This is a genomic window from Rhizohabitans arisaemae (genome assembly GCF_025996515.1).
GTDB classification, from domain to species: domain Bacteria; phylum Actinomycetota; class Actinomycetes; order Streptosporangiales; family Streptosporangiaceae; genus Rhizohabitans; species Rhizohabitans arisaemae.
Window position 1 is genome coordinate 846,760 of record NZ_BLRH01000034.1, and the last position, 56,575, is coordinate 903,334.

Here is a 56,575-nt window from a genome sequence, read left to right on the forward strand (position 1 = left end):
GCCCGCCGTCGAGGGCGGCCCTGCGAGCCCGCCGCCCGTCGACGTAGAGCTGACGGGTGTCGAGGTCCCCCACCTCGGCGCGCCAGAGGGAGCCCTCCCGGGTCCACCCGACGATGCTCCGGCCGCCGCTGACGACCGCGGTCTCCTGCTCCGGGGTGCCGTACCCGTACGCCTGGTAGATCACCCGATTCGGGCCCTGGCCGGAGTCGCCCGCCTCGCCGGACAGTTCGAGCGGGTCGGCGAGCACGTGGGTGCCCGCGCGGAGGTTGACGACGACGTCCCCCGTCATTCCGGGGGTCGCCGCGCGTACGGCCCGCTGCGCCCGTTCGAGTGTGGCGAAGGGGCGGTCGCGGTCGCCCGGTCCGCCGTCGTCCCCGTCCGGCGCGACGTAGAAGTGCATGGATGTGCTCGCAGAGGTCTGGCTCACGCTGATTCCTTCCATCTTCGTCCAAGGAGCGGCGGGATCGACGGCGGGGGCTTACCCCAGCCGGCTGAGCAGGCCGCCGTCGACGCGGTAGCAGCTCCCCGTGACGGCACTCGCCGCATCGCTGAGCAGGAACCTCACCACCTGCGCCACCTCGTCGGGCTCGATGATGCGGGCGATGGGATGGCGCAGGCCCCACGACTCGACCAGGGCTTTCGGGTCGTCGGTGTCGAAGAGCGCCGCCGCGTCGTCCAGCAGCTCGGTCCGGATGACACCCGGGACGATGCAGTTGATCCGGATACCCTCGCCGGCGTGGTCGAGCGCCATCGCGCCGGTCATCGCGGCCACCGCGGCCTTGGACGCCGAGTAGACGGCGGCGGTCTGCTCCGTGGCGAACGCCATGATCGACGAGGTCAGCACGACGGCCCCGCCGCCCCTGCGGCGGATGTGCGGGATCGCGTGCTTGACGCAGAGGAACGGGCCCTTCGCGTTCACCCCCATGATGCGGTCCCACTCCCGCTCGTCGCAGTCCGGGGCCGGGGCGTAGCCGACGACACCGGCGAAGCTCGCCAGCATGTCGACACCGCCGAGATCGGCGGCGAGGTGCTCGAACGCCGCGGCGACCTCCGGTTCCGAGGTGACGTCGGCGCGGACCACGGCGGCACGCCCGCCCTGCCCGGCGATCGCGTCGGCGGTCCGTTCGAGGCCCTCGGAGGCGATGTCCACCAGGCCGACCGCCGCGCCGTCGGCGGCGAGTGCCCGCGCGACCGCCGCCCCGATGCCGCGGGCGGCACCGGTGACGACGGCGACCTTGCCCGTGAAACCGGTCACGAGGCCAGCGCCTTGCGGACCGTCTCGGCGATGCGGGCCGCCGAGGGCAGCGCCAGCTCCTCCAGCGCGTGGGCCGACGGGAGGGGGATGTGCGGCGTGGTGATGCGCACGATCGGCCCGGTGAGGTCGCCGAAGATCTCCTCGGAGACGATGGAGGAGACCTCGGCTCCCCATCCGCACAGCCGGGGGTTCTCCTCGACCGTGAACAGCCGCCCGGTTCGGGCCACCGACTCCAGCACGGAGCGGGTGTCCAGCGGGACCAGGGATCGCAGGTCGAGCACCTCGCAGCGGATGCCCTCCTCCGCCAGTTCGTCTGCGGCGGCGCACGCCTTGGGCACCATCGGGCCGAGGGCCACGATGGTGGCGTCGCCGCCGTCCCGCACGGCGCGGGCCGTCCCCAGCGTGTCGACGATCTCGCCGTCCTCTACGTCCTCCGACACCGCGTAGAGCGACTTGGCCTCCAGGAAGATCACCGGGTCCGGGTCGCGGATGGAGGCGGCCAGCAGCCCCACGACGTCGCGCGGCGTCGAGGGCGCGACAACCTTGAGCCCCGGGATGGCCATCGCCCAGTTCTCGATGGCCTGCGAGTGCTGGGCGCCGAAGCGCAGCCCGCCGCCGTTGGCGGCGCGGATCACCAGCGGGAGGGTGATTTGACCGCCGGTCATGTAGCGCATCTTGGCGATCTCGTTGGCGACGATGTCCCAGCACACGGCGAAGAAGTCGGCGAACATGATCTCGGCGATGGGGCGCAGCCCGGTCATCGCCGCGCCCATGGCGGCGCCGAGGATGGCCTGCTCGGAGATCGGCGTGTCACGTACGCGCCGGCCGCCGAACTCCTCCAGCAGGCCCCCCGTGGTCTTGAACACCCCGCCCGCGGCGGCCACGTCCTCCCCGAGGAACACCACGGAGTCGTCGCGGCGCATCTCCTGGGCGATGCCCCTGGCCACGGCATGTCTGTAGGTCAGTTTCGCCACGTCGCGCTCCCATCCGCCCACACGTCTTTCAGCAGCAGGTCGGCGCCGGGCGGCGGCGCCGCCTTGGCCTCCTCGGTGGCCTCGTCGACCGCGTCGAGGGCCCACCTGTCGATCTCGTCCAGCACCGAGGCGGCGACGCCGTCCGCGATCAGCCGCTGCCGGTAGATCGGGATCGGGTCACGGGCCAGCCATGCCTTGACCTCCTCCTCCGGCCGGTACTTGGCGGGGTCCGCCCGCGAGTGGCCGCCGTGGCGATAGGTGAGCGCCTCGATCAGGCTTGGGCCCTCGCCGCGGCGGGCCCGCCCGACGGCCTCGCGGGCCACCACGTAGACCGCGTCCGGGTCGTTGCCGTCGACGGTCACGGGATCCAATCCGTAGGCGCCCGCCCGGTCGGCGGCCGGGCGGGGGACCGCCGTGACGTCGCCGATCGGGGTGTACTCCATGTAGAGGTTGTTCTCGCACACGAAGACCACCGGCAGTTTCCATACGGCGGCGAAGTTGAGCGCCTCATGGAAGGCGCCGATGTTGGTGGTGCCGTCGCCGAAGAAGCAGACGGTCACCTGGTCGCTGCCGCGGTACTGGGCGCTCCACGCCGTGCCGCAGGCGATCGGCAGGTGGGCGCCGATGATGGCGTAGGAGCCCATCACGTGGTGCTCGACGCTCGTGAGGTGCATCGAGCCGCCTTTGCCGGACATCAGCCCGGTGCCGCGGCCCATGAGCTCGGCCAGGATCGGTGCCATCGGCACGCCTCGGGCCAGCGTGTGGGCGTGCCCCCGGTAGGTCGCGAGCGTGTAGTCGCCCTCGCGGAGCGCGGCGCCGAAGCCCGCCGCGATCGCCTCCTGGCCGAGCGAGAGGTGCGTCGTCCCGCCGACCAGGTTCTTCAGGAACAGGTCGTACACCCGTTTCTCGAAATATCGCAGTTCAACCAGGCTCCGGTAGAGGTTCAGCCTGGTTCCCTCGTCCGGCGGCACGAGGGATTCCTTGATCGCAGACATCGATCTCCCATCGAAGGTCATGAGATGCCACGAGACCGTATTGGATCCCATCTTTCCCGTCAAGCATTGATAATTCCGGATTTCTAGGCATATGTTTGACGCGATTCGAGTGGATCGGATCCAAAAAGCCCGCCCGGCAGAGAGGGGAACCCATGAGGGCACTGGCCAAACTGGACGTCGGCCCGGGGCAGGTCGGGCTCGTCGAGCGCCCGACCCCCTCCCCCGGCCCGGGACAGGTCCTCGTCGAGGTGCACGGCACCGGAGTGTGCGGGACCGACCTGCACATCCAGGCGGGCGAGTACCCGGCCGAACCGCCGGTCACGATGGGGCACGAGGTCACCGGGCTCGTCGTGGACATCGGGCCCGGCGCGGACCCCGCATGGCGCGGGCGGCGCGTCGTCACCGAGACCTACTACTCGACCTGCGGCATATGCGACCGATGCCGGGACGGACGGCCGAACCTGTGTGCCGCCCGCCGGTCCATCGGCTCGCACGCCGACGGCGGCTTCGCCCCCCTCCTCGTGCTGCCGGAAAGGAACCTGCACGCGGTTCCCGAGAAGGTCGGCACCCACGCCGCCGCCCTCGCCGAGCCGCTGGCCTGCGTGTGCAACTGCCTGCTCGACCCGCCGGTCGTCCAGCCGGGCGACCGCGTGGTCGTCACCGGGCCCGGCGCCGTCGGCCTGCTGGCCGCCCAGGTCGCCCGCGCCCAGGGGGGCTCCGTCCTGGTGTGCGGGTTGCCGCAGGACTCCGAGCGGCTGGCGGTGGCCGAGCGGCTCGGATTCGCGGTCACCGACGGCATGCCCGAGGAAGGGACGGCCGACGTCGTCGTGGAGTGCTCCGGCAGCGCGGGCGGCGCGGCCCTGTGCCTGCGCACCGTACGGCGCGGCGGCCGCTTCGTGCAGGTCGGCGTGTTCGGCGGCGCCGTCACGGTGCCGCTGAACCACCTCGTCTACGGCGAACTCGTCATCACCTCGGGATTCGCCTCCACCCCCGCCTCCTGGCGGCACGCCATGAGGCTGATCGCCTCCGAGTCCGTCGACCTTGAGTCCCTGCTCACCGGCGTCGCACCGCTCTCCGCCTGGCAGGACGTGTTCGCGGATCTGCGCGCCGGACGCGGACTCAAGATCGTGATTGATCCACGCCTTTGACCGGGCGCCTCTTAACCCCGCAGGAGGAGACCACATGTTCGACCTGACCGGAAGGCGTGCCGCCGTCACCGGAGCCGCCGGCGGGATCGGCCGGGAGATCGCCCTGGCCCTCGCCCGTGCCGGAGCCGACGTCGCCGTACTCGACATCGACTCCGGTGGCGCGGAGGCCACCGCCGGGGTGATCCGCGCGACCGGCCGCCGCTCGATCCCGTTCCCCGGCGACACCGCGGACGCCCGTGACGTCGAGGCGTTCGCCCAGGCGATCGACGACGCCTGGCAGGGCGTCGACATCTGGGTCAACAACGCCGGGCGGCTGCTCGTCCGGCCCTTCCTCGACATGAGTGAGCAGGAGTGGCACGGGCTGCTCGGCACCAACCTGCACGGCTACTTCCACGGCTGCCAGGCCGCCGCGCGGCGGATGACGGCCCAGGGCCACGGCCGCATCATCAACGTGTCCTCGGTGACCAGGCAGCAGCCGGTCAGCGAGCTGACCGCGTACGTCACCGGGAAGGCCGCGGTCGTCGGCCTCACCATGTCACTCGCCCTGGAGCTGGGCCCGACCGGTGTGACCGTCAACGCGATCGCGCCGGGGGCGACCCGCACCGGCCTCACCGCCGGCGCCTACACGCCGGAGGTTCGCGGCCTGTACGAGAACCGCATCGCGCTGGGCCGGATCGCCCAGCCGGCGGACGTCGCGGGGAGCGCGGTGTTCCTCGCCTCCGACGAGGCCGCCTACATCACCGGCCACGAACTGCTTGTCGACGGCGGGCTGCTGCTGAACGGCAACGTCGGATTCGCACGATCCGCTTCCGCGGAATGAAGGAGTACACCGTGAACGCACTGTCGCGCCGCCGCTTCCTGCAGGGTGCCGGCGGACTGCTGGCGCTGGGGATGACGGGCGGGCTTACGGCCTGTGGCGGCGGAGGAACATCGGGCGCCGAGGTGCGCAAGACCACCGCCTGGATCTACCGGCCCGAGTACCGCAAGGCCATCGACGCGCTGGTGGCGGAGTTCGCCAAGGCCCACCCCGGCATCGAGGTGGACATGGGCTACAAGCCGCTGGCGCAGTACCAGACGATGCTGAAGACCGCCCTGGTCGGCGGGGCCGCCCCGGACACCTTCGCCACCAACGGCGCCGCCGGGATCTGGGGGGACACCGGCGCCGACAACGACTACATCCTGCCGCTGACCGGGAAGATCCCGCTGGATGACCTGCACCCCTCGGTGGCCAAGGCCGTGCAGTACAAGGGGGAGGTCTACGGCGCCCCGGTCCAGATCTTCAAGATCGGCGTCTACTACCAGAAGCCGGTCTTCGAGAAGCACGGCGTGCGGCCGCCGACCACCTGGGACGAGCTGCTCTCGGTCAGCAAGACGCTGACGGAGAAGGGCGTGGCCGCCTGGTCGATGCCGGCCCAGGACATGATCATGCCGTACTTCTTCTACCACCTCGCGGTCAACTCGATCATGGGTGCCGGGGGATACGAGGAACTGGCGACCGGGAAGCGCAAGCTCACCGACGCCGATCTCCTCCCCGCCGCACAGCTCATGGTCGACATGTCCAAGTACTTCAACAAGGGCTACGAGGCGGTCGCCTACGCCGAGGGCAAGGCGCTGTTCGCCCAGGGCAAGACAGCGATGGTGATCGGCGGATCCAGCGACTACTCCGGGTATCTGGAGATCAATCCGCAGCTCAACGTCGGCTTCATGGGCTTTCCCACCCCCAAGGGCGGCGACCCCGCCGCCCTCAGCGGCCTCTCCATGGCCTACGTCGTCAACAAGAAGGCCGCGCGCAAAGACGACGCCGTGGCCTTCGCCTCCTGGCTGACGGGCGTCGAGGCCCAGAAGGTGGTCCTCGCCAATCTGGGGCTGCCCTCGCGCAAGGACGTCACCCCGGAGGGGGACGACCCGCGCAGCACGATGATGCGCAGCATCCTGCAGGTGGCCGCGACCCCCGCCTGGACGGACTTCCCCACCACGGGCGGCACCTCGACCGCCGCCTACAAGGACGGAGCCGGCATCTTCAGCGGGCGGCTGTCGCCGCGGCAGTTCGCGCAACTGCTCCAGGACACCATCAAACCGGAGTAACCATCTTGATCCGGCAAAAAAGCGCCTTCGCCTGGTTCCTTGCCCCGGCGCTCTTCCTCTACCTCGGCTTCCTCATCCTGCCGATGGTCGCATCCCTCCCGCTGTCGCTGTTCGACTGGAGCGGCGCCGGACCGATCCGCGACTTCCTGGGGCTGGACAACTTCGCGGCCGCGCTGCGGGACACGGCGTTCCTGGAGGCGGCGCTGCACAACGTGTGGCTGTTCGTCGCGCTGTTCCTCTTCACCAACACCGTCTCGCTCGGGCTGGCCCACCTGCTCGACCGCAGGTACGCGCTCCGCGACGTCTACCGCGCGATCATCTTCCTCCCCTACGTGCTGTCGACCATCGCGATCGGGTTCATCTGGCAGCTCATGCTGAGCCCCAGCATCGGGATCCTCAACCCGATGCTGGAGGCCGTCGGCCTGGGGTCGCTCACCCAGGTGTGGCTCGGCGACCCGCAGTTCGCGCTGTGGTGTGTCATCGCCGCGTTCGCCTGGCAGTGGAACGCCCTGAGCACGGTCATCTACCTGGCCGGCCTGCAGAACGTGCCGAAGGAGCTGCGCGAGGCCGCCGTCAGCGACGGCGCCGGGGCCTGGCAGGTCTTCCGGCACGTGACGGTGCCGGCCCTCGCCCCGTCCTTCAGCACCGTCAACGTGCTGCTCGTCATCGTCGCCTTCCGGGCCTTCGAGATCGCGTACGTGATCACCGGCCCGATCGGGGCACCGGACGGCGCGACCCTGCTGATGGGGGTCGACATCTACAGCAACGCCTTCGCCACCAGCTCCGCGGCCTCCTCCACGACCACCAGCATGAGCTACGCGATGGCCCAGGGGGTGCTGCTGTCGATCACCCTCGGCATCCTGGCGTTCGGCCTGCTCAGCTACTTCGGAAGGAGGGAGCGCAATGCCCGGTGACCCCACCGCCCGGGTACCGCCGCGCCGGCGCCTCCCCGCGCCGCGCTCCCTGCCCGGCCAGGCGCTCCTCGTCCTCGCCTGCGCGGTCGTCCTCGTGCCCTGCTACTTCCTGGTGCTCGGCGCGTTCAAGACGGTCCCCGAGTTCTTCTCCTCGCCGTTCTCCCCGCCCCAGTCGTGGGGGCTGGACAACTTCGTCGAGGCGTGGGACGAGGCCGATCTCACCACGGCCTTCCGCAACAGCGTGCTGATCACGGCGACCTCCGTCCTGCTCAGTACGGCGTGCGCCTGCCTGGCGGCCTACGCCATCGCCCGCATGACCCGCGGCGCGAACCTGCTCCAGACGCTGTTCGTGGCCGGGCTGGTGCTGCCCACCCAGCTGATCGTCATCGCCGCCTTCGTCGAGATGCGCTGGCTGGGTCTGATCGGCACCCCGTGGCCGGTGATCATCCTCTACGCCGTGTACGGCCTGCCGCTGGCCGTCCTGCTGCTCACCGGGTTCTTCCGCACCCTCCCGCCCCAGCTCCTGGAGGCGGCGGCGATCGACGGGGCGGGCGCGTGGCGGCAGTTCGCGCTCATCGCGCTCCCGCTGGCCCGGGTGCCGATCTTCACGGTCATCTTGCTGAACAGCGTCTGGACCTGGAACGACTTCTTCGTCCCCCTGGTCTTCGCCAACCACGAAAGCCTGCAGACCGTCCCGCTGGCCATCCTCAACTTCTACGGCGAGAACACCACCAACTACGGCCTGGTCTTCGCCGGGGTCACCATGTCGGCCATTCCGGTACTCGCCGTATACATCCTCATGACCAGGCAGTTCATCGGCGGCGTCGTCGCCGGCGCGATCAAAGGTTAGGAGACCCGATGACCACCCGAGGTGTGCACCTCACCCTCACCGCCCCCGCCGAGGGCGCGCGGGAGGAGTACGACGACTGGTTCACCGGACCTCACCTGGACGAGGTCCTCAAGGTCGACGGCGTCGTCTCGGCCCAGCGGTTCCGTTTCGTCCCCCAGCGCGACGGCGACACCCCGCTCCGCGCCGACCTCGCCGTCTACGAGCTGGACACCGCCGACATCCCCGGCGTGCACGCCCGGCTGGCTGCGCTGCCCGTGAACTCTGCGGTCGACCCGGCTCAGACGGTCTCCTGGACTTACGAGGAGATCGCCGAACGCCGTACCGACGGCGACGACCGGCCCGTCGCCAACCCTCACCTGTTCGTCGTCCTCACCGCCCCCGTCGCCGGGCAGGAGAGCGAATTCGACGAGTGGTACACCCACCGGCACCTGTCCGACGTGCTGAAACTGACCGACTACCGGTCCGCGCAGCGCTTCCGGCACGTGCCCGCCGGAGACGGGGATCCCCTGCGGCCCTATCTCGCGCTCTACGAGACCGACAGCACCGACGTCAGGGAGACGCAGCGCCGCCTGTCGGAGGTCGTGGCCACGCCGGCGATGCCGTTCACCCCGGCCATCGACCGCTCCCAGAGCATCGGCTGGTACTACCTCCCGGTCACCGAGCGGAGGACCTCGTGACCGGGGGCAGGCTCGCCGGGCGCGTGGCCCTGGTCACCGGGGCCGCACGCGGCCAGGGCAAGGCGCACGCCGTACGGCTGGCGCAGGAGGGCGCCGACATCATCGCGACCGACCTCGACGTGCCCGACCTGAGCGCCGAGGTCGAGTCCTGCGGCAGGCGCCTGGTGGCCCGCGCGGCCGACGTGCGCGAGGCGGAAGGGCTGCGCGCGGCCGTGGCCGACGGGGTCGCCGAGTTCGGCCGGCTCGACGTGGTGGTGGCCAACGCCGGCGTCGCCCAGGTCGCGCCGAGCCTGTCCCCCGAGGCCGAGGACGTCTGGCGGCTCGCGCTGGAGGTGAACCTCACCGGGGTCTGGAACACCTGCCGGGCCACCCTGCCGTACCTCATCGAGGGCGGCAGAGGAGGGTCGATGATCATCACCGGCTCGACGCAGGCCTACAAGTCGACCCCGGGGACCGCCGCCTACTCGGCCACCAAGACGGGTGTGCTCGGCCTGATGCGCGCCCTCGCCATCGAGTACGCCGAGCACATGATCAGGATCAACTCGGTGCACCCCACCACCGTGTGGACCCCGATGCTGGCGGAACTCTCACCGGACGGGATGAGCGAGGAGGAGCTGCGCGAGTTCTACCGCCCGGTGAACGGGCTGCCGGTGCCGTGGGTCGAGCCGGAGGACGTCAGCGCCGCCGTCGCGTTCCTCGCCTCCGACGACGCGCGATACATCACCGGGACCGCCCTGCCCGTGGACGCGGGGGCGCTGCTCGTCGGCGGGCGCGCCAAACGGGGAGGCGCGTCGTGAAGCTCTGCACGCAGTACTACCGGCCGCCCTTCCCCGAGACGCACCGCTGGCACGAGGACCTCGCGCGGATCAAGGAGACCGGCTTCGACGCCATCGTGCTCACCGCCTCCTGGGCGTGGCTGGAGCCGGAGCCGGGGACGTTCGACTTCACCGACTTCGACGCGTTGATCGAGGACGCGGGCCGGGCGGGACTCCAGGTGATCGTCAACACCTGGTCGGAGCTGCAGCCCGTCTGGATCCACCGCGAGGTGCCCGACGGGCACATGGTCGACCATCTCGGCCGGGCCGTCGTCTCCTCGCCACTCGCCTACGCCCAGTTCGGCATCATGCCCGGCGGCTGCACCGACCATCCGCGGGTGCGGGAGCTCGCGGGCCGGTTCCTCACCACCACCGCGGAACGCTACGCGGACACCGGGCACATCCTGCTCTGGGACTGCTGGAACGAGATCCGCTGGCTCACCCAGTCCGACGGCTACGTCTGCCACTGCGAGCACACCGTCGCGCGGTTCAGGGAATGGCTGGACAAACGGCACGGCGGCCTGGACGGGCTCAACGCCGCGTGGCACCGGCGCTACCGCACCTGGCAGGACGTGCAGCCGTCCAAGCTGCCCACCCGCACCTACAGCGACACCATGGCCTTCGGCGCGTTCCTCACCGACCGCGCCGCCGAGGACCTCGTCTTCCGCCGCGACGCCGTACGCGCCGGCGACCCCGCGCGTCCCGTCGTCGCGCACACCGCGTTCCCCTCGGCCTACTGCACGGGCGAGTTCTTCGAATACGAGCCCGCGCTCGCCCGGGGCAACGACTTCCACCTCGCCGACCAGGTCGACGGCTTCGGCTCCTCCTACTTCCCGGCGTGGATCCACACCGCGCCAATCGACTTCGCGGCCCGCCTGGAGGCCACCCGGAGTGCCGTGGGCGGCAAGCAGCTGTGGATCTCGGAGTTGCAGGGCGGTGCCGCCGGGCACGGCCTGCAGGCCATGAACCCCGTGCCGGGCCGCACGCAGGCCCGCTGGGTCTGGAACGGCGTCGCCCGCGGGGCGAAGGGCATCAGCTTCTGGTGCTGGCGGGACGAGGTCTTCGGCCGCGAGTCGGCCGGGTTCGGCATCGTCGGCGAGGACGGCCACCGCGACGAGCGGCTCGCCGAGCTCCGGCGCACGGCCGACCTGTTCGCCGCGCACGGCGACCTGCTCGACGCCTACCGGCCCGCCCAAGCGGCCGTCGGCATCGTGCTCGAACCCGGTACCTACCACCTGGACTGGGCGTCCACCCTCGGCGCCGGGCTCACCGCGAGCGCGAGCGACCCGTTCCAGGCCGGGCACAGCGTGCAGGGGTACCTGCGGGCGCTGGAACGGCTGCAGATCCCCTACGACGTGGTGGACCCGGAGCACGCGACCGACCTGTCGGCCTACCGGTTCCTGGTGCTGCCGTGGCCGCTGCTCGTCGACCCGGCGTTCGGCGCCCGGGTCGCCGACTGGGTGCGCGGCGGCGGAACGCTGCTGGTCGAGGCCGAGCTCGACGCCTTCGACGCCTCCGGGCTCTACCGCTATCAGGGCGAGCGCCCCTTCGCCGCGGCGCTCGGCATCGAGGGGGCGGGCAGGCGGAAGCTCACCGGGCGGCCCCTGCCGTACGAGATCGACGGGGTGCGGGGGGAACTGCCCGCGGCCACCTGGCTGGTCCCGCAGCGCGCCGACGGCGCGGAGGTGCTCGCGGGCGACGCCTCCGGGGCGATGGTCGTACGGAGGACTCTCGGGTCGGGGCACGTCGTCTCGGTCGGCACCTATCCGGGGCTCGCCTACTGGCAGGAGCGCCACGAGGGTTTCGAGGCCTTCCTCACGGCGTTGATCGGCGGTGCGGACGCGCTTCCTCCGCTGACCTGCGACCGCGGGAACGGCGAGGTGGTGCAGTGGCGGTTCGGGCCGGCGGGTGACGCGGCGCTGCTGTTCGTGGTCAACGAGGGCGACGCGGTGGACGCCGTCTTCGACGGGCCGGAGGACCTGCTGCCCCCGGACTGTGCGGGACGCGACCTCGCGACCGGGGCGGACCTCCCGGTCACCCGGGCCGGCGGCCGGCTCACCCTGCGCGTGCCGTTGTCCGCCGGCGGCTACCACGTGGTGGAGCTGAGGGCGGGATGAGCCGTTTCACCGGCAGGACCGCACTGGTCACCGGCGCGTCGCGCGGCCTCGGCCGCGTGGTCGCCCACGCGCTCGCCGCGGAGGGGGCCGCCGTAGGCGTGTTCGGGCGTTCCCGCGACCGGGTCGAGGAGACGGTCGCCGCGATCGAGCGTGAGGGCGGCCGTGCCCTCGCGCTCGTCGGCGACCTGCGCGTCGACGACGATGTACGGGACTGCGTCGCGCGGCTCGCCGAGGGGTTCGGGGGGCCGGACCTGCTCGCCCACACCGCCGGCGTGCTGCGTTTCGGGTCCCTCCCCGAGCTGGCCGAGGACGACTGGGACCTGCTGTTCGACACCAACGTCAAGAGCTGCTTCCGGCTCGCCCGGCACGTCGTCCCGGCCATGCGGGCGCGGGGCGGCGGCGCGATCGTCCACGTGTCCTCGGTCTTCGCGCAGGCGGCCAACCCGGGCGCCGCCGCGTACGCCGCCTCCAAGGCGGCGATGGACGCGCTCACGAAGATCATGGCACTCGACCACATCGGCGAGGGCATCCGGATCAACGGCGTCGCCCCCGGTTCGATGCGCACGCCGATGCTGGAGGCGACCGCCGCGGAGCAGTCGCCCGGCGACCCGGAGGCGATGCTCCGGGCCGTGGGCGCACTGCACCCTCTTGGGCGGCTGATCGAACCGGAGGAGGTCGCACGGCTCGTGCTGTACCTGCTCAGCGACGACGCCGCCTCGATCGTCGGCGAGACCTGCGTGATCGACGGCGGCCGGCTCGCGCAAATCGGCGTGGCCAAGCGCGTGTGACGGAGGAGGACAGGATGACATCAACGAAGATCGATGTGCTGGCGGACGGGCTGTACTTCCCCGAAGGGCCCCGCTGGCACGACGGGCGCCTGTACGTGTCGGACTTCTACGCGCACCAGGTGCTCGCGTTCACCCCGGACGGCGCGCGAACCGTCGTGTGCGAGGTCCCCGGCAGGCCCTCCGGGCTCGGGTTCGCGCCGGACGGCGATCTGCTGGTGGTCTCGATGACCGACCGGCGGCTGCTGCGTCTGCGCGACGGGACGCTCACCGAGGTCGCCGACCTCGGCGGGCACGCCCCCGCCGACTGCAACGACATGCACGTCGACGGCGCCGGCCGCGCCTACGTCGGCAACTTCGGCTCGGACCTCGCGACCGACCCGGTCCGGCCGACGTGCCTGCTCCGGGTGGACCCGGACGGCGCCGTCACCGTCGCCGCGGACGACCTCGTCTTCCCCAACGGCCTGGCCCGTACGCCGCAGGGCACCCTGCTGGTCGCCGAAACGTTCGGCTACCGCATCAGCGAGTTCGACGTGGCCCCGGACGGCGCTCTGGGCAACCGCCGGGTATGGGCGCGTTTCCGTGACGCGCCGGCACACGACCTGACCGAGATCCTCGCCGCGGGAGCGCTCGCGCCGGACGGCGTCTGCCTCGACGCCGAGGGGGCGCTCTGGGTGGCCGACGCGACAGGGGCGGGCGCTCACCGGGTTCTCCCGGGGGGAAAGATTGTCGATAGTGTGGATTTGGGTGATATGACGGCTTTTGCAGTCACACTCGGCGGCGAGGACGGCCGCACCCTCTACCTCTGCGCCGGGCCCCCGCTCGGCGCGGTCGACCCCGCCGCCGGGCGGCACGGGTCGGTGCTCTCCACGCGGGTGCGCGTGCCCGCCGCCACCACGAGATGAGGACATGTGAAACTCTCCTGCTGCGACCACAGCTTCCCGCTCCTCCCCCACGAGCACGTCTGCGAGCTGGTACGGACGCTCGGCTTCGACGCGATCAACATCGCGCTCTGGGGCGGGCACTCCCACATCCGCCCCGAGGAGGTGCGCACCGACGTGGCCGGCTGGGCGGCCCGGCTCGACGAGCGGATCCACGGGCGCGGGCTGGAGATCGCCGACCTGTTCCTGATCCCCGACCCGGACTACGCCGTCATGGCCGTGAACAACCCGGACGCCGGGCAGCGCGCACGCGGGCGTGAGCTGTTCGAGGAGATGCTCGGCTTCGCCGTACGGCTCCGGGCCGGCGGGATCACCCTCATCCCCGGACTCGACTTCGAGGGCGAACCGCACGAGCGGTCGCTGGAGCGCGCGGCCGAGGAGCTGGCCGCCCGGGTGGAGATCGCCGGGCAGGCGGGCGTACGGGTCTCGGTGGAGCCGCACATCGGCTCGGTGTCCGGCACCCCGGCCGACACGCTGCGGCTGCTTGAGCTCACCCCCGGGCTCGAGGTGACGCTCGACCACAGCCACTTCGCGATGCAGGGCTACGCCCAGGATGACCTGGACCCGGCGCTCGGCCGGGTGCGGCACGTGCATGCCCGCGGGGCGAAGCTCGGGCGGCTTCAGGTGGGGATGGCCGATAATGAGATCGACTTCGAGCGTATGGTCGACGTCCTGCGCGAGGCGGGCTACGACGGGCACCTGGCGACCGAGTATCTCTGGATCAACCAGGCGCAGTGCAACGAGTGCGACACACTGTCCGAGACGATCCTCATGCGCGACCGCCTGTCCGCTCGGCTGACGAACGCCGACGATTACTGAGGTGATTGTGGACCAAGACGCGAGCATGACCCAGGTTGTGGCCCGCCAGCTGCGCGAGGCCATCTTCGACGGCGTGCTTGAGCCGGGAGCCGCCATCCGCCAGGAGGCCATGGCACGCGAACTGGGCGTGAGCCGTATCCCCGTGCGCGAGGCGCTCCGCCACCTCGAAAGCGAAGGCCTGGTCACGATCCGCGCGAACAGCGGCGCGCGGGTCGCCGTCCTGGACTTCGACGAGTACGCGGAGATCTACAAGATCCGCGAGCGGCTGGAGCCGCTCGCCCTCGCCGAGAGCATCGGGCGCCTGACCGAGGAGCAGCGGGCCGAGGCCGCCCGGCTGGCCGCCGAGGTGGAGGCCTCCACCGGCGACCCGAAGGCGTGGCTCGACGCCGACCGCCGCTTCCATCTCGCCTGCTACGCCGGTGTCTCGACCCCACGGCTGCTCCGGATGATCGTCGACTTCTGGAACACCACGCAGCGCTACCGGCGCATACTGCTCGCCACCTTCAGCGACGAGGACTTCGCCACGGCGCACGTCGAACACCGCCTGATCCTGGACGCCCTGCGTACCGGGAACACCCGTGTCGGCGAGGACCTCATCCGCATGCACATCGAGCGCAGCCGGATGCGGCTCGCCAACCACCGCGAGCTCTTCGAACAGGGACACAAATGAACACCGGACTTGACGGCAGGGTCGCCGTGGTCACCGGCGCGGCCAGCGGCATCGGCGCCGCGACGGCACGGGCCCTGGCCGCCGAAGGCTGCCGCATCGTCGCCGCGGACCTCCGCGAGGAGACCGTGACCGCCCCCGCCGGCCACACCCCCGGGACGTGGGTCGCGGTCGGGGCCGACCTGTCCACCCCCGGCGGCGCGCAGCGGCTCGTCCAGGCCGCGGAGGAGAACTTCGGCAGACTCGACGTGCTCGTCGCCTGCGCCGGAGTCTACGAGACCGGCGGCGTCGACGACGTGGACGACGTCGTCTGGGACCGCGTCCACGGCGTGAACCTGCGCGGCACCTACCTGTGCGCGCGGGCCGCCATGAAGACCATGGCACGCGGAGGGTACGGGCGCATCGTGACCTTCAGCTCCATCGCCGCCCAGACCGGCGGCCTGGCGGCCGGGCCCGCCTACGTCGCCGCCAAAGCCGGCGTCCTCGGCCTGACCCGCTCCCTCGCGGGCGCCGCCGGCCCCCACGGCATCACCGTCAACTGCGTGTGCCCGGGCATCATCGAGACACCGATGACCGCGGCCATCGACGAGGAGACCAAACGCGCCACCGCGGCCCGCACCCCGATGCGCCGCAACGGGACGCCCGAAGACGTGGCCGCCGTCGTGGTCATGCTCGCCTCGACAGGGGCCGGGTTCGTGACCGGGGCCCACATCGACGTCAACGGCGGCCTGCACATGACCTGACCTGGACGGGACGAGGTCTTCGGGGCGGGCCGACTCAACCTCACGGGTCGGCGTCCGCCGCCCCGAAGCCGTACACGGCGGCGCTTTCGCGGTCGGACGCAGGGCCTTCTCCGGTCTCCGAGGTCGGTGTCGACGACCTTCGGGTGAACGGGCGGCGACCGGCCGTCCCGATCCGCCGGCGCCGGAGAGGCCCGGGCCGACCGGAGGGTTCGCGCCGTCCCGCACCTACCGCGGAGCCGACCCCGACTCACCGGTCCCCACGGACCCGCGTCCGCTCAGACCATGTACTGGTCGTGGCGGCGGTAGAGCTCGGTCCACTCCTGCTCGCCGAGCTGCCGTCCGGTCGCCGCGATCTCCGCCAGTTCCTCGAAGTAGGTCTCGCGCGGGGCCCCGGGGGCGAACAGGATCAGCATCGAAGCGGGCCCTTCGGGGTTGCCGAACGCGTGGATCCCGCCCGGCGGGATGAAAAGGAAGTCGCCTGGCGCGGCGTTCACCCAGCGTTCGCCGTCGTAGAGCCCGACCGTGCCGGACAGGACGAAGAACGACTCCGACATCGTCTTGTGGAAGTGCGCGCCAGGGCCGCCGGGCTCGGCTCCCATGTCCCAGCGATAGAGCCCGTACTGCCCGCCGGTGGTCTGGCCGGTGGCCAGGTAATGCACGTCCGTACGTCCGCCGATCACCAGGTCCGGCGCGGAGCCGCCCCGCCGCAATCCGCCGCTGACCTCGCCATTGTCTCCGTGGAAGAGCTCCTTCGGGTACGACATGCCGGCCTCCTTGCCGATCGCTCCGGCCGGCTGCCGCGTCCGCGCGATCGCCGACGGCGTCTTGCCGGGCCATGAGAGCCCGCCTTGCACGCGGGGGGTGAACCCGCCGGGGTTGCCGAATCGCGGCGACCTCAAGTCCCAGCGTAGCCATCCGGCTCACCATGATCGTGGTCACGGGTTCCGCCTCGCGCGCCCTGGCCCGAGGTCTCGTCGGACATGCCGCGGCAGGCGTCGGCGACCCGGGCGCCTTCCTCGGGAAACTCCGGCGCGGCCCACTCGGCCCGGTGAGCACGACGAACGCACGCCGACTCCCTGTCCTTTGTGGGGTTCCACGGGCGCACATGCTCACGCGTCGCGCCCACCCCGGCGGCCGCCGGCCCCGTCCCGGGTCTCCACAGGCACGTTCACTCACGCGGCTACGCGGGGCGGCGGTGAAACGCCGTACAGCCGGGATCCTCGGGACGACGTGGCCCTGTCGACGAAGACCCGCGCCAACCGGCCCCGTGCGCAACACCCCGGGAAGGGTCCGTCACCTTGCGTCGCGTATCCCGAGGATGTACGCCGCGGTAAGCGCCACGGCACGGTCTTCGTCGTGGGACAGATCTGCGAGTGCTCGCGACGCCGTGGTTCCCGGGATGTCCGCGAGCGCCTGCGTCAGCCGTAGACGTGCGGCGGACGCACCGGTGCCGTGGGCGAGGCGATCGACGAGCGCGCTGGCGATCCGATCCGCCGACGCGGGGCGACCCGCCAGCGCGCTCAGCGCATCGGCCGCATCGACGTCGTTCATCCCCTCGACGACCATGTCGATGAGCGTCGGGACCGCGTCGGCCACTCCGCGTGCCCCGAGCGCCAGAGCCGCGTACCTGCGGACCACGATGTCGGGGCTCGACAAGGCGTCCTGCAGCAACGCGGTCGCCGCGCCGTCCGGAATCTCGGCGACGGACCGGACGGCACGCTCGCGCACCTCGGGCACGGGTGAGCCGAGGCCTTCCGCCAGCAGCGCCAATCCGCCGTCGCCCGATTGCGCCAGAGCCCATCGAAGGGCCCCGGCGACGTTCGGGTCCGTCTCGCCGAGCACCGCCTCGACCAATGCTTCCACCGGCACCGGGACCTCGTCGACCGAGGACAGGGCCGCGCGCTGGCGCTTGCCCGCGCTCTTCGACCCGAGCTCCTGGAGGAGCGCGACGATCTGGAGGACGTCCTCCCAGCCGGCGGGTTCCGCCGCGCCGATCCGACGCAGTCGCGTGAGCAGCTCCGTCTCCGCCGCGATGCGCTCCCGCGCCTGGCGGATGAGGTCGCCGACGAGCTCCGCGGGCGTGAAGCCGGGATCGTCGAGCGCGCGCCCGACCTCACGTAGCGACAGCCCCAGCGACCGCAGGCTCTCGACATGGAAGATCCGCCGGATGTCCTCGCCGGAGTACCGTCGATAACCGGCGACGGTACGGCCCGTCGGCCGCACCAGGCCGAGCGAGTCGTAATGCCGGAGCATGCGGGCGCTGACCCCCGACCGCCGTGCCACCTCACCGATCAACACTGCCCGTCACTCCTCCTGGCCGGCCCCGCCGAGGGCCACGACGCGCTTCGCCTCCTCGATCGCGAACTCGAATCCGGCGTCCGGGTCGCGCAACAGCCGTTCCGTGGCGATCGCGTGCGCGCGCACCCGTGGGTCGGGATCCGTCGTCGCGGCGCGCAGCACCGGCACGATCACCTCCCCGAGTGCGACGAGCGCCCGGCTGAGGCTCAGCCGCGTCTCACGTTCGCCGCGCCCGAGCTGGGCCGACAACGCCACGGCCAACTCGGGCTCCTCACCCTTGGGCACGAGCACGACCGCCGCCCGCCAAGCGCTCCGCGCCACCTCGTCGTCGGCATCGGACAGAATCGCCGGTGTGATCGCCGGCCACGCCTGCCGATCCCCGATCTTGGACAGCGTGTGCAACGCCTGGCTTCGTGCCTGCGCACGCTCCGAGCGGACTTCCCTGAGCAGCCTGGGGACCGTGATCGACGCCGAGTGGCGGGTGAGTGCCCAGGTCAGCATATCGCGCACAAAGAACTCGGGTTCGATTGCGGATCGTTCGATGAGCTTGTCGACAAACCGCGGGTCGGGGGTCGTGCCGACCGCCAGCGCCGCCCGCAGCCGCACCGACGAGCTGCCGTCTTCCAGCGCCTGGAGAGCCCGGATCGTATCCGTGTCCTGTTTCGCCGTGGCCATCGGGACCACCTCCTCGGCACCAGTGAAGACCTTGTCACCGTGTCAAGGTCAAGCGGAGTCACACCGCGAGATCGTCAGGCATCCCCCGGCGGCCAAGGATCCGGGTTTCCCTGCGCCAGGCGCAGGAGCCGGGAACGCCACGACCTGGCAGGTGGGTTCGGATGGTTCGGGCCTGCCCCCGGTTCCCGCCGACGACGAACGGCTGTGGGTTCCGGTCCCGGGTGATCGTGCAGGCGAAGGCCCCACGGCGTCACCGTCGACTTCGCGGTGGACGGCCCACAGTGGCCACTCGCGCCGATCAGGCCACGCACGCCGGGAAGCGGACCATCGCCCGGCTCCCCGTCACCGTCGGCGGGCGATCGGGCCACGTGCGCCGGGAGGCGGATCCGGCGAAAACGATTTGCACCTCCCCCTAGGGGAGACACCAGGGTGTGGCCATGGACGGCGGGACCCTCTACACGATCGGCGAGCTGGCGCGACGGACCGGATTGAGCATCAAGACGATCCGGTTCTACGCCAACACCGGCCTCGTCCCGCCGACCGCCCGCAACCCGGCCGGTCACCGGCTCTACGACATCGGCGCGCTGGCCCGCCTCGACCTGGTACGCACCCTTCGCGAACTGGGCTTCGACCTCCCGATCGTCCGGCGGCTGCTGGACCGGGAGGTCTCGGTGCCCGAGGTGGCCGCGGCGCACGCCGAGGCCCTGAACGCCCAGATCCGCAGCCTGAGGCTCCGGCGTTCGGTGCTCAGAGCGGTGGCCAAACGGGGATCCACCCCCGAGGAGACGGAACTCATGCACAGACTCGCGAAGCTCTCCGACGACGAGCGGCGACGGCTCGTCCACGAATTCATCGACGCCACCTTCGGCGGGCTCGACGCCAACCCCGAGTTCGTGGCGATGATGCGTTCGGCCATGCCCGACCTGCCGGACGACCCCGAACCCGAGCAGGTCGAGGCGTGGGTGGAACTCGCCGAACTCACCCAGGACCCGGATTTCCGCGCCTCGGTGCGCCGGATGGCCGAGCACCAGGCGGCCGAACGGGCCCAGGGTGACACCACCGGCCTCCACCACGCGCTCACCGAGACCGTCCGCGAAGCCGTCGGTACGGCCCTCGCGGCCGGGATCGCCCCGGACGCCGCCGAGGCCGTGCCGATCCTGGACTCCCTCACCGCCCGCTACGCCGAGACCTTCGGCCGCAATGACGACTCCGACCTGCGCCGATGGCTGCTCGGCCGCCTGGAGACCGCCGACGACCCCCGGGCGACGCGGTATTGGCGGCTGCTCGGCGTCATCAACGGCTGGCCCGCACCGCCGGACCTGACACCGGTGTTCGCCTGGTTCATCGAGGCGCTCCGGACGGACGTCCGGCGAACGCCGTAACCCGTGGGCCGGATTCGGAGTGTTGGGACCTCGGCGCTCGCCCAGGTCCCAACGGGCACCACCGAGATCTCAGTCGGTCCCGGCCTCCATGGCCGCGCTGTCGAGCAGTTCGTCGTCGGCGGGGGCCTCGCCGCGGGAGGCGATCGCCTCTGCCCCGCCCTCGGGCATCTCGCCGATCAGCTTGGTCGAGGCCGCCTGGGTGGCGCCGATCAGCATCGGGTGCGCACTGCCGACCATGCCGAGACCGGCGTAGTGCTCCAGCTTGGAACGGGAGTCTGCGATGTCGAGGTTGCGCATGGTCAGCTGGCCGATGCGGTCGGTCGGGCCGAAGGCGGAGTCCTCGGTCCGTTCCATGGAGAGCTTGTCCGGGTGGTAGCTGAACGCGGGGCCCGAGGTGTCCAGGATGGAGTAGTCCTCGCCGCGCCGCAGCCGGAGCGTCACCTCGCCGGTGATCGCGGTCCCGACCCAGCGCTGCAGCGACTCGCGCAGCATCAGCGCCTGCGGGTCCAGCCAGCGGCCCTCGTACAGCAGCCGGCCCAGTCGCCGCCCGTCGTTGTGGTAGGCGGCGACGGTGTCCTCGTTGTGGATCGCGTTGACCAGCCGCTCGTACGCCGCGTGCAGCAGCGCCATGCCCGGAGCCTCGTAGATGCCCCGGCTCTTGGCCTCGATGATCCGGTTCTCGATCTGGTCGGACATGCCCAGGCCGTGCCGGCCGCCGATGGCGTTGGCCTCCAGCACCAGGTCGACGGCGGAGGAGAACTCCTTGCCGTTGATCGTCACGGGCCGCCCCTGCTCGAAGCCGATCACGACGTCCTCGGGGGCGATCTCGACGGCGGCGTCCCAGAACCGCACACCCATGATCGGGTCGACGATCTCGATACCCGTGTCGAGATGCTCCAGCGACTTGGCCTCGTGGGTCGCGCCCCAGATGTTGGCGTCGGTGGAGTAGGCCTTCTCCGTGCTGTCCCGGTAGGGCAGGTCCCGGTCGAGCAGCCACTCCGACATCTCCTTGCGCCCGCCGAGCTCGCTGACGAAGTCGGCGTCCAGCCACGGCTTGTAGATCCGCAGGGAGGGGTTGGCCAGCAGGCCGTACCGGTAGAAGCGCTCGATGTCGTTGCCCTTGAAGGTGGAGCCGTCCCCCCAGATCCCCACGCCGTCCTCAAGCATCGCGCGGACCAGCAGGGTGCCGGTGACGGCCCGGCCGAGCGGGGTGGTGTTGAAGTAGGCGCGCCCGCCGGAGCGGATGTGGAACGCCCCGCAGGTCAGGGCGGCCAGGCCCTCCTCCACAAGGGCCGCCCGGCAGTCGACCAGCCGGGCGACCTCGGCGCCGTACGCCGTGGCGCGCCCGGGCACCGAGGCGATGTCGGGCTCGTCGTACTGGCCGACATCGGCGGTGTAGGCGCAGGGAATCGCACCCTTTTCGCGCATCCACGCGACCGCTACCGAGGTGTCGAGACCGCCGGAGAACGCGATCCCGACTCGTTTGCCAACTGGCAGAGAGGTGAGCACCTTAGACACAACACAAATATATACACACCAATGCATGGACATGCAAGCCCTGGTCGGTCCGGGGTTCGCGAACACGCCGGTCGCCGGAGCCGGGAACTCGGAACCGCCTAGGTCACGCGCCCCCGGACATGCCCCTGCGGGAGCCGGTCGACATCGGAACTTAACGACCTAGACAGAAGATCCTGACTTAAGTAACGTCCCCGTTCCCAAGATCTAGAACTTTCTTCCCGACGCGGTTCGCGTGCCTCCCCCGAGCCACCGGACCACCGGCGGGAAAGTGTGAGGGTGGTCGGTGATGCACGACATCGTCGCGCACACGCGCGTCAACGACATTCTTTTAGGTCCTTTGGAAAGACCGGCGCTGCGGTGGTTGGCCGTCAGGATGCCGCCATGGGTCACCCCGGACCGCTGTACGGCCGTGGGGGTGGGCGGCGCCGCGTTGACAGCCGCCGGGTTCTTCCTGAGCGGTGCCTCCGCGGCCTTCCTCTGGTTGGCCGTACTGGGCGTCCTGCTCAACTGGCTGGGTGACAGCCTCGACGGGAACATCGCACGACTGCGCAAGATCGAGCGTCCCCGGTACGGGTTCTTCATCGACCATGCGTGCGACGCCGTCTGTCAGGTGCTCATATTTCTGGGCCTGGGACTTTCGCCCTACGTCGACTTCACGATCGCGTCACTGGCCCTCATCGGATACTCCACGCTGGCGATCCTCATGTACATCCGCACCTGCGTGTCCGGCGAGTTCAAGATCTCCTACGGCCGGATGGGGCCGACCGAGGCGCGGGCCGTGCTCATCCTCCTCACCGTCGCGATGCTCGTCTTCGGACCCGAGCCGTTCGTGCTCGAGGGTGTGTCCTTCACCGGCTACGACGTGGTGGTGGGCGGTGTCGGGGTCACGACGTTCATCTTCTTCGCCGGCACCGCCTGGACGGAACGAGGCCGGCTGGCGGCGCTGGGCGAGTGAGGGAAAGGACACCGTGAAGATACGTGAGGCGGGATTCTGGCCGCTTTGCTGGATGGCCTTGCTCAAGGCGACGCTGTCGGTTCTCACCAGACGGCGTTGGGCGGGGTTGGCGAACATCCCCCGGACGGGTGGCGCCATCGTCGTGGCCGGGCATGTGTCGGAGTTCGACCCGCTCGTGGTCGCGCGCTTCGTGTACGCGGCGGATCGGTGGCCGCGGTTTCTGGCGAAGTCGAGCCTGTTCGAGCGAAGCGGCCTGCTCGGTGCGTTCATGCGGACCACAGGGCACATCCCGGTGGCCCGGGGCACGGCCACGGCCTCGCAGGCCCTGGACAGGGCGGTCGAGGGACTCCGGAAGGGGGACCTCGTCATCATCTACCCCGAGGGCGGGATCCCCGCGTCCGGGGAGCCGGGTCCGCGTAAGGGGAAGACCGGCGCGGCCAGGCTGTTCCTCGCCACGGGCGCGCCGGTCGTCCCGGTCGTCTCCTGGGGCCCGCAGTGGGTTCTCAACCCACGCGTGGGCGGGCTCCGCACGGACGTGACCGTGCTGGCCGGGCCGCCGCTCGACCTGGCGAAGTGGGCCGGGGCCGAACCCGGCGACGGCAATCTCCGCGAGATCACCGAAACGATCATGAGTGCCCTGTACGACCTGCTGGAGGAGGCCAAGGAGCCGCCGGCCGACCGGAGCCCACCGCGGTGCGTGAAGTGCTGAGTGTGGCGCGATCCGACCCGGTTGAGGGCCACTCCGCCAAACCAGCCAACGTCGCCTGCCCCGCCGAGCTCTCCCGTCCGGCCGACGACCTCCGGCACGGGCTGATCGCATGCACCGGGCTGGTGGGCCTGGTGTGCGCGTTCGCCGGAACCGACGACATCGTGGCGCTGCCCATGTACTTCACCGAGTGGAGCAACGCCGCCGTCGTCGTCTTCTACGGCTTTCGGCGGTGGCGACGGCTCCCCGCCGGGACGTCGGCCGCGATCTGCGCGGCCGTCACCCTGTACATCACCGTCACCGGGCTGGTCTTCCACTTCGTGCTGGCCGGCGGCGCCAACCCGTTCATCCTGCTGCTCGACGGCGCCGGCAGCGTGCCCAAGGAGACCGGCACCTTCCTGCTGCACTACGTCGTCCCCCTTATGGCGGTGGCCAACTGGTTCGCCTTCGAGTCCGGCGGACGCCTGCGGCGCCGGCATGCGGTGGTGTGGCTCGCCAGCCCGGTGGTGTACCTGGCGGTGATCCTCATACGAGGGGCCTGCTTCGCCGTCGACCGGTATCCGTACCCCTTTCTCGACGTCACCCGGCTCGGTTACGCCCTGGTCGCCCGAAATTCCGCGGGCATGGCCGTGTGCTTCTACGCCCTCGGCCTGCTGTACGTGGCCCTCGACCGGGTGCCGGCGAGCGAGTGGCGAACTCGCCCGCAACGACGTCGGAATGCGGATCGCGCCCCGTGGGCTGAACGTGCGGGTTCAGCCGACTTGGGCGCCGGTGCGCAGAGTGAAGCAGATGCCCGTCCAACGACTCCGCGGCACGTGGCTCACCACGACCAGGGCGCCGTCCTGGCCCGCCGACTCCAGCTGCTCGACCCGCCGCACGACCGGCGCGGCCGTCTCCCGTGACGGATCCTGGGCCTCTTGAGGCGCTAGCGGGGCGTACCCGCCCACCCCGGGAACAGGCATCGGACACCGAAGCCGAAGAGTTCGGACTGTGCACGCATCGGAGATCACCATGCGGGCGATGGTGAAGCGCTCCCGACCCGGATCTCCCATGCTGAACGGAGAGCGTGTGTCGCATCGCCGCTCCCGTTGACGAAAACCGGTGCGACCACGTCTCTGCGGGCCCGACGTCTCCGGACGTGTACGGCCCGGCGGAAAGCGTCTGTCCACACCAAGGGATCGGTGAGATTCAATGATGCGCACACGAAGGGCGATAGCCGCCGTCGCGGTAGCCGTGACCGGTGTCCTGTCGCCAACACTGATCGCGACCCCTGCGTCGGCCCTCGCACCACAGGATCCATGCTACGTAAAGTATGTGGGAAGCACCTACGCCACGTCGGATTGCGATGGGTACGGCTGGTTTGCAACCGTCATCTGGTGCTGGGTAAACGGCAGCTGGTGGGAAGTTCACGGGGCACCCAAGCGGGCGGAACACAACGTTGAGGCCAGAACCGACTGCTCCCACAATGGGACGGTCGGCAGGGCAGCTGTGGAGACCTACCCGGGGTAGAAATTCTCGCCAAACCGCCGGTTGCGGATCCGATCCCTTGCGTTGAACCCACGTGAGAACCGAGTACGCCGATCGCCCGCAACGCCCTAGGTCACAACGAGCCAGGCCCCGCGCCTCCCGTCGCGAAGCCTGGCTCGTCGCAGGATGCGCTCGACAACGATCCGACCCGGCCGGGTATCCGGAACCGGAGGTCGGCCTAGGGCGGTATCCGGACGGTCGAAACATCCCGGCGTGGCACAACAAGGCCCCTTCCACGGCGCGGGAACACCGTCCGGATCACGGGTCTCCGAGGAGGATCGGCGTTCAGCCGACGCGCGTGCCGGTGTGCAGGGTGAAGTGGGTGCCCGTCCAGCGACGCCGCAGCAGCCGGTCGTGGCTCACCACGACCAGGGCGCCGTCGTAGTCCGCCAGCGCCGACTCCAGCTCCTCGACGAGGGCGAGGGAGAGATGGTTGGTCGGCTCGTCCAGTAACAGGACGTCGACCTGCTCGCTGACCAGCCGGGCAAGGGCTAGGCGCTGCCGCTGCCCGGTGGACAGCGCGCCGACTCGGACGGCGGCCCGGTCACGCTCGAACAGCCCCAGGGAGAGCAGCCGCTCGGCCTGCTCGGCGGCCGGCCCGGGACGACCTCGGGCGAAGGCGGCCACCAGCGTCTCATCCGGCCGGTCGAACACCGGATCCTGCGCGAGGCAGCCGATCCGGCCGCGTCGGACGACCTGCCCGCCGTCCGCGGCCAGGTCGCCGGCGAGAATCCGCAGCAGGGTGCTCTTGCCTGCGCCGTTCAACCCGCTGATCAGCACACGCTCGCCCGCCGAGACGGTGAGGCTCACCGGGTCGAGCCGGCCTGCCACGGTGACGTCGACGGCGTCGAGCACGGCGCCCCGCAGCGGGGCCGCCCGGAGCACCGGGGCGAACCGGAGCGGCTTCGGCGGCGGGGGCACCGGCTCGGCCAAGAGGCGGCGAAGCCGTTCTTCGGCGTTGCGTACCCGGGAGGCGACAGACTGCTGCACCCTCCCCGCGTCGCGGTCGTAGGCGACCTTGTTGTTGTCCTTCATCGCCCGGTTCGGGGCCACCCGCCGCGCGACGGTGGCGGCGGACTCCCGGAACCGGGCGACGTCGTCCTGCCAACGGGCGTGCGCCTGGGCTTGGCGCACGCGGGACGCGGCCTTCTCGGCGAGGTAGCCGGAGTAGCCGTTGCCGTACCGGACCACCTGCCGGCTGTCCGCGTCCACCTCCAGCAGGCTCGTGGCGACGCGCTCCAGGAAGGTCCGGTCGTGGGAGACCGCCACGGTCGTACCGCGCCGGGTACGCAGGTAGTCCTCCAGCCAGGTCAGGGCGGAGTCGTCCAGGTGGTTGGTCGGCTCGTCCAGCAGCAGCACCTCCGGCGCGGCGGCCAGGAGCGAGGCCAGGCGCAGCCGGACCTGTTCGCCGCCGGACAGGCCGCCCGCCAAACGGTCGCGGCGCACGCCGTCCAGACCGAGGCCGTGCAGGGCCTGTTCCAGCCGCGCGTCGGCGTCGTAGCCGCCGCGGAGTTCGAAGACCGTCAGCAGGTCGCCGTACTCGGCCAAGCCCGATTCGTCGCCACCCGCCATCGCGGCCTCCAGGTGACGCATCCGGGCCTCGATCGCCCGGAGCTCGCCGAGCGCACGGTCGACGACCTGCCGGACCGTCAGGTACGGCGGCAGCCGCTCGTCCTGGGCGAGGTAGCCGACGCCGCCTTCGGCGTGGACGACGATCTCCCCCTGGTCTGGCCGTTCCCGACCCGCGAGCAGGCGGAGCAGCGTGCTCTTCCCGGATCCGTTCTCCCCGACGATCCCGGTGCGCTCACCCGAGGCGAACGAGCAGGTGACCGAGTCGAGGACGGTCCGGCCGTCGTAGGACTTGACGACGTCGAGGGCGGTGATCTGAGTGGGCATACGGGCGCTCCCAAGCGTTCGAGGACGGTACGGCCGAAGGCCGCAAGGACGGGTGAACGCTGCGGAAGAGCATCGGACTTCCTCACTAATGCGACAACTGTTGCGTTAAGATGATGGCATGAGCTCACCGACGCCCGCAAGTCCGAATCCCGCCGCGCCCCCTCAGCCCGGTGCCGACGCGCACGCGGCCGCGGGACGGCGCCCCGGCGGCCGTACCGCGCGCGTCCGCGCCCAGGTGCTCGCCGCGGTCCGCGACCAGCTGGTGGAGCACGGCTTCGACGAACTCACCGTGGACGCCGTCGCCGCCCGAGCCGGCGTCCACCGCACCACCGTCTACCGGCGCTGGCGCGACGTGGGCGGCCTGCTCGCCGACGTCCTGGACGCGGCGGGCGGCGACGACTGGCGGCCCGCCGACACCGGCTCCCTCGAAGGCGACCTGGCCGCGCTCAACGACGAGGTCTACGCGGCCCTCACCGGAGACCCGCCGATCACCACGGCGCTGATCGCCGCCTCGTTCCGTTCCGAGGAGGCGGCGCGCGCCTTGACCCGCTTCTGGGAGGACCGCTACGACCGGTGCGAGATCGTGGTCAGGCGTGCCGTCCGGCGCGGGGAGATCCCCGCCGCGACCGCGGCGCGCAGTCTCCTCATCGCCTCCACCGCGCCGCTCTACCACCAGCTGGTGCTGTTCCGCGTTCCGCCCGACCCCGGCCTCGCCGGTCAGGCCGCCCACGCCGCCGCCCTCGCCGCCACCGCGGGCGCCTTCGCCGGGAACCCCGCCTCCGGCCCTACCTGACCCCGCGCAGGTCCGGAGTCCGGCCGGCGCCTGAAGAGGTCGCGGCCCCCTGACAGCATGCCGGTGACCGCCCCAGGCCGTACCGGACCGGGGTCGCCTTCCCGTGCCCGGGGCCAGGCGGCCGGGTTCGGGAAAACTCTGAGCCGATCGACGGGATTGCCGTAATGCGCCGGATCCCGCTGCGGGTGGAACCGATCGCTCGAACTTCTGAAGCGCCTACTCGAAGTACATTTTCGAGGAATTCCCGATGGAATTATCAGATCCCATACGGCGTTCACGGATAAATGGCCGATGTCGCGATCAGAAATCAGTTCGAACCGGTTTTCCCGGCCGGTCGCGAACGGAAACCCGCCTAGGAGGAACCCATGAAACCTTCCCTGGCCAAGGATCTCGCCCACCGTGGGAAAGGGCGCCTGCTACCGGCGCTCGCAACCGCGGCCGCCCTGTTCACCCTAAGCGTCCCAGCCGCCGACGCCACCTCGCCGGCCGCCGATTCCGCCCGGTCGTCTCAGCCTCGACCAGCGGTGCACTGGGGCGGGTTTGTCAAGAACATGTGCTTCAAGGATGCCTACAGATTCTCCAACTCCGCACTCAAGGAAACCGGATTCCGGGAGTTCGGGCGGCCCAACAATCATACGGTGATCGCCGGAAACGACTCCGTTGTCGTTCAGGTCTCGTATGCACCCTCACGTATTTCGTCACCACACACATTCTCGAGCGTCTATTTCGCCGTCACAGCGGTCTCGCCCGATTCCGGGGCCGCCGAGCGCGCCCGCAACAACGTCAGAACGAGGATCGTGAAAAAGCAGTACTTCGACACCTGCTGACCGTCCTGGGCGGACCGCCCGCAGGATGCGGCCGGTGTCCGAGCCCGGACACCGGCCGACCCGGTGGCCCGCATGGCCGGAGTGGCCTGAGCGGTCTACCGGCTCCAGGAGTCGGCTGAACTGGCACCCGCCGGCGCCCCAAGCCAGGTGGTCGCCCAGCTCCCGCTAGGCCCCCGGCACGGTCAGCCGCTTCCCTGACCTGCCCGGACCGGTGTCCACCCTGATCGGGTCGGGGCGGACGCCCCCTCCTGCAGGGGGAAGGTCCCTCACCAAGAGGCGAGGTCACCACCGACCTGTACGAGGGGTCGGCCGGGGACCGTCCGGTGGAGCTGTCCACCCGGACGGAGCTGGTCGTGGTGGGCTCCCGCGGCATGGCGGAGACCGGTCAACCGGGTGTGATCACTCGCCCCGCACGCCGTCGTCCGAGGCGGTCGGCGCAGGCGTCACCGCCGCGGTTTGCAGGCCGTCGAGCATCAAGGTGAGGAATCGGATCGGCTGGGCGGCCATGGGGGGCGGCAGGTCGGCGATGTGGCAGGCGAAGAGGTTGAGCAGGGAGACCACGTCCTCCGTGCCCACGTCGGCACGCATCGAGCCTTCGGCCTGGGCACGGCGCACGAGGGCGTCCAGCATCTCCAGCCAGTGGTCGCGCGCCTTGGCGAAGTCGGCCCCTTCCCGGTACACCTCCTCGGGCAGTTGCGCCATCGCCCCCGCCAGGGTGGACCTGTCCGGATCGGCCGCCCAGAGCAGGAATCCACGCAATCCGCTCCACGCATCCGGGCTGTCCTGCTCCCAGGCGCGCAACGCGTCTATCAGTGCGCCGATGTAGTGGTCTCCGACCGCCGCGATCAGGGCGTTCCTGTCGGGGAACCGGCGGTAGAGCGTCCCGACGCCGACACCGGCCCGGCGCGCGATGAGTTCCATCGGGGCTCCGAGTCCGCGCTCGGAGATCACGGCGGCGGCAGCCGCGACGATCTTGTCGAGGTTCCGCCTGGCGTCCGCCCGCATCGACAACCCCTAACTGGACGATCTGGTTCCGCTTACTGTACCTTCCTGTAAGCGGAATCCATTCGTCCGGTTAGGGGTTGTCGATGATCGTGATAACGGGTGCCACGGGCTCCATCGGGAGAGCGCTGGTCCGGCGGCTGCGCGGAGAGGAGGTGACCGCGGTGGTCCGTACCCCGGCCGACCTGGGCTGCCGGTACGTCCTCGGCGACTTCGAGCGGCCCGAGACGATCGGGAAGGTCCTCTCCCCCGGCGACAGGCTGTTCCTCAACAGCTCGCTGTGGCCCGGCTTCGTCACGGCACACCGCGCGGTGATCGACCTGGCACGCGAGGCGGGTGTGGCGCAGATCGTCACCGTGTCCGTCCGGGACGCCGCTCCCGGGCAGCCGCTCGGCGGCGGCCCGCACGGCGAGGTCGACGAGTACCTGCGCGCCTCCGGAATCCCCTGGTCGATCCTGCAGCCCGTCGGTTTCATGCAGAACCTGCTCGGCGGGATCCGCGACGATCTGATCCACGGCTCCTACGGCCCGGGCGGGGTCGGTTACATCGACACCCGGGACATCGCCGACGTCGCCGCGGCCCTGCTCACCCGCCCCGTCGGCGAAAGCCGCAACCACATCCTCACCGGGACGGCCGCCCCGACCCACGACGAACTCGCCGCCGAGGCGAGCGCGGCCCTCGGCCGTACCATCCGCTATGTGGACCTTCCCATCCCGGAGATGGCCGCCCACCTTGAGCGGCACGGGATGTCCGCGGACTTCGCCGGAGAACTCGCCCGGGGGATGGCCAGGGTCGGAGACGGCCGCTGGTCGAGCACGACCTCGGAGGTCCAGGACATCACCGGTCACCCGCCGCGGTCCCTGGCCGACTTCCTCGCCGATCACGCGGCCGAGTTCGAGCGGGGTCCCAAGTGACTGGACGCACGCCTCCCGTGCGGGAGATCAACTCCAGCGGGAGGCCGGCTCCTTGAGCATCTCGGTCATGGAGACGTGGTCGGGGTACATCCGAAGCCACCATTGCGCGAAGGGGCGGCCGTAGGCGGCGAAGGCGGCCTCGTTGATCGCGGTCTCGTCGGATGGCGGCGTCAGCGCGAAATGCTCCCCTGAAATCGGTTTCACGGTGCCGGGAGCCGGTCCGGTACCGTGAACAGTCGGCGTCCGGCCACACCAGGGGTTCGACGCGCCGGTACGTGACGGCATGGGGCATGGTCGAGCTTGGGAATCAGGCCGATCTTTCTCTTGCCAGAACCACCGCAAGACCGCGACCTGCACAATTGCCATGAAGTAGATATAGCTGCTCATTGGGTAATTGATCCCCTACTCATAGTTAACCTACTCTTTCCGGCATGGGTATTCCTACCGAAGCAATCGGAAGCATTCCCCGCCCTGCCTCCCTGGTGGCCGCGGTCGCGCGGCACGCCCAAGGGCTGATCGGCGAGGAGGAACTCGCGGACCGGCAGGCCGCCGCGGTCGCCGACACCATCGCCCGCCTGGAGCGGATCGGCAGCCCCGTGCTGGTCGACGGCGAGCAGTCCAAGCCGAGTTTCCTCACCTACCCCCTGGAGGGCCTGGAGAGTCTCGATCCCGCCGCGGGCCCCGTGATCCCCTTCGCCGACGGGCACACCCGGCAGCTCCCCGCCCTCACCAAGGGGCCGTTCCGCTACCACCGCAGAGCCGAGACCTATTTGAAGGAGGCGCTCAAACACACGGAACGCCCGGTGAAGCAGGCGGTCATCGCGCCCTCCGCGCTCAGCCTGCTCTATCCCCCGGCCGGTATCGCGGGCTACCCGCCGAAGGTCTTCTTCGACGATCTGGTGGCGGAGGCCGAAGCCGACATCAGAGGCTGCCTGGAGGCGGGGGCGCACGCGGTGCAGCTCGACTTCACCGAGGGCCGGCTCTCGCTCAAACTCGACCCGAGCGGCGGGCTGCTCGACGACCTCGTCGCGCTGAACAACCGGGTGCTGTCCCGTTTCACCGAGGCCGAACGGGCGCGCATCGGGGTGCACACCTGCCCCGGCGGCGACTGGGACTCGACGCACAGCGCGGACATCGACTATGCGGACCTCCTGCCGAAGCTCTTCCAGCTGAAGGCGGGCAATTTCTACATTCAGCTTGCCGGTGAACCCGACCCGGAGCGGTCACTGCGGCTCATCGCCGAACACCTCACGCCGGGTTCCCGGGTTTTCGTCGGAGTGACCGACCCCATCGACCCTGTGGTGGAGACCCCGGAGACGGTTCGCGACCGTGTTCTCGCGGCGGCCCGCCACATCCCGGTGGAGCAGCTGGGCACCTGTGACGACTGCGGTTTCGCCCCGTTCGCGGACGATACCTCGACCACGCGTGAGACCGCCTTCGCCAAGATCGAGGCCCGGTTGCGCGGTACGGCGCTGGCAAGCGAAGCGCTCGGGTTCTGAGACCGCCCGCCGCCTCCCACGCCCGGTACGGCCTGGGAGGCGGCCCGCGCCGATCGTGACCCCGGCGAAGTGGCTTCAAGCGGTGGGAGCCGTGATTCTCAGCAATCCGTCTGACAGGTGATGTGCGTACGCGTAAGCCCGGTCGACGACGGAGCGTTGATGCTGAGTGTGGTTGACACCCGCGATGTTCCCCTTCTGGAGCGCTTCGACGTGTGGCGGGAGGTGACCAGCTCCATGCTGGCGCCCGTCGACATCCGCAGCCCGCACGCCGGGGACTTCCTCGCGGAGGCCCTGCTCATCGACCTCGGCGGGCCACTGGTGACCATGGTGACCTGCCCGCCGTACCAGGCGGTTCGGACGGCGCGGCTGATCCGCAGATCCGACCCCGAGTCGTACCAGCTCTCGATGAACATCAGCAGTCGTTCCCTGCTGTCCCAGGTGCGTCACACAGTGGGACTGCGACCGCAGGATCTGCTCCTCTACGACACCTCGCGCCCCTTCGAAGGACAGGCGCTCCTCCAGCCCGGAGCGGAATTCGCCACCGGGGTGATGGTGTCCTTCCCCCGCACGCTGCTGCCGCTGCCGGACAACGCGGTCCGGCGGGCGATCCCCCTGCGCATCCCCGGGGATCACGGTGTCGGGGCGATGCTCTTCGGGTTCGTCCACCGGCTCCTGCGCCACGCCCACCAGCTCGGACCGGCCGACCGCGACCGGATGGCGGCCGTCCTGATGGACCTCGTCGCCGCCGCGGTCGCCGGGAGGCTGGAGGACGACGCGCCCGCCACCAGGCGCCGGCGCGCGATACAACTCGCCGCGCGCCGGTTCATTCGCGAGCACCTGGCCGATCCGGGGCTCACCCCCACGCTGGTCGCCGAAGCCCTGCACATCTCCCCGCGCTACCTCTACCAGCTGTTTCAAGACCAGCGGACGGGCGTGGCCGCCTGGATCCGGAACAGACGGCTGGAGCGATGCCACCGAGACCTGTCCGACCCGCTGCTGGCCGACCTCACGGTGGCCGCGATCGCGCAGCGCTGGGGGCTGGCCGACATCGCGCATTTCAGCCGGGCCTTTCGCGCGAGGTACGGGATCACCCCCACCGAGCACCGGCATCGCCGCGGTTGAAGCCGGAGGACGCGGACGGTGCACGCATAGGAGACCACGATGCAGAAGACGATGAACAGGCGCCGCCGGGCGGAAAGTCCCTTCGATGAGGGACTTTCCGCCCTTTTGTCATATCTCATCCCTGATCGACCATGGACAGGGAGGTGAGCCCCATGGTCGAGCCCCGAAGGGTCGTCGTCGGGTACGACGGATCGGACTTCTCCATGCAGGCCCTGGAATGGGCGATGGACGAGGCCGAACTCAGGGAACTCCCGCTCACCGTCGCGCACGCCTGGCACTGGCCGTACGGCACAGCCGACGAGGAGACCAAGGCGCACCTGCGCAAGGCGGCCGACCACGTGCTCTACCACGGGGGTGAATGTGCCCGCTCCTGCAGCACGATCACCAAAGTCACCACCGACCTGTACGAGGGGGCCGCGGGCGACCGGCTGGTGGAACTCTCGGACCGGGCCGAGCTGATCGTGGTGGGCTCCCGCGGGATGGGAGCCCTGGCCAGGACCGTCCTGGGGTCGGTGGCCGGATACACCGCGGCCCATGCGAGCCGCCCGGTCGTCGTCGTACGCGGCCCGGGCCCCATCCCGATCCCCCGGCACCGGGGCTCCGTGGTCATCGGCATGACCGGCCACACCCCGGACGCGGCGGTCGAATTCGCCTTCGTCGAAGCCGCGCTCCGTCAGCTCCCCCTGGAGGCGATGCACGCCGGATATCCCCCATCCCCCTCCTGGGGCGCCCCCGTACCCCCGATCCCCGACACCCAGGCCCTCGCCGAGGCGGCCGAGGAAACCGTCCGGGAACGCCTGCGCCCGTGGTGCGCCAGACACCCCACCGTCTCCGCCCGCGCCTGCTATGTCGTCGCCTCCCCCAAGGACGCGCTGCTGCACGCGTCGAAGGAGGCGAGCCTGCTGGTGGTCGGCGGGGCACGCGGTCACGGAAAGATCGGTTCGGTCACCCGGGCGGTCCTCCAGCAGAGCCTGTGCCCCGTCGCGGTCGTTCCCGCCGCCGCGGACGAGACAGCCGCTTGACGGATCCGATCGCCCCGGGCTCCGGGTGCGGTCGGCCGCCCGGTCGGGCGAGCAGCCTGAGAGCGGTCCCGACAGCCGGAAGCGGAGAAACCAAGAGGGCCAATCAGCACCGCGGAGGTCCAGGAGATCACCGGTACCCCTCCCCGGACCCTGGCCACCTGTTCACCGATCACGCCGACGAGTTCGCCCGTCAACTCGAACTGTCGGATAAATCATGTTGTGTGCACCCGAAAGCCGGGCCCACCATGTCCGATGTGTACCTTCTTGCGTTTATCGGCGCCTGCATCCTGGTGGCGATGGTCCCCGGGGTCAGCACCGCGATCATCCTGCGCCAGACCCTTCGCTCCGGACGGGGCTCGGGCTTCGCGGCCATCCTCGGCAACGAGACCGGCGTCCTGCTGTGGGCGCTGGCCGCGGCCTTCGGCCTCTCCGCGCTCCTGCTCGCCTCCCAGACCGCCTACGACGCCATGCGGATCGCCGGCGCGCTCGTCCTGGCGTTCATGGGCGCGCAGTCCCTGTGGCAGGCCCGGACCGCGAGGACCGCGGTCGAGGTGGAGGTGGCGGTGCCCACCGCGGACGGTGCGCGCAAGTCCTACCTCCTCGGCCTCGGCACCTGCCTGGCCAACCCCAAGGCCGCCGTCTTCGCGCTGTCGTTCCTGCCGCAGTTCGTGCCGCCCGGGCAGAACGTCGTCGCGACGCTGGTGCTGCTGTCGGTGATCTGGGTCCTGGTGGACACGTTGTGGTACGCCCTGTTCGTCTGGGCGATCGCCAAGGCGAAGGCGATCCTCGGGAAGCCGGCCGTCCGGCGCAGGCTGGAGCGGATCTCCGGCGTGGTCCTCATCGGCCTCGGCGTGCGGCTGATCCTGGAAGCCCGGTGACCTCCCGCCACCGCGGCGGCGGAGCCCGTACCCTGCTCGTGATCCCCGGCTAGGAGGAACGTTGACGACACCCTCGAACGACAGGGCGGCCCGGCTCCGGGAACTGCACCGGCCCGGCTCCCCGCTGCTGCTGCCCAACGTCTGGGACGCCGCGAGCGCGGCGACCGTCGAGGCGGCCGGGTTCCCCGCGCTCGCCACGGCCAGCGCCGCGATCTCCGCCATGCTCGGGTACCCGGACCACGAGGGCGCTCCGGCCGAGGACATGCTCGCCGCGGCCGGACGGGTCGTCCGCGCGGCTCGGGTGCCGGTGACCGTCGACGCCGAGGCGGGGTACGGCCTTGCGGCCGCCGAACTCGTCGGACACCTGGCCGCCATCGGCGCGGCCGGATGCAACCTGGAGGACTCCGACCATCGGAGCGGCGGCCTGGCCGCCCTCGACGACCAGGCGAGACGGATCGCCGAGGTACGCGCCGCGGCCGTCGGCGCCGGAGTCGACCTGGTGATCAACGCACGGGTCGACGTCTTCCTGGACGCGAAGGAGGAGACCCCCGGCCTGGTGGCCGAAGCGGTCGAGCGGGGACGGCGCTACCTGGAGGCCGGAGCCGACTGCGTCTACCCGATCATGGCCGTCTCCGAGGACGTGATCTCCACGCTCGTCGCCGGGCTGCCAGGCCCGGTCAACGTGCTCGCACTCCCCAACGGCCCGTCCCTGTCCCGCCTGGCCGAGCTGGGCGTCGCCCGCGTCTCCTACGGCCCCCAGCCGTACCGGCGGGCGTTGGGCACCCTGGAGGCCATGGCCGCTCGGATCGCCGCCCACGAAGATCCCTTCGCCTCCTGATCGGCGAGTGCCGCACCTCGGGGCCGGCCCCGCCCTTCAGCGGCCGGATCCACCACCTGACCTGCGGCGTGGGACGTCCCGTCCACCCCGGTTGAGCGGGTGGACGAAACGTCTCACGTTGGGCGCCGTCGTGTTCATCGGGCCGCAAGGTCTTCCCTGAGTCCTCGGGTCACGCGGGGACCGGGGTGTCCCACAGGTCGAGGCGGTGGTCGCCGATCAGGTCGCCGATCCTGGCCAGTACCTCGCCGGCGGGGCGGGCCTCCAGGCGGCGGCCGTCGCGCAGACGCAGGGCGACCTGGTCGCCGGCGGCCTCCTTGGGCCCGATCACCGCCTGGTACGGGACAAGCCTGGCATTCCTGATGCGCGCCCCCAGGCTGCCGTGCTCGGGCCCGGAAAGCTCGGCCCGCAGCCCCCGGTCGGCGCATCGCCGTACAAACTCCGCAGCCTGCGGCACCTCCGCATCGGAGATGGGGAGTGCCACCAGCTGACGGGGGGCGAGCCAGGCCGGGAACGCGCCCCCGTACAACTCGATCAGGTGCGCGACGGCCCGTTCCAGGCTGCCGACGACGCTGCGGTGGACCATCACCGGCCGATGCCGGGCGCCGTCGGCGCCGACGTACTCGAGGCCGAACCGTTCGGGCTGGTGGAAGTCGATCTGCACGGTCGACAGGGTGGCCTCCCGCCCGGCGCCGTCGGCGATCTGCACATCGATCTTGGGTCCGTAGAAGGCCGCCTCTCCTTCGGCGGCCTCGTACTCAAGGCCCGAGCGGTCCAGGACGTCGGTCAACATGGCTGCGGCCCGCCGCCACATCTCCGGCGCGGCCACGTACTTCCCGCCCGGCCCGGGGAGGGAGAGCCGGTAGCGGACCGGCTGGATACCGAGGTCCAGGTAGGCCTGGCGGATCAGCGCCAAGGCCCCGACGGCCTCCTCGGCGACCTGGTCCAAGGTGCAGAAGATGTGCGCGTCGTTGAGCTGGATGGCCCGGACCCGGGTCAGCCCGCCGAGGACGCCGGAGAGCTCGGAGCGGTACATCGCGCCGAGTTCGGCGATCCGCAGCGGCAGTTCCCGGTAGCTGTGCGCGCGAGACCGGTAGATCAGCGCGTGGTGCGGGCACAGACTCGGCCGCAGGACCACCTGTTCGCCGCCCAGGTCCATCGGGGGGAACATGTCCTCGCTGTAGTGGGACCAGTGCCCGGAGATCTCGTACAGCTCCCTCTTGCCCAGCACCGGCGAGTAGACGTGCCGGTAACCCGCGCGGCGCTCGGCGTCGCGGATGTACTCCTCCAGGGTGTGCCGCACGATCGCGCCGTCGGGCAGCCAGTACGGCAGCCCCGCGCCGATCAGCGGGTCGGTGTCGAACAAGCCCAGCTCGCGGCCGAGCCTTCGGTGATCGTGCATCGTGGTCTCCTCGCGGAAGGTGAGGCGAGTGACCGATGCGCCGAAGCCCCGGGGCACCCGCCCCGGGGCTTCGACTACGTCAGCTGTCAGCGCGCCGGGACACTCTCCGGCGTCGTCGTCATGGCGGCGCGCTTCATGCCGACCACGCTAGCAGAAGGAGGGATCCTCCGATGGGCGATCATCGGAGTGGCCGCTCCTGCGAACGTGTCCCGCCAAGCGCTCATAGCGGGTTACCGCGTAAGGGCGCACCGTATGCTCCTCGACGTGTTCGTCCACCTTGCGGAGCAGAGGGTCGCGGTCGAAGTGCCGGTAGAGGCCCCGCGATTCGGGCCATTCGTGCACGAGGATCAGGGAGGCGCCGGGGTTCATGAAGGAGCGCAGCCGTCCGGACGCCGCGCGCAGCCGTGCGCCCCGCCCGACGTAGTAGAGCGTCTCGGCGCAGACGACCAGGTCGAACGTGCCGCCCGGCTCCTGGTTGAGGAAGTCGAGCGCCGCGAACCTCGCCTTTCCCACACGCCGGTCGCCGGCCGTGGCGCACGGCACGGCCGACGCCCGCCGGACCGCCCGCGCCGAGACGTCCACGCCGAGCACCTCCGCCTCTGGGTACGCGCCGGCGACCCGGTGGGTGAAGCTCCCCTCGCTGCACCCCACGTCGAGGATCCTGTCGTACGGGCGTTCGGGGACGGACTTCAGCGTGACCTCGTATTTGGTGATCTCGTAGGGGTCGACGGCGTACCGCCACGGGTCGGGGTTGCGGTGAAACCACTCGAAGTAGCTCCGGAGGAATCTCCCCTGGCCGGCCGGGGAGAGCAGGGACACCGTACGGAAGAACGTCCTGTGCAGGAACGCGGGGAGATCGGACATGACTTCAGCCTGCGGCCGGGCACGAACCCGATCTTCGCCCGCCGGAACGATCCTCCGCCGGGGTCCCGGGTACCGGTCCGCCGGCCGACGGGCCCGCGGTACCGGTCCGGCCACGGCCGGGACCGAGGTCACGCGTGGTCCCGCCCAGGACCGCGGTACCGGGTCAGCGTCCCCGCTCCCCCGGTCTCACCAAGCCGACCTCGTAGGCGATGATCACCGCTTGGGCCCGGTCGCGGACGCCGAGTTTGGCGAACAGATCGCTCACCCGGTTCTTCACCGTGGACAGGGAGAGCCCGACCTCGTCGGCGATCTGCCGGTTGGACAGGCCCCGCGCGATGAGCGTGAGCACCTCGCGCTCCCGGGCGGTGAGGTTCTCCAGTCCCTCGGGGACCGGCACGGGCTGGGAGCGCGCCGGCCGGACGAAGGTCCCGATGAGCCCGACCAGCAGCCGGGGCGCCACCGCCGCGTCCCCCCGGTGCACGATCCTGACGCCTTCGACGAGCTCCTCCGGCGACACGTCCTTGGGCAGGAACCCCGACGCCCCGGCCCGGAGCGCGGCCACGACGTACTCCTCCAGGTCGAACGTGCTCAGGGCCAGCACCTTGGTGTCCGGCAGCTCCGCGACGATCCGCTCGGTGGCCGCGACCCCGTCCATGCCCGGCATGTGCAGGTCCATCAGGACGACGTCGGGCCGCAGCTCGTGGCTCCGCCGTACGGCCTCGTGCCCGTCGGCGGCCTCACCCACGGCGGTCAGCCCCGGCTCGGTGCCGAGCAGCATGCGAAACCCGGCGCGTACCAGCACGTGGTCGTCGACGAGCAGGACTTTGATCACGACGCCTCCTCCGTCGGGATACGGGCGAACACCCGGAATCCCCCTTCCGGTCCGGGCCCCGCCCGCAGCTCCCCGCCGCACAGGGCCACCCGTTCGGCCATGCCCGCGAGCCCGAGCCCCAGGCCTCCGTCGCCCGCCTCCGGCCGGGTACGGCCCTCGTCGAGCACCTCGAGTTCGATCATGCCGGGCAGGTAGGCGAGCCGCACCCGGGAGGCGGCCCCGCCGGCGTGCTTGCGGGTGTTGGTGAGGGCCTCCTGCACGATCCGGTAGACCGCGTGGTCCACGGTCGTGGCCAGCCCGGCCACCTCACCCGTGACCTCGATCGCCGCGTTGCCCGACTCCTCCACCAGCGCGGGCAGCCCCTCGACGCCGACACCCGCCTGGCTTTCCGCGGGTTCCCCGTCCGTGCGCAGCACATCGAGCATCTGCCGCATCTCGGCCATGGCCCGCCGAGCGGTGTCCTCACCGGTGAGCAGCGTCTCCTGAGCCCGTGCCGGATCGCTCGGGATCGTCCGCCGGGCCACCCCCATGTAGAGATTGATCACACTGACATGATGGGCCACCACGTCGTGCAGCTCGCGCGCGATGCGCCGGCGCTCCAGCCGTACCGCCTCTGCGGCGATCTCCCGCCGTTCCCTGGCCGCGTCCTCCTCGGCCTGCCACCTGACCCGTTCCGCCTCCGCCTCCCTGCGCTCGGCCAGTTCCCTGCGGAGCCGCATGACGTACCCGGCGGTCAGCGGTGCCGCCGCGGACAGCACGACGACGAGTCCGGAGCCGGACCAGCCCGACTCCGGCAGGCTCGGAAGCACCACGAGGTCGCCGAGCGCGACGCACAGCAGGGCGGCGAAGGCGACGGGCAACGGGGTGTGGCGGCCCACGCCGTACAGCGCGATGATCATCACACTGACGGGGCGGTCGCCTGGGCTCATCCAGGGACTCACCACGAACAGCGCCCCCGCGAGCACCGCCGTCAGGACGGGCCGCCGCCGGATGAACACCAGGGCGGCCCCGATGATCGCGACAAGGACGACCCCGGGGGTCGCCGGACCCTCCCCCGAACGGTAATTCCACTCCATCTCCAGCACCAGCAGGGCCAGCGCGACATCCCGCACCAGGGGATGCCGCACCCACCGGCGCACCGCCGCACGTGACATAGGCCCCAATTCACCACAGTGCCCGCCCGCAGGGCAATCCGATTCGGCCCTCGACGGGGCGAACGTCAATCCGGTTCGGGTCCGTGCGTCCCCCACCCGGAGACGACGAGGTCACCGCCGAAGACCAGCACCTCGCACGAGGACTGTCCCGTCTGTTTGCGGTAGTGGATGACGACGGAGCCGACGCCGACGTAGACCCCGAGCAGCTGGAAGCGGAGCTGCGGATTGAGCCGCAGGCCCTCGGCCCAGTACGCGCGCAACGCCTCCTTGCCGCGGATCGTCCCGTCCGAACCGGCGATCAGCCGCGCCGCGATCGGCGAGCGGAACACCACGTCGTCCGCGTAGTGCCGCATGATGCGATCGAGGTCCCGGGAGTTCCAGCCGGCCACCCACTCCTCGGCGAACCCCTGCGCGCGATCAAGATTCATGGCCCCATTCAAGCATGATCAGAGTGACCGCCGGACCGGCGGACCCAGGCGGGACGGGGGCGGGAGACCTCCCCGGTACGGCCTCCGCCCGCGGGCCCGCGCGAGGGGACGGGGCTGTTTCTCCTCGCAGCGGTCACGCCGCCCGATGCTCCCCGCAGGTACGGCGACGGCGCCACCTGGGGCCGTACCCGCCCGCTCTGAAGGCTCGGTACAGGCGGTCGGCCGGAAAACCGATGGAGGACGAACACCGGGATTCGCAGACTGGGCCTGTGATCGACATTACCGCCGACCTTGTCCGTGCCCTGGTCTCCGAGCAGTTTCCCGAGTGGGGCGACCTTCCGGTCGAACCGGTCGCCCGGCAGGGCTGGGACAACCGGACCTTCCGGCTCGGCGATCGGCTGACGGTACGGCTGCCCAGCGCCGAAGGCTACGTCGCCGCCGTCGAGAAGGAAGACCTGTGCCTGCCGGTCCTGGCCAGGCACCTGCCGCTGCCCGTACCGGAGACGGTGGCGACCGGGCGGCCGGGAGCCGGTTACCCGTTTCCGTGGTCGGTGCGACGCTGGCTCCCCGGAGACCCCGTCGGGGCGGTGGCCGACCGAGCCGGGTTCGCCCGTGATCTCGGGGGTTTCCTGACGGCGCTCCGGGCGATCCCCACCCGAGGGGGTCCGGCCGGCGGGCGGCACTCCTTCTTCCGCGGCTGCCACCCCGGCGTCTACGGCGACGAGGTCGAACACGCCCTCGGCAGGCTCGGGGACGCCGTCGACGCCGACGCCTGCCGGGCGGTCTGGGCGAACGCCCTCACCTCGGCCTGGGCGTCGCCGCCGACGTGGTTCCACGGCGACGTCGCCGTCGGAAACCTCCTCTTCGCCGAAGGCCGGCTCTCGGCGGTCATCGACTTCGGCACCTGCGGGGTCGGGGACCCGGCCTGCGACCTCGTCATCGCCTGGACCTATTTCACCGGGGACGAGCGGAGTGTCTTCCGGGAAGCCGTCGGCCTCCCCGAAGACACCTGGCGGCGCGCACGCGGCTGGGCGCTGTGGAAGGCGCTCATCACCGTGGCCGACCTGCCGGAATTCGACCCCGAAGGTCCCCAGGTCCGGATTCTCCACCACGTCCTCGCCGATCCGGTCGCCGGATGACCCAGCCCTGTCATCGCCGGGAGAACCAGGTGACGACGACGCCGTTCGTGAACGACTCCCGCTCCGTCACCGTGAAGAGGGCCGGGTCGAACTTCATGTCGAACACCGGGACGCCGCCTCCCGCCACCACCGGATAGCTCTTGACGACAAGCTTGTCGATCTCGGGGAAGACCGCGCCCGCGAGCCGCCCCCCGCCGCAGAGCCAGATGTCCTTGCCCTCTTCCCGCTTGAGGGTCCGGACCAGGGTGAGCGGGTCGCCGGGGACCACCGTCACCTCCGGATCGGGACTGGGCCCGAGCGTGCTCGACACCACGTACTGCCGCAGGTGCGCGTACGGGCTGGTGATGCCCGCGTCCAGTGCGGGACGGTAGGTGCCGAGCCCCATCACCACGGTGTCGAAGGACTGATTGGGCACGTCCGCCAAGCCGTGCGACGCACGCGCGAAGGTGGGAAGGGTCTCGGGGTAGCGCCGGTTCATCCACGCGCTGTAGACGGCGGCCTGTTCCTCGCCGCCCAGCGGGAAGAAGTCGAACTCCCCGCCGGGACCGGCGATCCGGCCGTCGATCGTGACGCCGATGTAGTAGACGAGCTCTCGCACATCACTCCATTTGTAGTACTTTAATCGAGTCGGTTAGACCGTAGTACTACAAATGAAGTGGTGTCAAGCGCTCCCAGGTGGCGCTCACCCTGCGCGCCGTCGGCGGGCTCACCACCGCCGAGGGGGCGCGGGCGTTCCTGGCCCCCGAGGCCCACGATGACGCCGCGGATCAGCCGTGCCAAGCAGCGGATCAAGGCGGCGGGCGCGTCGTTCGCGATACCGCCTGCACAGGAGCGGGCCGAACGGCTCGGCGCGGTCCCGCACGTGCTCTACCTGATCTTCAACGAGGGCTACACCGCCGGATCCGGACCAGACCTGCACCGCGCCGAGCTCACCGGGGAGGCGATCCGGCTCACCCGGATGTTCCACCGGTCCCTGCCGGGTGACGGGGAGGTCGCCGGGCTTCTCGCGCTGATGCTGCTGACCGACGCCCGCCGCGCGGCCCGCACCACCCCGGACGGCGCCCTGGTCCCGCTCGCGGGCTCCACACGGCTCGCCGCCGCAGGCGGAGCCAGGCCGGCCGCGGGCACTTCACACCGACGGTCGTCAGCCTTCCGACGGAGGCGACGCCTCCCAGGAGACGACCCACGTCCGCTTCCCGATCCGCACCGCCGCCTGGGGAGCCGAGCCCAGTGCCTCCCGGAGCGCCGTCGCCTCTTGCCCGCGGTACTCCACCACCCACGGGACGTCGGTCGGAAGGCCCGGGTCGGGGACGCTTTCAGGCCACTGCGCCTTCGGTAGTTCGTCGATCGCGTTCCTGTCCTCGTACAGCCGCACCGCGATCGGCGCGGTGAGGTCCGGCTCACCGGTGTCCCGGACCCGGCGGGTCAGCTCCCGGAGGCGGTCGACGGCGGTGACGATCGGCTTGTCCTGCTCCGTCGGCGTCCCGTTCAGCCGGACCCGGTGGACCTTCTTGCCGTCGGGATTCACCACGGTGATCTCGGCGGCGGGTTCGTGGCTCCCGGTGAAACGATCGATCGTGCCCTCCCGCCCCGCCAGCAGGGCGACGAGATCGGTTCGCAGCCCGTTCAGCTCGGCCGCGGGCAGCCGGACCGCGACCAGTTCCCTGCCGCGCCAGGTGACGGCCCGCCCGTCGGCGCCGACGGTCAGCCGGTCGTACTCGCCGCCGCACCCGTCCCCGTTCCCGCATCTGGAGAACCGGATCACCACGGTGGCCGGCGTCACGGTCACCGGGGCGGTCCCGGAGATCCCGACGGTCGGACCGGCCCCGGCGTTTCCCGGCGGTCGGGCGGGCGGACCGGGGTCGGCGGGCCGGGAGCAGCCGACCAGCAGCAGAAGGAGGGCGATGGCCGCAAAGCGTTGGATCATGGCTTTGGAACAGGCCGACCGTACCCGCAATTCCCCCCTTATTCCGCCGGGCACGCGAAAAGGGCGGTCCAGAAACCCCGTAAGGGACCTGCAGAGCTGGTCGGAGCCCTTGTGGTTACCGAGGACTTACGGCTTCGCCGACCGTGGGCGGACACGGGCCGGGCGACCCCCGTTCAGGGAGTCGCCCGGCCCGGCCCCGTCCTGGTCAGGCGTCCAGCACCCCGGTGTTCTGGCAGGCGACCAGGAGCCACCGCCCGTCCTCCTTGGCCATGACGTAGAGGGGGGTGTTCGGGTTGCCCACCGGCTCACCATCCGGAGTCCGGTACTGCGCCACTGCCTTGACGGCGGCCACATCGGGGCGGATGAACAGGATGTGCACCGGCTCGTAGGTGACCGTCGTGTCCCGCATCGCGCCGGGCAGGACCTTCCGGGTGAATTCCGCGATCTCATCGCGCCCGGTGAGTCGCTTGCCGTGGGCGGTCGTCCAGATCGCGTCGGACCGGAACAGGCCGATGAACTCTTCGGGGAGCTCGTTCCGCTGGAAGTGTTCGATGGCCGCGACAACCTGCTTGATCGCGTCGATCTCGGCCTGGCGAGCGGTGTCCATGTAGATCATCATTCCTTGTGCTAGTTGGAGCGGGCGGCGGAGCGGGTGTTCCAGACCGCCAGAGAGGTGAGAGCGCTGAGCGCGGCGCCGAACCAGAGGACGGCGGCCAGGACCACGTTGTCGGCGATGAGGCCGCCGAACAGGGCCCCGAGCGCGATGGCCAGGTTGAACATGGAGGTGTTGAGGGCGGTGGCGGCCTCGGTGGAGTCCGGTGCGGCCTTGATGATCCATGTTTGCACGCCCACCGGGACGCCGCCGAAGGCCAGGCCCCAGAGGACCAGCAGGGCCACGCCGCCGACCGGGTGGCCGCCGACCAGCGGGAAGAGGGCCAGAACCGCGGCGAGCAGGACGCTGATGCCGATGATGGTCTTGCGGATGTCGCGTCCGGCGATCGCACCGGTGATGAAGTTGCCGAGGATGCCGGCGCCACCGAAGGCGAAGAGGGCCGGACCGATCATGCTCTGGTCGACGCCGGAGATGCCCTGCAGGATCGGACTGACGAAGGTGAAGGCGGCGAAGTGGCCGCTCACCAGCAGGAACGTCGCCAGGACACCGGCTCGGACGACAGGGTTGGCGAACTGCTCGGCCAGCGTGCGCAGCCGTACCGGCTCGGTGGCCGGCATCTTCGGCAGCAGCAGGAGCAGGGCGACGACCACCAGGAGCCCGAGTCCGCCGAGGAGCCCGAAGGCGATGCGCCAGTCGGTGAGTTCGCCGATCAGGGTTCCCGCCGGTATCCCGAGGACGTTGGCGGCCGTGGCACCGCCGAAGGCGATGGCCGTGGCCTGCGGGATGTACCGCTCGGGCACCATGCGGACGGCGATGCCGGCGGCGAGCGCCCAGAACCCGCCGATCGCGATCCCGACCAGGAACCGCGAAGCCAGGAGCACCGCGAAGTTCGGCGCGACGGCGGACAACACGTTGGACGCGACCATCAGGGCGATCAAACCCAGCAGGACGACACGGCGGTCCAAGCGCCTGATCACGACCGGCAGGATCGGCGCGGCGGCGGAGGCGACCAGGCCGGGCACGGTCACCATCAGTCCCGCCGCCCCCTCGGACACCCCCAGTGCCCCGCTGACCGAGGTCAGCAGGCCCACGGGCAACTGTTCGGCGGTCACCATGGAGAAGGTCCCCACCGCGACGGCCGCGACGGCGAACCACCTCCGCAACGGCACCCGGTCAACGGGGGAGGCAACGGCGACCGGTTCTCCGGTACGCGTCATGTCGATCACTCCTCGATAAATCGAAAAAAGGGGGATATTCGGTTGGTCAGAGGAGGCCGCCGTCGGCCCTGATCGTCTGACCGGAGACCCAGTCGGCGGTGTCACCGGCCAGCCAGCCGACCACCTGGGCGATGTCCTCGGGCTGTCCGGCTCGGCCACGCGGACTCCGGGTCCGCGGTTCCGCCGGGTTCGCACCGGAGCGACAGGAGCCGGTCACCGGGCCGGGGGCGACCGCGTTGACGGTGATCTCCCGTACGGCCAGTTCCTGGGCGGCCACCGGCACGAGCCGTTCCACCGCGGCCTTCGCCGCCGCGTACAGGCCGTACCGGCCGGGCATGGCCGAGGCGAGCGCGCTGGTCACCACCACGTACCGGCCGTGGTCCGCCAGATGCCGGGCGGATGCGCGCAGCGTGTTGAACACGCTGCGCGTGTTCAGGTCGATCAGCAGGTCGAAGTCCTCGTCGGTGTGCTGCGTCAGCGCCTTCCGCAGGACGGTCCCCACCGCGTGGACCACGATGTCGATCCTGCCGTGCCGGACGACCACCCCTTCGAACAGGGTGTTCACGTCGGCGGACCGGGTCGCGTCCGAGCGGACGGCCTCCGCGGTCACGCCGTACCCGTCCAAGGTCGATAGGGTCCGCGCCGCGGCCTCCTCGCCGTGGGCGTAGCTGATCGTCACGGCGGCTCCGCGCATCGCGAGAAGCTCGGCGCAGGCCGCTCCCTGGCCTCGGCTGCCTCCGACCACCAAGGCGACCTTGCCCTCAAGATCGCGTGTTGGGTACGCAGGAGTCATCGGGAACGTCCCTTTCGTGGAGCGGGTGGAGTGGCTTCAGCCTCCTCCGCCCGACACCATGATCGGAAACAGAAGTTCCCGGTGACCGCCACCGGGGTTTTCGGTTGCCGCCGGAAATAGCCGCTCATGTACGGTGATGTCGTGATCGACATGGACATCCGGCAACTGCAGGCGTTCCTCATGGTGGCCCAGGAGCTGAACATCACCCGCGCCTCGGCCCGGCTGCACATCAGCCAGCAGACGCTGTCGACCCAGATCCAGCAGCTCGAACGGGCCATGGGCGCAACGCTCCTGGTCCGTACGTCGCGAGGCGTCCTGCTCACCCCCGCGGGCTGCGAACTGGAACGCGGCGGAACGGCCGTGGTCTCCGACCTCGCCGAACTCACCGAGCGGGTACGGGCCGCGGACCGGGGCCGGCTCGGACGGCTCCGGCTGGCCTGCTGCCCCTACGCCACGGCGCTGTTCGCCACCGAGGTCGCGGACGCGATGGAAGCCGCGGTGCCCGGCCTCGAGGTCGACCTGACCAGCGTGTCCACCCCGCCGGAAGAACTCGCGCTCCTCCTCGCCGGCGAGGCCGACGCCGCGTTCATGTGGCTGCCGGTGGGAGACGCCCGCCTGAGCCACGCCTCCGTACGCAGCGACCGGCGCGCCGTCGCCCTGTCACCGGGACACCGGCTCGCGGACCGGGAGTCGGTGACCCTGGCCGATCTGGCCGGCGAACCGGTCATCCGCCCGGACATCTTCCTGTCCGAGGAGAACCTGTGCCACTGGCTGGCCGACCCCCGGCCGGACGGCACCCCGGCCCCGCGCGGTCCCGCCGTACGCAAAGTCGAGGACTGCCTGATGACGGTCGCCCGCGGCAAGGGGATCTGGCTGGCCCCCGAGCCGCTCAGCCACTGGGTTCCCGTAACGAACGTCCGCTGGCTGCCGGTCTCCGACGCGGACCCTTCCGAACTCGGGCTCGTCTGGACCGACCGCGCCCCCGAACAGCTGATCGCGAGAATGATCGCCGAGGTCCGCACGGTGACCGGCTGGACCGAAAGCCGCTGAACCGAGGCGCCCTCAGCCGGTCCGGGCCGCCTTGCGTGCCGCGGACAGCACGTCTTCCTCGCCGAGCAGCACCTGAGCCGTCGCCGGCCCGAGCGGCACGAAACTGTCCAGGCTGTTGACCCGGCTGAGGGCCCCGGGGAAACCGCCGTCGACGAGCGCCGCCACCACGGCCTCGGAGACCCCGCCCCCGGCCCGGGTCTCGTCCACCACCAGCACCCGCGAAACCCCCGAGACCGCCGCGAGCAGGCTCTCGACCGGCAGCGGGGACAGCCACTGCAGATCCACCACCCGGACCTCGATCCCGTCCCGGGCGAGGACCCGCGCGGCCCGCAGACTCATCGGCACCCCGTTGCCGAAGGTCACCATGGCCAGGTCGGCGCCGTCCCGCACCGTGCGGACCCGGCCCAGCGGGGCCTGCCCGGCCGCCCAATCCGGCGGCGCGGCGTAGGGGGCCAGCCAGCCGCCGTCGCCCTCGTCGTGCAGGTCACGCCGGTGGTAGAGCGCGATCGGCTCCAGGAAGACGCAGACCCGACCCTCCTGTTCGGCCAGGGCCAGGCATTGCCGCAGAAGCGCCGGGGCGCTTGCCGGGTGGGAGGCCACCGCCAGCGCCAGGCCGGGGATGTCGCGGAGCACCGCCACCGAGTTGTCGTTGTGGAAATGCCCGCCGAACCCCTTCTGGTAGGCCAGGCCGGCGATCCGCACCACCATCCCGTTCTGGTACCGGCCCGCCGAGAAGAACCGGAGCGAGGCGGCCTCCCCGCGCAGCTGGTCCTCGGCGTTGTGCAGGTAGGCCAGGTACTGGATCTCCGGGATGGGCAGGGCCCCGGTCAGCGCGCTCCCCAGCGCGATCCCCAGGATCGTCTGCTCGTCCAGCAGGGTGTCGAACACGCGGGTCGCGCCGAACGCCTTCCGCAGACCGCGGGTGACGCCGTAGACGCCGCCCTTGCGCGCCACGTCCTCGCCGAACACCAGGGCTTGCGGCCAGGTGAGCATCGCGTCGTGCAGGGCCGCGTTGACGGACTGGGCGAGGGTCAGCGGCCCACGCGCCTCGGGTGGCCTGCCGCCGAACACCGGTGCCCGGCCGGCGCCGGGGCGGGTGGCCGCGGCGCTCACCTCCGGCAGGCGGCGCTCGGTCAGCGGGGCGACGACGGCCTGCGGGCTGTCCAGCCGCCTGACCCGGCCGACCAGCTCCCGCGCCTGCCCCATCACCTGCTCGCGCGTCGCCTCGTACCGGGCGAGCGTCTCGGCCGGGCTCAGCACACCGCGGCGGGCCAGCAGCGCCGCCGTCGCCAGGATCGGGTCGCGGTCGTAGTCGGCGAGGATCTCGCCGCGGGTCCGGTAGGCCGCCTCCGCGTCGGACCCGGCGTGCCCCATGAAACGGACGGTCCGCAGGTGCAGCACCGCCGGACGGCGCGACTCCCGGACCCCGGCGGCCACCTCGGCCGCACCGGCCAGCAGGCCCGCCGGGTCGGTCCCGTCCACCGCCGTGTACTCGACGCCGGGCAGCGACGACAGCGCCCGGCGGGTCCAGCCGCGGGGGGAGCGGACGCTGATCCCGATCCCGTTGTCCTCGCACACCAGCAGCAGCGGCAGCGGCAGACCCTGATGCGCGCAGTAGCCGGCCGCGTTCATCGCGCCGGCGGCCGTGGAGTGGTTGGCCGAGGCGTCGCCGAAACTGCACACCACCACCGAGTCGGCGGGGACGTCGCCGGTCGGCAGGCCCCGGCCCAGCGCGAACGCCATGCCGAGGGCCCGGGGCAGGTGGGAGGAGATGGTGGAGGTCTGCGGCACGATGTTCAGCCCGCGGTGGCCGAACACCTTGTGCCGGCCACCGGAGATGGGGTCCCGGCGGGAGGCCGTCGCCGAGTGCAGCACGTCCGCGACCGGGCTGGAGCCGGGCACCTGACCGGCCCGGGCCGCGTAGAAGCCGCCGGACCGGTAGTGCAGCAACGCCGGATCGGTGGGACGCAGGGCCAGCGCGACGGCGGCGTTGCTCTCGTGACCGCTGGAGCCGATCGTGTAGAAACCCTCCTGCCGCGACTGCAGCCAGCGCAACGCGAAGTCCAGGTGGCGGCTCTGCAGCTGCGCGTCCAGATACGCGAGCAGCAGCCCGGGGTCCGCGCCGGACGCGGCGGCGCCGGGGGTCTCGGGGAGGGGCTCGCCTTCGGACCACTCGGTGAGACGTCGCACCAGATGGTCGTCGATCGACTCCACTGTCTTTCCTTTCGGGCCTAGCGGCCGGACCGGCCGCGCAACCGCGGGTCCAGCGCGTCGCGGAGGGTGTCGCCCAGCAGATTGAACCCGAGGACGGTGATCATGATGCAGATCCCGGGAACCAGCGACGGCCACAGCGACAGTTCCATGAACGCCTTGCCCGAGGAGAGCATCGACCCCCACGACGGCTGCGGCGGCTGCACCCCGAGACCCAGATACCCCAGCGACGCCTCGATGAGGATCGCGTAGGCCAGGCTCGTGGTGAACTGCACCGCGATGGGGGCGACCGAGTTCGGCAGCACGTACTTGAAGATGATGCGGGCGCTGCTCAACCCGACCGCGTGCGCCGACTCCACGTACGGCTCCTTGCTGACCGACAGGGCGGTGCCGCGCACGATCCGGGCGAAGCTCGGGATGAAGACGATGACCAGCGCCAGGATGAGGTTCTCCGTCCCCGGACCCCGCGCGGCGACCACGGCCAAGGCCAGCAGCAGCGTCGGGAAGGAGAAGAGCACGTCCATCACCGGGGTGATCACGCCGTCGAGGACTCCCCGGTAGAACCCGGCCAGCAGGCCGAGCACGACCCCGATCACCCCGGCGCAGGTCACCACGATCAGGCTGACGGTCAGCGACGTCCGCGCCCCGTAGAGGGCACGGCTGAGCAGGTCCCGCCCCGCCTCGTCGGCGCCCAGCGGGAAGACGCCGCCCGGGGTCTCCAGCCGCCGACTGGACATGGCGGTGGGGTCGTAGGGGGCGATCAGCGGGGCGAGTACGGCCGCCAGCGTCATGACGACCACGATGACCATGCCGACCGCGCCGATGCGGTCCTTCAGGATCACGCGGAGCAGGCGCAGGCCGTCGCGGCGCGCGGCCGGCGGCGCGGGAGCGGGTTCAGTGACCACTGCGGAGCCTCGGATCCAGGTAGACGTAGATGAGGTCGACGAGAAGGTTGACCACGACGTAGAAGAAGGCGAGGAACAGCAGGGTGCCCTGGACCACGGGGTAGTCCCGCTGGCTGATCCCGCGGATCACCATGGTGCCGAGGCCCGGCCAGGAGAAGACCTGCTCCACCACGACGGTGCCGCCGAGCAGTGCCCCGGCCTGGATGCCGAGGACGGTGACCACGGGGATCAGGGAGTTGCGCAGCGCGTGCCGTACGACGACGACGTGCTCGCCCAGCCCTTTGGCGCGGGCGGTGCGCACGTAGTCCTGGTTGAGGACTTCGAGCATGCTGGACCGGGTCATGCGCATGCTGATCGCGGCCAGGCTGGCGCCCAGGGTGACGGCCGGAAGGATGAGGTAGCGCAGGTCGGCGAGGCCGCCGTCCCCCGATCCCTGGGAGGGGAGCCAGCCCAGGGTGACCGAGAAGACGTACACGAGCAGGATGCCGAGCCAGAAGTTGGGCAGCGACAGGCCGACCAGTGAGATCAGGCGGGAGGCCGCGTCCAGGACGCCGTTGCGCTTGGTGGCGCTGACCACGCCGAACGGGATCGAGATGAGGATCGAGACCACCAGCGCGGAGACGGCCAGCAGCAGGGTGGCGGGGAAGCGGTCCGCGATCTCGGACAGCACCGGCTGGCCGCTGCGCATCGAGGTACCGAGGTCGCCTTGGAGCAGGCCGCCGAACCAGTGCAGGAACTGTTCGTGGATCGGCATGTCGAGTCCGAAGTAGCGGCGCATCTCGGCTTCGACCTGGGGGTCGGCGAAGTCCTCCCCCATGATCGAGCTGATGACGTCACCGGGGATCATCCGGATCACGAAGAACGAGATGACTGAGATGCCGAGTAGTACCGGCACGACCGAGACCAGGCGGATCAGCATGATGCGCAGCAACGGTCAGCTCCTTGGTGCAGGGGGTGGTTCTAGCCGACCCTGTGCCGGGCGTTCAGCTCAGGTCGGCCGGTGCGTCGTCGATCGCGATGTCCCGGGCCCACTCGTGGGCCCGCTTGGCGACCCGCAGCACCATGACGGTCCGGCTCTCCATCAGCCCGTCCAGGTTGCCCAGACGCTCCGTCCAGAACGTGCGCATCTCGTTGCTGGACGCGAAGTAGCCGACCGCGACGATGTCGAATTGCCCGGTCACGTGGTAGACGTAGGAGATTTCCGGCATGGCGACGAGCTGCTCGATGAGCTGCTCGGTGGCGCCGGGGGCACTCTGAATCTCGAACAGGGTGTGGACGGGACGCCCCATGAACGGGGCGCTGGGGATCGCGGCGAAGTGCAGCTGGCCTTCGGCCACGAGTCTCTCCACCCGCCGCCGCACCGAACCCTCCGACAGCCCCACTTTGGCCGCCAGCGCCACGTTGGTCTGGCGCGGGTCCCGGACCAGCTCGCGAATGATGCTGCGATCTTTCTCGATCGAGCTCTTCGACGCCATGATGCTCCATTTCAGAGAAGTGTCGGTATTCGGCGCTTCGGTGAGCCTAGACGACGATGATCGGATATGCAACACTCCCGATTGACGAATAGCGACGCTTGTGCGTGTTATCTGCAGGGGGTTCGATGGCCTTGCTCGACGTGCGGGACCTGCGTACCGAGTTCCGCGCCGCGCGGGGGTCTGTGACGGCTGTCGACGGAGTGTCGTTCAGCGTCGACGCAGGCGAGATGGTGGCGCTGGTCGGCGAATCCGGGTGCGGGAAGTCGGCCACCGCCCAGTCGATCATGGGACTGGTGGTGCCCCCGGCCGGCCGGGTCACCGGCGGCCAGGTGCTCTTCCAAGGACAGGACCTGCTCACGATGAAACCCCGTGAGCTGCGCGCCGTCCGAGGCAAGGGCATCGCCATGATCTTCCAGGACCCCATGACCTCGCTGAATCCGGTGCTCACCATCGGCAAGCAGCTCACCGAATCCCTCCGGCTGCACCTGGGGCTGGGCAACCGGGCGGCCCGGGCCCGGGCGGTCGAACTCCTGGAGACGGTGCGCATCCCCGCCCCGGAGACCCGCCTGGGCTCCTACCCCCACCAGTTCTCCGGCGGCATGCGCCAGCGCGTCATGATCGCGATGGCCCTCTCCTGCGAGCCGCGGCTGATCCTGGCCGACGAGATCACCACCGCGCTCGACGTCACCATCCAGGCGCAGATCCTCGAACTCCTGCGCGACCTGGCCGGGGAGACCGGCACCGCGGTGCTGTTCATCACCCACGACCTCGGCGTCGTCGCCGGGATGGCCGAGCGGGTCAACGTCATGTACGCGGGCCAGATCGTCGAGCGCGCCGACACCGTCGATCTCTTCCACCGGCCGCAGATGCCCTACACCTGGGGACTGCTCGGCTCCGTCCCGCGACTGGATCAGGCGCGCGGCGGCAGACTCCGCCCGATCGCCGGGCAGCCGCCCGAGCTGTCCGACATGCCGCCCGGCTGCCGGTTCTCGCCCCGATGCGTCCACGCCCAGGACGTCTGCCGCCGATCCCCGCCGACGCTGACACCGGTACGGGGGGCCGACGACGACCCGAGCAGGCTCACCCGGTGCTGGGGCATGCAGGCCGTACCCGAAGGCGGCTGGCTGTCCCTGGACGACCGGTACGCCGACCAGCCGACCGAGGAGAAGTGATGTCCGAGCCGACCTCCGCCGCCGCGGGCGCCGTGGCCGTGGCGCCCCCGCAGGACCGCCCCGTCCTCCTGCGGGTACGCGACCTGGCCGTCGACTTCAAGGTCCCGGTCAAAGGGTCGCTGCGGGCGGCCCGCCTGCGCGCCGTGGCCGGCGTGGACCTCGACGTCCACCGGGGGGAGATCCTCGGCGTGGTCGGCGAGTCGGGGTGCGGCAAGTCCACCACCGGCCGGGCGATCCTGCAGCTCCTCAAACCGAGTGAGGGTACGGTCGCCTTCGACGGGGTCGAGCTCACCACGCTCGCCCGCGGCCGGATGCGGGCGATGCGCCGCCGCATGCAGATGATCTTCCAGGATCCCTACGCGTCGCTGAACCCCCGGATGACGATCGGGGAGCTCATCGAGGAGCCCCTCCTGGTGCACTCCGACGCGACGGCCCGGGAACGCCGGGCCAAGGCGCTGGAGACCATGCGCCTGGTCGGGGTCAGCCCGCACTGGCACGAGCGCTACCCGCACGAGCTCTCCGGCGGGCAGCGCCAGCGCGTCGGCATCGCCCGGGCGCTCGTCAGCAACCCCGAGTTCATCGTCGCCGACGAGCCGGTGTCCGCCCTGGACGTCTCCATCCAGGCGCAGATCGTCAACCTGCTGGAGTCGCTCCAGGAGGAACTCGGCCTCACCATGATGTTCATCGGGCACGACCTGGCCGTGGTGCGCCACCTGTGCGACCGCATCGCGGTCATGTACCTCGGCACCGTCGTGGAGATCGGCGACTGCGAAAGCCTCTACACCCGGCCGCGGCACCCCTACACCCAGGCGCTGCTCTCGGCCGTACCGATCCCCGACCCGCTGGTCGAAGCCGAGCGACGGCGCCGGATCCTCAAAGGCGACGTGCCGAGCCCCCTCAACCCGCCCACCGGCTGCCGGTTCCGCACCCGGTGCTGGAAAGCCCAGGAGATCTGCGGGACGCAGGTGCCGGCGCTGACCGCCGAGAGCACCGGCCACCAGGTCGCCTGCCACTTCCCCGAAGAACCCGGCCCGGAGTCGCCGGCCGGCACGTGAGGACCTCGATGACGACACACTCCCCGCCCGTCCCCTGTCATCTCAACCTCGTCGACGGCCGCTGGGTCGACGGCGAGCGGCGCCCCAACCTCAACCCCGCCCGTCCCGGGGAGACCGTCGCCGAGTACGCGGCCGCGGACCGGGCCGTCGTCAAGGAGGCCGTCGACGCGGCCGGCCGGGCCCGGCCCGGCTGGGCCTCGACCCCGGTCGGGGAGCGCATGCGGCTCCTGGACCGGATCGGCGCGACGATCCTGCGCCGGGTCGAGGAGCTGGCCGTCCTCCTCTCCCGCGAGGAGGGCAAACTGCTGGCCGAGGCGCGGGGCGAGGTGACCCGCGCCGGCCAGACGTTCCGCTACTACGCCCATCAGCTGCTCCAGCCCGAGGGGGAGATCTACGCCAGCACCCGCGAACGCGCCTCCGCCGAGGTACGCCGCCGGCCCCTCGGCGTCGTCGGCGTCATCACGCCGTGGAACTATCCGTGGGCCATCCCCGCCTGGAAGGTCGCGCCCGCGCTGGCCTACGGCAACACCGTGGTGCTGAAGCCGGCCGAGCTGGTCACCGCCTCAGCCGGGGAGATGGCCAGGATCATCACCGACGCCGGCGTCCCGCCGGGCGTGTTCAACCTGGTGATGGGGGACGGCCCGACGGCCGGCGAGGAGCTGCTCACCTCGGACGGGATCGACGGCGTCTCCTTCACCGGCGGAACCGCCACCGGGCGGCACGTCGCCCGGCGGTGCGTCGAGTACGGCAACAAGCGGTTCCAGCTGGAGATGGGCGGCAAGAACCCCCTCGTCGTCCTGGACGACGCCGACCTGGAGGTCGCCGTACGCTGCGCCCTGGACGGCGGCTTCTTCAGCACCGGGCAGCGCTGCACCGCCTCCAGCCGACTGGTCGTCCAGTCCGGGATCCACGACCGGTTCGTCGACGCGCTCACCAAGGCCACCCGGGCGCTGCGGGTCGGCGACCCGCTGGACGAGCGGAGCCAGCTCGGCCCGGTGGCCTCCCCCGACCAGCTCGCCCGGAACCTGGAGTACGTCGAGATCGGCCGCAGGGAGGGCGCGACCGCCGTCGCGGGGGGAGACCACACGGCCGAGGAGGGGCAGTTCATGCGCCCCACCCTGTTCGTCGGGGCGCGCAACGACATGCGGCTCGCCCGGGAGGAGATCTTCGGTCCGGTGAGCTGCGTCATCAAGGTCGACGACTTCGACGAGGCGGTCGCCGTGGCGGGCGACACCCGCTACGGGCTCTCCTCGGGGATCGTCACCACCTCCCTGTCCGCCGCGGAACGGTTCAAGCGGCTGTCCAGGTCCGGCATCGTCACCGTCAACCTCCCCACCGCCGGAACCGAACTGCACCTGCCCTTCGGCGGCACCGGGGAATCCAACCACGGGCCGCGTGAGCAGGGCGCCTACGCCCGCGACTTCTACACCGTCCCCGTCACCTGCTACACGGGATGGTGAACACCCCATGACCCCGACGATCCTGCTCACCGAACCGATCGCCGAAGCCGGCCTGGCCCTGCTGCGCGCCGCGGGACGGGTGCACGTCGCCGGAACCACCGACCCGGTGGCGCTCCGGCCCCTGCTCGCCGAGGCCGACGCCCTCGTCGTCCGCTCCTCCCCGGTCACCGCCGAGATGCTGGAATCCGCGCCGCGGCTGAAGGTCGTCGGGCGGCACGGGGCCGGGCTGGACCGCATCGACCTGGCGGCGGCCGGCCGCCTGGGCATCCGGGTCGTCGGCACCCCGGGCGCGAACGCCGAGTCGGTGGCCGAGTTCGTGATCCTGGCCGCGCTCGCCCTGGCCCGGCAGGCGCCGCGCGCCACCGCCTCGCTGTCCGGGGGGCTGTTCGGCCCGGAGCGCTCCCTGCCCGCGGCGGTCGTCGCCGCCGGGCTGACCGGGACCATGCTCGACGGGCGCACGCTGGGGCTGGTGGGGCTGGGCGCCATCGGCCGCGGGGTCGCCTCCCGGGCGCGGGGCCTGGGTATGACCGTGGTCGGTCACGACATCGCGGTGACCGAACCGCCGGACGGCGTCCGGCTCGTCTCCCTGGACGAACTGCTGGGCGAGAGCGACGTGGTCAGCCTGCACGTCCCCCGGACGGAGCGGACCACGGGCTTGATCGGGGCCGCCGCGCTCGGCCGGATGCGTCCCGGAAGCCTGCTGGTCAACACGGCGCGGGCCGAGATCGTCGACACCCCCGCCGTGCTGGCCGCGCTGGACTCCGGCCGTCTGCGGGGATACGCGGTGGACGTGTACCAGCCCGAGCCGCCCGATCCCCGCGATCCGCTCCTGCACCATCCTCAGGTCTTCGCCACCCCGCACATGGCCGCCATGACCGGCGACGCGCTGGACGCCATGGCCGTCGCCGTCGCGCGCGGCGTGCTCGAACACCTTCACTGACCCGTCGCCGGCCGTCCCCGGGTCCGGGCCGGCCGGCCGGGTGGATCACGTTCGTGTACGGGCTCCGCCCGGTAAGGCTGCTTCGCCACTCGGCCGAGGCGGGGTACGGGCCGCGCCGCGGCGATCAGTGAGGCCGCCTCCGGCCGTACCCGTGCCGCGAATCCCGCGATGTGTGCCGTGCGGGACGGACGATCGGGAACCGGCGACGGCCCCCGGACAGTCCTTCTATGTGGATATGTCGCTACGCGCCCGAATACGTGATGGAGACCCCTCGGCCTTCGAGGAGCTCTTCGACGCCTACGCC

General features: G+C 71.0%; 57 protein-coding genes and 1 pseudogene (2 of these 58 running past the window's edge). 33 read left to right on the plus strand and 25 right to left on the minus strand.

Annotated elements, in window-relative coordinates:
- The 4 genes in view from RUR_RS19405 to RUR_RS19420 are tightly spaced (at most 51 nt apart) and all read right to left on the minus strand, a layout consistent with a single transcriptional unit that may run on beyond the window.
- On the minus strand, positions 1-427 hold the start of the coding sequence (locus RUR_RS19405; RefSeq protein ID WP_283136502.1) for a right-handed parallel beta-helix repeat-containing protein. It extends 1,463 nt beyond the left edge of the window; the window shows 427 of its 1,890 coding nt (coding positions 1-427); its start codon is at positions 425-427; the stop codon falls past the left edge of the window.
- 51 nt (positions 428-478) lie between these two features.
- The gene (locus RUR_RS19410; protein ID WP_283136503.1) at positions 479-1,255 is read right to left on the minus strand and encodes an SDR family NAD(P)-dependent oxidoreductase; all 777 of its coding nucleotides are present in this window, start codon (positions 1,253-1,255) and stop codon (positions 479-481) included.
- A complete protein-coding gene (locus RUR_RS19415) occupies positions 1,252-2,229 on the minus strand; it encodes an alpha-ketoacid dehydrogenase subunit beta (RefSeq protein WP_283136504.1) in 978 nt (325 codons plus the stop codon). Before RUR_RS19415 ends, RUR_RS19410 begins: the two co-directional genes overlap by 4 nt.
- Positions 2,217-3,224 (minus strand): thiamine pyrophosphate-dependent dehydrogenase E1 component subunit alpha, encoded by a 1,008-nt coding sequence (locus RUR_RS19420; RefSeq protein ID WP_283136505.1) that lies wholly within the window; start codon positions 3,222-3,224, stop codon positions 2,217-2,219. Before RUR_RS19420 ends, RUR_RS19415 begins: the two co-directional genes overlap by 13 nt.
- 152 nt (positions 3,225-3,376) lie before the next feature.
- Between RUR_RS19420 and RUR_RS19425 the strand changes: the two genes are divergently transcribed.
- Genes RUR_RS19425 through RUR_RS19485 form a run of 13 tightly spaced genes read left to right on the plus strand, consistent with a single transcriptional unit; the run spans position 3,377 to position 15,785 of the window.
- Complete coding sequence (locus tag RUR_RS19425; protein WP_283136506.1) at positions 3,377-4,372, plus strand: zinc-dependent alcohol dehydrogenase; 996 nt, start codon at positions 3,377-3,379, stop codon at positions 4,370-4,372.
- Between the two features lie 34 nt (positions 4,373-4,406).
- Complete coding sequence (locus RUR_RS19430) at positions 4,407-5,192, plus strand: SDR family NAD(P)-dependent oxidoreductase (protein ID WP_283136507.1); 786 nt, start codon at positions 4,407-4,409, stop codon at positions 5,190-5,192.
- A gap of 11 nt (positions 5,193-5,203) precedes the next feature.
- The gene (locus RUR_RS19435; protein ID WP_283136508.1) at positions 5,204-6,457 is read left to right on the plus strand and encodes an ABC transporter substrate-binding protein; all 1,254 of its coding nucleotides are present in this window, start codon (positions 5,204-5,206) and stop codon (positions 6,455-6,457) included.
- A gap of 5 nt (positions 6,458-6,462) precedes the next feature.
- Positions 6,463-7,371: a carbohydrate ABC transporter permease gene (locus RUR_RS19440; RefSeq protein ID WP_283136509.1), complete on the plus strand. Its 909-nt coding sequence runs from the start codon at positions 6,463-6,465 to the stop codon at positions 7,369-7,371.
- Positions 7,361-8,221 (plus strand): carbohydrate ABC transporter permease, encoded by an 861-nt coding sequence (locus RUR_RS19445; protein WP_283136510.1) that lies wholly within the window; start codon positions 7,361-7,363, stop codon positions 8,219-8,221. The genes RUR_RS19440 and RUR_RS19445 overlap by 11 nt, the downstream gene beginning before the upstream one ends.
- Positions 8,222-8,229: 8 nt before the next feature.
- Positions 8,230-8,898 (plus strand): hypothetical protein, encoded by a 669-nt coding sequence (locus RUR_RS19450; protein WP_283136511.1) that lies wholly within the window; start codon positions 8,230-8,232, stop codon positions 8,896-8,898.
- Positions 8,895-9,695, plus strand: a complete 801-nt coding sequence (locus RUR_RS19455) for a mycofactocin-coupled SDR family oxidoreductase (protein WP_283136512.1) — start codon at positions 8,895-8,897, stop codon at positions 9,693-9,695. The genes RUR_RS19450 and RUR_RS19455 overlap by 4 nt, the downstream gene beginning before the upstream one ends.
- Positions 9,692-11,830 (plus strand): beta-galactosidase, encoded by a 2,139-nt coding sequence (locus RUR_RS19460; protein ID WP_283136513.1) that lies wholly within the window; start codon positions 9,692-9,694, stop codon positions 11,828-11,830. Before RUR_RS19455 ends, RUR_RS19460 begins: the two co-directional genes overlap by 4 nt.
- Entirely contained in the window at positions 11,827-12,618 is a 792-nt protein-coding gene (locus RUR_RS19465) for an SDR family NAD(P)-dependent oxidoreductase (protein WP_283136514.1), read from the plus strand. The genes RUR_RS19460 and RUR_RS19465 overlap by 4 nt, the downstream gene beginning before the upstream one ends.
- A 14-nt stretch (positions 12,619-12,632) precedes the next feature.
- Complete coding sequence (locus RUR_RS19470; RefSeq protein WP_283136515.1) at positions 12,633-13,520, plus strand: SMP-30/gluconolactonase/LRE family protein; 888 nt, start codon at positions 12,633-12,635, stop codon at positions 13,518-13,520.
- A 6-nt stretch (positions 13,521-13,526) separates the two neighbouring features.
- Positions 13,527-14,375 (plus strand): sugar phosphate isomerase/epimerase family protein, encoded by an 849-nt coding sequence (locus RUR_RS19475; RefSeq protein ID WP_283136516.1) that lies wholly within the window; start codon positions 13,527-13,529, stop codon positions 14,373-14,375.
- 1 nt (position 14,376) lies between these two features.
- Entirely contained in the window at positions 14,377-15,045 is a 669-nt protein-coding gene (locus RUR_RS19480; protein WP_283136517.1) for a GntR family transcriptional regulator, read from the plus strand.
- Positions 15,042-15,785: an SDR family NAD(P)-dependent oxidoreductase gene (locus RUR_RS19485; RefSeq protein WP_283136518.1), complete on the plus strand. Its 744-nt coding sequence runs from the start codon at positions 15,042-15,044 to the stop codon at positions 15,783-15,785. The genes RUR_RS19480 and RUR_RS19485 overlap by 4 nt, the downstream gene beginning before the upstream one ends.
- Positions 15,786-16,060: 275 nt before the next feature.
- On the opposite strand, the gene RUR_RS19490 is transcribed toward RUR_RS19485, so the two are convergent.
- The 3 genes from RUR_RS19490 to RUR_RS19500 all read right to left on the minus strand — a co-directional run bounded on the left by RUR_RS19490 (position 16,061) and on the right by RUR_RS19500 (position 18,758).
- Positions 16,061-16,549, minus strand: a complete 489-nt coding sequence (locus RUR_RS19490; RefSeq protein WP_283136519.1) for a cupin domain-containing protein — start codon at positions 16,547-16,549, stop codon at positions 16,061-16,063.
- 529 nt (positions 16,550-17,078) lie between these two features.
- The gene (locus RUR_RS19495; RefSeq protein WP_283136520.1) at positions 17,079-18,083 is read right to left on the minus strand and encodes a HEAT repeat domain-containing protein; all 1,005 of its coding nucleotides are present in this window, start codon (positions 18,081-18,083) and stop codon (positions 17,079-17,081) included.
- Between the two features lie 6 nt (positions 18,084-18,089).
- On the minus strand, positions 18,090-18,758 hold the full coding sequence (locus RUR_RS19500; RefSeq protein WP_283136521.1) for a HEAT repeat domain-containing protein: 669 nt from the start codon (positions 18,756-18,758) through the stop codon (positions 18,090-18,092).
- A 437-nt stretch (positions 18,759-19,195) separates the two neighbouring features.
- Between RUR_RS19500 and RUR_RS19505 the strand changes: the two genes are divergently transcribed.
- Positions 19,196-20,140 (plus strand): MerR family transcriptional regulator, encoded by a 945-nt coding sequence (locus RUR_RS19505; RefSeq protein WP_283136522.1) that lies wholly within the window; start codon positions 19,196-19,198, stop codon positions 20,138-20,140.
- Between the two features lie 69 nt (positions 20,141-20,209).
- On the opposite strand, the gene argG is transcribed toward RUR_RS19505, so the two are convergent.
- Positions 20,210-21,658: an argininosuccinate synthase gene (gene argG, locus RUR_RS19510; RefSeq protein ID WP_283136523.1), complete on the minus strand. Its 1,449-nt coding sequence runs from the start codon at positions 21,656-21,658 to the stop codon at positions 20,210-20,212.
- A 373-nt stretch (positions 21,659-22,031) separates the two neighbouring features.
- Here argG and RUR_RS19515 point away from each other — a divergent pair, with 373 nt between their 5' ends.
- From RUR_RS19515 to RUR_RS19525, 3 genes are read left to right on the plus strand one after another with little or no spacing between them, the layout of a single operon-like run.
- Positions 22,032-22,613, plus strand: a complete 582-nt coding sequence (locus RUR_RS19515; RefSeq protein WP_283136524.1) for a CDP-alcohol phosphatidyltransferase family protein — start codon at positions 22,032-22,034, stop codon at positions 22,611-22,613.
- Between the two features lie 13 nt (positions 22,614-22,626).
- Complete coding sequence (locus tag RUR_RS19520; RefSeq protein WP_283136525.1) at positions 22,627-23,322, plus strand: lysophospholipid acyltransferase family protein; 696 nt, start codon at positions 22,627-22,629, stop codon at positions 23,320-23,322.
- On the plus strand, positions 23,307-24,221 hold the full coding sequence (locus RUR_RS19525) for a Pr6Pr family membrane protein (protein ID WP_283136526.1): 915 nt from the start codon (positions 23,307-23,309) through the stop codon (positions 24,219-24,221). The genes RUR_RS19520 and RUR_RS19525 overlap by 16 nt, the downstream gene beginning before the upstream one ends.
- Before the next feature lie 910 nt (positions 24,222-25,131).
- On the opposite strand, the gene abc-f is transcribed toward RUR_RS19525, so the two are convergent.
- Entirely contained in the window at positions 25,132-26,742 is a 1,611-nt protein-coding gene (gene abc-f, locus RUR_RS19530) for a ribosomal protection-like ABC-F family protein (RefSeq protein WP_283136527.1), read from the minus strand.
- A 118-nt stretch (positions 26,743-26,860) separates the two neighbouring features.
- Here abc-f and RUR_RS19535 point away from each other — a divergent pair, with 118 nt between their 5' ends.
- Together RUR_RS19535 and RUR_RS19540 are read left to right on the plus strand one after the other, a co-directional pair.
- Entirely contained in the window at positions 26,861-27,535 is a 675-nt protein-coding gene (locus RUR_RS19535; protein ID WP_283136528.1) for a TetR/AcrR family transcriptional regulator, read from the plus strand.
- A 365-nt stretch (positions 27,536-27,900) separates the two neighbouring features.
- Entirely contained in the window at positions 27,901-28,362 is a 462-nt protein-coding gene (locus RUR_RS19540) for a hypothetical protein (RefSeq protein ID WP_283136529.1), read from the plus strand.
- A 399-nt stretch (positions 28,363-28,761) separates the two neighbouring features.
- On the opposite strand, the gene RUR_RS19545 is transcribed toward RUR_RS19540, so the two are convergent.
- A complete protein-coding gene (locus RUR_RS19545) occupies positions 28,762-29,367 on the minus strand; it encodes a TetR/AcrR family transcriptional regulator (protein ID WP_283136530.1) in 606 nt (201 codons plus the stop codon).
- Positions 29,368-29,450: 83 nt separating this feature from the next.
- Here RUR_RS19545 and RUR_RS19550 point away from each other — a divergent pair, with 83 nt between their 5' ends.
- On the plus strand, positions 29,451-30,278 hold the full coding sequence (locus RUR_RS19550; protein WP_283136531.1) for an NAD(P)H-binding protein: 828 nt from the start codon (positions 29,451-29,453) through the stop codon (positions 30,276-30,278).
- A gap of 27 nt (positions 30,279-30,305) precedes the next feature.
- On the opposite strand, the gene RUR_RS19555 is transcribed toward RUR_RS19550, so the two are convergent.
- Positions 30,306-30,482 (minus strand): hypothetical protein, encoded by a 177-nt coding sequence (locus tag RUR_RS19555; RefSeq protein ID WP_283136532.1) that lies wholly within the window; start codon positions 30,480-30,482, stop codon positions 30,306-30,308.
- Positions 30,483-30,709: 227 nt separating this feature from the next.
- On the opposite strand from RUR_RS19555, the gene RUR_RS19560 reads away from it, so the two are divergent.
- The 5 genes from RUR_RS19560 to RUR_RS19580 all read left to right on the plus strand — a co-directional run bounded on the left by RUR_RS19560 (position 30,710) and on the right by RUR_RS19580 (position 35,637).
- Positions 30,710-31,777 carry a cobalamin-independent methionine synthase II family protein gene (locus RUR_RS19560; RefSeq protein WP_283136533.1) on the plus strand — a complete coding sequence of 356 codons (1,068 nt, stop codon included), beginning with the start codon at positions 30,710-30,712 and terminating at the stop codon, positions 31,775-31,777.
- A gap of 159 nt (positions 31,778-31,936) precedes the next feature.
- On the plus strand, positions 31,937-32,899 hold the full coding sequence (locus RUR_RS19565) for a helix-turn-helix domain-containing protein (RefSeq protein ID WP_283136534.1): 963 nt from the start codon (positions 31,937-31,939) through the stop codon (positions 32,897-32,899).
- A gap of 152 nt (positions 32,900-33,051) precedes the next feature.
- Positions 33,052-33,921 carry a universal stress protein gene (locus RUR_RS19570; RefSeq protein WP_283136535.1) on the plus strand — a complete coding sequence of 290 codons (870 nt, stop codon included), beginning with the start codon at positions 33,052-33,054 and terminating at the stop codon, positions 33,919-33,921.
- A 254-nt stretch (positions 33,922-34,175) separates the two neighbouring features.
- Positions 34,176-34,799: a LysE family translocator gene (locus RUR_RS19575; protein ID WP_283136536.1), complete on the plus strand. Its 624-nt coding sequence runs from the start codon at positions 34,176-34,178 to the stop codon at positions 34,797-34,799.
- 61 nt (positions 34,800-34,860) lie between these two features.
- The gene (locus tag RUR_RS19580; RefSeq protein ID WP_283136537.1) at positions 34,861-35,637 is read left to right on the plus strand and encodes an isocitrate lyase/PEP mutase family protein; all 777 of its coding nucleotides are present in this window, start codon (positions 34,861-34,863) and stop codon (positions 35,635-35,637) included.
- A gap of 169 nt (positions 35,638-35,806) precedes the next feature.
- On the opposite strand, the gene thrS is transcribed toward RUR_RS19580, so the two are convergent.
- The 5 genes from thrS to RUR_RS19605 all read right to left on the minus strand — a co-directional run bounded on the left by thrS (position 35,807) and on the right by RUR_RS19605 (position 40,314).
- Positions 35,807-37,036, minus strand: coding sequence for a threonine--tRNA ligase (gene thrS, locus RUR_RS19585; RefSeq protein ID WP_428847007.1), 1,230 nt, complete (start codon positions 37,034-37,036; stop codon positions 35,807-35,809).
- Between the two features lie 147 nt (positions 37,037-37,183).
- The gene (locus RUR_RS19590; RefSeq protein ID WP_283136539.1) at positions 37,184-37,900 is read right to left on the minus strand and encodes a class I SAM-dependent methyltransferase; all 717 of its coding nucleotides are present in this window, start codon (positions 37,898-37,900) and stop codon (positions 37,184-37,186) included.
- A 163-nt stretch (positions 37,901-38,063) separates the two neighbouring features.
- Positions 38,064-38,732: a response regulator gene (locus RUR_RS19595; protein WP_283136540.1), complete on the minus strand. Its 669-nt coding sequence runs from the start codon at positions 38,730-38,732 to the stop codon at positions 38,064-38,066.
- Positions 38,729-39,871: a sensor histidine kinase gene (locus RUR_RS19600; RefSeq protein ID WP_283136541.1), complete on the minus strand. Its 1,143-nt coding sequence runs from the start codon at positions 39,869-39,871 to the stop codon at positions 38,729-38,731. The genes RUR_RS19595 and RUR_RS19600 overlap by 4 nt, the downstream gene beginning before the upstream one ends.
- Positions 39,872-39,951: 80 nt before the next feature.
- Positions 39,952-40,314, minus strand: a complete 363-nt coding sequence (locus RUR_RS19605; protein ID WP_283136542.1) for a nuclear transport factor 2 family protein — start codon at positions 40,312-40,314, stop codon at positions 39,952-39,954.
- A gap of 269 nt (positions 40,315-40,583) precedes the next feature.
- On the opposite strand from RUR_RS19605, the gene RUR_RS19610 reads away from it, so the two are divergent.
- The gene (locus RUR_RS19610) at positions 40,584-41,453 is read left to right on the plus strand and encodes an aminoglycoside phosphotransferase family protein (protein WP_283136543.1); all 870 of its coding nucleotides are present in this window, start codon (positions 40,584-40,586) and stop codon (positions 41,451-41,453) included.
- Between the two features lie 10 nt (positions 41,454-41,463).
- Here the strand turns inward: RUR_RS19610 and RUR_RS19615 are convergent, their stop codons facing one another.
- Positions 41,464-42,051 carry a dihydrofolate reductase family protein gene (locus tag RUR_RS19615; protein ID WP_283136544.1) on the minus strand — a complete coding sequence of 196 codons (588 nt, stop codon included), beginning with the start codon at positions 42,049-42,051 and terminating at the stop codon, positions 41,464-41,466.
- Between the two features lie 156 nt (positions 42,052-42,207).
- Here RUR_RS19615 and RUR_RS19620 point away from each other — a divergent pair.
- Positions 42,208-42,480: pseudogene (locus tag RUR_RS19620) on the plus strand (DUF6596 domain-containing protein); the annotation flags it as partial.
- Positions 42,481-42,597: 117 nt separating this feature from the next.
- Here RUR_RS19620 and RUR_RS19625 read toward each other — a convergent pair.
- From RUR_RS19625 to RUR_RS19640, 4 genes are all read right to left on the minus strand, one after another.
- Positions 42,598-43,380, minus strand: coding sequence for a hypothetical protein (locus tag RUR_RS19625; protein ID WP_283136545.1), 783 nt, complete (start codon positions 43,378-43,380; stop codon positions 42,598-42,600).
- Positions 43,381-43,585: 205 nt separating this feature from the next.
- The gene (locus tag RUR_RS19630) at positions 43,586-43,987 is read right to left on the minus strand and encodes an SgcJ/EcaC family oxidoreductase (protein ID WP_283136546.1); all 402 of its coding nucleotides are present in this window, start codon (positions 43,985-43,987) and stop codon (positions 43,586-43,588) included.
- 20 nt (positions 43,988-44,007) lie between these two features.
- Entirely contained in the window at positions 44,008-45,210 is a 1,203-nt protein-coding gene (locus tag RUR_RS19635; protein ID WP_283136547.1) for an MFS transporter, read from the minus strand.
- A 46-nt stretch (positions 45,211-45,256) separates the two neighbouring features.
- Positions 45,257-46,003: an SDR family oxidoreductase gene (locus RUR_RS19640; protein WP_283136548.1), complete on the minus strand. Its 747-nt coding sequence runs from the start codon at positions 46,001-46,003 to the stop codon at positions 45,257-45,259.
- A 150-nt stretch (positions 46,004-46,153) separates the two neighbouring features.
- Between RUR_RS19640 and RUR_RS19645 the strand changes: the two genes are divergently transcribed.
- A complete protein-coding gene (locus RUR_RS19645; RefSeq protein ID WP_283137052.1) occupies positions 46,154-47,053 on the plus strand; it encodes a LysR family transcriptional regulator in 900 nt (299 codons plus the stop codon).
- 12 nt (positions 47,054-47,065) lie between these two features.
- Here the strand turns inward: RUR_RS19645 and RUR_RS19650 are convergent, their stop codons facing one another.
- Genes RUR_RS19650 through RUR_RS19665 form a run of 4 tightly spaced genes read right to left on the minus strand, consistent with a single transcriptional unit; the run spans position 47,066 to position 51,644 of the window.
- The gene (locus RUR_RS19650) at positions 47,066-49,267 is read right to left on the minus strand and encodes a thiamine pyrophosphate-dependent enzyme (protein ID WP_283136549.1); all 2,202 of its coding nucleotides are present in this window, start codon (positions 49,265-49,267) and stop codon (positions 47,066-47,068) included.
- Positions 49,268-49,284: 17 nt separating this feature from the next.
- A complete protein-coding gene (locus RUR_RS19655) occupies positions 49,285-50,169 on the minus strand; it encodes an ABC transporter permease (RefSeq protein WP_283136550.1) in 885 nt (294 codons plus the stop codon).
- A complete protein-coding gene (nikB, locus tag RUR_RS19660) occupies positions 50,159-51,100 on the minus strand; it encodes a nickel ABC transporter permease (protein WP_283136551.1) in 942 nt (313 codons plus the stop codon). Before nikB ends, RUR_RS19655 begins: the two co-directional genes overlap by 11 nt.
- Positions 51,101-51,152: 52 nt before the next feature.
- Entirely contained in the window at positions 51,153-51,644 is a 492-nt protein-coding gene (locus RUR_RS19665) for an Lrp/AsnC family transcriptional regulator (protein ID WP_283136552.1), read from the minus strand.
- A gap of 125 nt (positions 51,645-51,769) precedes the next feature.
- On the opposite strand from RUR_RS19665, the gene RUR_RS19670 reads away from it, so the two are divergent.
- The 5 genes from RUR_RS19670 to RUR_RS19690 all read left to right on the plus strand — a co-directional run.
- A complete protein-coding gene (locus RUR_RS19670; RefSeq protein WP_283136553.1) occupies positions 51,770-52,816 on the plus strand; it encodes an ABC transporter ATP-binding protein in 1,047 nt (348 codons plus the stop codon).
- A complete protein-coding gene (locus RUR_RS19675; RefSeq protein WP_283136554.1) occupies positions 52,816-53,871 on the plus strand; it encodes an ABC transporter ATP-binding protein in 1,056 nt (351 codons plus the stop codon). The genes RUR_RS19670 and RUR_RS19675 overlap by 1 nt, the downstream gene beginning before the upstream one ends.
- A gap of 8 nt (positions 53,872-53,879) precedes the next feature.
- Positions 53,880-55,331: an aldehyde dehydrogenase family protein gene (locus RUR_RS19680; RefSeq protein WP_283136555.1), complete on the plus strand. Its 1,452-nt coding sequence runs from the start codon at positions 53,880-53,882 to the stop codon at positions 55,329-55,331.
- Positions 55,332-55,338: 7 nt separating this feature from the next.
- Positions 55,339-56,271: a hydroxyacid dehydrogenase gene (locus RUR_RS19685; protein WP_283136556.1), complete on the plus strand. Its 933-nt coding sequence runs from the start codon at positions 55,339-55,341 to the stop codon at positions 56,269-56,271.
- Positions 56,272-56,506: 235 nt separating this feature from the next.
- Positions 56,507-56,575, plus strand: the beginning of a protein-coding gene (locus tag RUR_RS19690) for an RNA polymerase sigma factor (protein WP_283136557.1). 540 nt of this gene lie beyond the right edge of the window; 69 of the gene's 609 nt are visible here — the first part of the coding sequence; its start codon is at positions 56,507-56,509; its stop codon lies off the right edge, out of view.

Coding starts and splice junctions, on each gene's coding strand:
- RUR_RS19445 (WP_283136510.1), top strand. CDS start 7,361: ATGCCCGGTGACCCCACCGCCCGGGTACCGCCGCGCCGGCGCCTCCCC.
- RUR_RS19500 (WP_283136521.1), bottom strand. CDS start 18,758: ATGGCCACGGCGAAACAGGACACGGATACGATCCGGGCTCTCCAGGCG.
- RUR_RS19550 (WP_283136531.1), top strand. CDS start 29,451: ATGATCGTGATAACGGGTGCCACGGGCTCCATCGGGAGAGCGCTGGTC.
- RUR_RS19545 (WP_283136530.1), bottom strand. CDS start 29,367: ATGCGGGCGGACGCCAGGCGGAACCTCGACAAGATCGTCGCGGCTGCC.
- abc-f (WP_283136527.1), bottom strand. CDS start 26,742: ATGCCCACTCAGATCACCGCCCTCGACGTCGTCAAGTCCTACGACGGC.
- thrS (WP_428847007.1), bottom strand. CDS start 37,036: ATGCACGATCACCGAAGGCTCGGCCGCGAGCTGGGCTTGTTCGACACC.
- RUR_RS19605 (WP_283136542.1), bottom strand. CDS start 40,314: ATGAATCTTGATCGCGCGCAGGGGTTCGCCGAGGAGTGGGTGGCCGGC.
- RUR_RS19670 (WP_283136553.1), top strand. CDS start 51,770: ATGGCCTTGCTCGACGTGCGGGACCTGCGTACCGAGTTCCGCGCCGCG.
- RUR_RS19420 (WP_283136505.1), bottom strand. CDS start 3,224: ATGTCTGCGATCAAGGAATCCCTCGTGCCGCCGGACGAGGGAACCAGG.
- RUR_RS19485 (WP_283136518.1), top strand. CDS start 15,042: ATGAACACCGGACTTGACGGCAGGGTCGCCGTGGTCACCGGCGCGGCC.
- RUR_RS19515 (WP_283136524.1), top strand. CDS start 22,032: ATGCCGCCATGGGTCACCCCGGACCGCTGTACGGCCGTGGGGGTGGGC.
- RUR_RS19430 (WP_283136507.1), top strand. CDS start 4,407: ATGTTCGACCTGACCGGAAGGCGTGCCGCCGTCACCGGAGCCGCCGGC.
- RUR_RS19565 (WP_283136534.1), top strand. CDS start 31,937: ATGCTGAGTGTGGTTGACACCCGCGATGTTCCCCTTCTGGAGCGCTTC.
- RUR_RS19535 (WP_283136528.1), top strand. CDS start 26,861: ATGAGCTCACCGACGCCCGCAAGTCCGAATCCCGCCGCGCCCCCTCAG.
- RUR_RS19505 (WP_283136522.1), top strand. CDS start 19,196: ATGGACGGCGGGACCCTCTACACGATCGGCGAGCTGGCGCGACGGACC.
- RUR_RS19490 (WP_283136519.1), bottom strand. CDS start 16,549: ATGTCGTACCCGAAGGAGCTCTTCCACGGAGACAATGGCGAGGTCAGC.
- RUR_RS19465 (WP_283136514.1), top strand. CDS start 11,827: ATGAGCCGTTTCACCGGCAGGACCGCACTGGTCACCGGCGCGTCGCGC.
- RUR_RS19635 (WP_283136547.1), bottom strand. CDS start 45,210: ATGACGCGTACCGGAGAACCGGTCGCCGTTGCCTCCCCCGTTGACCGG.
- RUR_RS19680 (WP_283136555.1), top strand. CDS start 53,880: ATGACGACACACTCCCCGCCCGTCCCCTGTCATCTCAACCTCGTCGAC.
- RUR_RS19560 (WP_283136533.1), top strand. CDS start 30,710: ATGGGTATTCCTACCGAAGCAATCGGAAGCATTCCCCGCCCTGCCTCC.
- RUR_RS19470 (WP_283136515.1), top strand. CDS start 12,633: ATGACATCAACGAAGATCGATGTGCTGGCGGACGGGCTGTACTTCCCC.
- RUR_RS19540 (WP_283136529.1), top strand. CDS start 27,901: ATGAAACCTTCCCTGGCCAAGGATCTCGCCCACCGTGGGAAAGGGCGC.
- RUR_RS19590 (WP_283136539.1), bottom strand. CDS start 37,900: ATGTCCGATCTCCCCGCGTTCCTGCACAGGACGTTCTTCCGTACGGTG.
- RUR_RS19665 (WP_283136552.1), bottom strand. CDS start 51,644: ATGGCGTCGAAGAGCTCGATCGAGAAAGATCGCAGCATCATTCGCGAG.
- RUR_RS19685 (WP_283136556.1), top strand. CDS start 55,339: ATGACCCCGACGATCCTGCTCACCGAACCGATCGCCGAAGCCGGCCTG.
- RUR_RS19675 (WP_283136554.1), top strand. CDS start 52,816: ATGTCCGAGCCGACCTCCGCCGCCGCGGGCGCCGTGGCCGTGGCGCCC.
- RUR_RS19425 (WP_283136506.1), top strand. CDS start 3,377: ATGAGGGCACTGGCCAAACTGGACGTCGGCCCGGGGCAGGTCGGGCTC.
- RUR_RS19570 (WP_283136535.1), top strand. CDS start 33,052: ATGGTCGAGCCCCGAAGGGTCGTCGTCGGGTACGACGGATCGGACTTC.
- RUR_RS19450 (WP_283136511.1), top strand. CDS start 8,230: ATGACCACCCGAGGTGTGCACCTCACCCTCACCGCCCCCGCCGAGGGC.
- RUR_RS19625 (WP_283136545.1), bottom strand. CDS start 43,380: ATGATCCAACGCTTTGCGGCCATCGCCCTCCTTCTGCTGCTGGTCGGC.
- RUR_RS19640 (WP_283136548.1), bottom strand. CDS start 46,003: ATGACTCCTGCGTACCCAACACGCGATCTTGAGGGCAAGGTCGCCTTG.
- RUR_RS19645 (WP_283137052.1), top strand. CDS start 46,154: ATGGACATCCGGCAACTGCAGGCGTTCCTCATGGTGGCCCAGGAGCTG.
- RUR_RS19630 (WP_283136546.1), bottom strand. CDS start 43,987: ATGGACACCGCTCGCCAGGCCGAGATCGACGCGATCAAGCAGGTTGTC.